This is a genomic window from Methylobacterium sp. J-078 (genome assembly GCF_022829285.1).
Taxonomy (GTDB): domain Bacteria; phylum Pseudomonadota; class Alphaproteobacteria; order Rhizobiales; family Beijerinckiaceae; genus Methylobacterium.
Map to the genome: position 1 here is coordinate 112,666 of NZ_JAKSYI010000069.1, position 55,389 is coordinate 168,054.

General features: G+C 69.9%; 54 protein-coding genes and 1 pseudogene (2 of these 55 cut by a window edge). 32 read left to right on the top strand and 23 right to left on the bottom strand.

The window, feature by feature from the left end:
* The 5 genes from MKK58_RS11305 to MKK58_RS11325 form a co-directional block, all read left to right on the top strand.
* Positions 1-170: the 3' end of a hybrid sensor histidine kinase/response regulator gene (locus MKK58_RS11305; RefSeq protein ID WP_243912168.1), read on the top strand. 2,518 nt of this gene lie to the left of the window's left edge; the window shows 170 of its 2,688 coding nt (coding positions 2,519-2,688); its start codon lies beyond the left edge, outside the window; its stop codon occupies positions 168-170.
* 34 nt (positions 171-204) lie between these two features.
* Positions 205-690, top strand: a complete 486-nt coding sequence (locus MKK58_RS11310; protein ID WP_243912301.1) for a chemotaxis protein CheW — start codon at positions 205-207, stop codon at positions 688-690.
* Between the two features lie 16 nt (positions 691-706).
* On the top strand, positions 707-1,090 hold the full coding sequence (locus MKK58_RS11315; protein ID WP_243912302.1) for a PleD family two-component system response regulator: 384 nt from the start codon (positions 707-709) through the stop codon (positions 1,088-1,090).
* 84 nt (positions 1,091-1,174) lie between these two features.
* Positions 1,175-2,350, top strand: coding sequence for a chemotaxis response regulator protein-glutamate methylesterase (locus tag MKK58_RS11320; protein WP_409565231.1), 1,176 nt, complete (start codon positions 1,175-1,177; stop codon positions 2,348-2,350).
* A complete protein-coding gene (locus MKK58_RS11325) occupies positions 2,347-3,240 on the top strand; it encodes a CheR family methyltransferase (RefSeq protein ID WP_243912169.1) in 894 nt (297 codons plus the stop codon). Before MKK58_RS11320 ends, MKK58_RS11325 begins: the two co-directional genes overlap by 4 nt.
* Positions 3,241-3,449: 209 nt before the next feature.
* On the opposite strand, the gene ctrA is transcribed toward MKK58_RS11325, so the two are convergent.
* Positions 3,450-4,151: a response regulator transcription factor CtrA gene (gene ctrA / locus MKK58_RS11330; RefSeq protein ID WP_019903129.1), complete on the bottom strand. Its 702-nt coding sequence runs from the start codon at positions 4,149-4,151 to the stop codon at positions 3,450-3,452.
* 422 nt (positions 4,152-4,573) lie between these two features.
* On the opposite strand from ctrA, the gene fliI reads away from it, so the two are divergent.
* From fliI to MKK58_RS11345, 3 genes are all read left to right on the top strand, one after another.
* The gene (gene fliI / locus MKK58_RS11335; protein WP_243912170.1) at positions 4,574-5,929 is read left to right on the top strand and encodes a flagellar protein export ATPase FliI; all 1,356 of its coding nucleotides are present in this window, start codon (positions 4,574-4,576) and stop codon (positions 5,927-5,929) included.
* Between the two features lie 91 nt (positions 5,930-6,020).
* Entirely contained in the window at positions 6,021-6,428 is a 408-nt protein-coding gene (gene fliJ / locus MKK58_RS11340) for a flagellar export protein FliJ (protein WP_056190161.1), read from the top strand.
* Between the two features lie 150 nt (positions 6,429-6,578).
* Positions 6,579-7,628, top strand: coding sequence for a lysylphosphatidylglycerol synthase domain-containing protein (locus tag MKK58_RS11345; protein WP_243912171.1), 1,050 nt, complete (start codon positions 6,579-6,581; stop codon positions 7,626-7,628).
* A gap of 147 nt (positions 7,629-7,775) precedes the next feature.
* Here the strand turns inward: MKK58_RS11345 and MKK58_RS11350 are convergent, their stop codons facing one another.
* Both MKK58_RS11350 and MKK58_RS26845 read right to left on the bottom strand, forming a co-directional pair.
* Positions 7,776-8,042, bottom strand: a complete 267-nt coding sequence (locus tag MKK58_RS11350; RefSeq protein ID WP_243912172.1) for a hypothetical protein — start codon at positions 8,040-8,042, stop codon at positions 7,776-7,778.
* A gap of 108 nt (positions 8,043-8,150) precedes the next feature.
* Complete coding sequence (locus MKK58_RS26845; protein ID WP_279578326.1) at positions 8,151-8,912, bottom strand: cold-shock protein; 762 nt, start codon at positions 8,910-8,912, stop codon at positions 8,151-8,153.
* Positions 8,913-9,316: 404 nt separating this feature from the next.
* On the opposite strand from MKK58_RS26845, the gene MKK58_RS11365 reads away from it, so the two are divergent.
* From MKK58_RS11365 to MKK58_RS11375, 3 genes are all read left to right on the top strand, one after another.
* Entirely contained in the window at positions 9,317-9,787 is a 471-nt protein-coding gene (locus MKK58_RS11365; RefSeq protein ID WP_238282925.1) for a response regulator, read from the top strand.
* Positions 9,788-9,945: 158 nt separating this feature from the next.
* Positions 9,946-11,043, top strand: coding sequence for a Ppx/GppA phosphatase family protein (locus MKK58_RS11370; RefSeq protein WP_243912173.1), 1,098 nt, complete (start codon positions 9,946-9,948; stop codon positions 11,041-11,043).
* Positions 11,040-11,756 (top strand): RlmE family RNA methyltransferase, encoded by a 717-nt coding sequence (locus tag MKK58_RS11375; protein WP_238282927.1) that lies wholly within the window; start codon positions 11,040-11,042, stop codon positions 11,754-11,756. The genes MKK58_RS11370 and MKK58_RS11375 overlap by 4 nt, the downstream gene beginning before the upstream one ends.
* A 14-nt stretch (positions 11,757-11,770) precedes the next feature.
* Here MKK58_RS11375 and MKK58_RS11380 read toward each other — a convergent pair whose 3' ends face one another.
* The 3 genes from MKK58_RS11380 to MKK58_RS11390 all read right to left on the bottom strand — a co-directional run bounded on the left by MKK58_RS11380 (position 11,771) and on the right by MKK58_RS11390 (position 15,476).
* Positions 11,771-12,196 carry a DUF779 domain-containing protein gene (locus MKK58_RS11380; RefSeq protein WP_243912174.1) on the bottom strand — a complete coding sequence of 142 codons (426 nt, stop codon included), beginning with the start codon at positions 12,194-12,196 and terminating at the stop codon, positions 11,771-11,773.
* A 125-nt stretch (positions 12,197-12,321) separates the two neighbouring features.
* Positions 12,322-13,842 carry an aldehyde dehydrogenase gene (gene adh, locus MKK58_RS11385; protein ID WP_243912175.1) on the bottom strand — a complete coding sequence of 507 codons (1,521 nt, stop codon included), beginning with the start codon at positions 13,840-13,842 and terminating at the stop codon, positions 12,322-12,324.
* Positions 13,843-14,075: 233 nt separating this feature from the next.
* A complete protein-coding gene (locus tag MKK58_RS11390) occupies positions 14,076-15,476 on the bottom strand; it encodes a serine hydrolase domain-containing protein (RefSeq protein WP_243912176.1) in 1,401 nt (466 codons plus the stop codon).
* A 380-nt stretch (positions 15,477-15,856) separates the two neighbouring features.
* On the opposite strand from MKK58_RS11390, the gene MKK58_RS11395 reads away from it, so the two are divergent.
* A complete protein-coding gene (locus tag MKK58_RS11395) occupies positions 15,857-17,026 on the top strand; it encodes a multidrug effflux MFS transporter (protein ID WP_243912304.1) in 1,170 nt (389 codons plus the stop codon).
* Positions 17,027-17,105: 79 nt separating this feature from the next.
* Positions 17,106-17,627: a DoxX family protein gene (locus MKK58_RS11400; protein ID WP_243912177.1), complete on the top strand. Its 522-nt coding sequence runs from the start codon at positions 17,106-17,108 to the stop codon at positions 17,625-17,627.
* A gap of 21 nt (positions 17,628-17,648) precedes the next feature.
* Here the strand turns inward: MKK58_RS11400 and MKK58_RS11405 are convergent, their stop codons facing one another.
* Positions 17,649-19,064, bottom strand: a complete 1,416-nt coding sequence (locus tag MKK58_RS11405) for an MFS transporter (protein WP_243912178.1) — start codon at positions 19,062-19,064, stop codon at positions 17,649-17,651.
* 305 nt (positions 19,065-19,369) lie between these two features.
* Between MKK58_RS11405 and MKK58_RS11410 the strand changes: the two genes are divergently transcribed.
* The 5 genes from MKK58_RS11410 to panE all read left to right on the top strand — a co-directional run bounded on the left by MKK58_RS11410 (position 19,370) and on the right by panE (position 23,845).
* A complete protein-coding gene (locus tag MKK58_RS11410) occupies positions 19,370-20,272 on the top strand; it encodes a DUF3313 domain-containing protein (RefSeq protein WP_409565232.1) in 903 nt (300 codons plus the stop codon).
* Between the two features lie 164 nt (positions 20,273-20,436).
* Entirely contained in the window at positions 20,437-21,930 is a 1,494-nt protein-coding gene (gene guaB / locus MKK58_RS11415; RefSeq protein WP_243912180.1) for an IMP dehydrogenase, read from the top strand.
* Between the two features lie 10 nt (positions 21,931-21,940).
* Positions 21,941-22,363: an MAPEG family protein gene (locus tag MKK58_RS11420; RefSeq protein WP_243912181.1), complete on the top strand. Its 423-nt coding sequence runs from the start codon at positions 21,941-21,943 to the stop codon at positions 22,361-22,363.
* Between the two features lie 19 nt (positions 22,364-22,382).
* Complete coding sequence (locus MKK58_RS11425; RefSeq protein WP_243912182.1) at positions 22,383-22,814, top strand: MAPEG family protein; 432 nt, start codon at positions 22,383-22,385, stop codon at positions 22,812-22,814.
* 77 nt (positions 22,815-22,891) lie between these two features.
* Positions 22,892-23,845 carry a 2-dehydropantoate 2-reductase gene (gene panE, locus MKK58_RS11430; RefSeq protein ID WP_243912183.1) on the top strand — a complete coding sequence of 318 codons (954 nt, stop codon included), beginning with the start codon at positions 22,892-22,894 and terminating at the stop codon, positions 23,843-23,845.
* On the opposite strand, the gene MKK58_RS11435 is transcribed toward panE, so the two are convergent.
* Complete coding sequence (locus tag MKK58_RS11435; protein WP_243912184.1) at positions 23,839-24,009, bottom strand: hypothetical protein; 171 nt, start codon at positions 24,007-24,009, stop codon at positions 23,839-23,841. The two genes, panE and MKK58_RS11435, sit on opposite strands and share 7 nt — an antisense overlap.
* Positions 24,010-24,173: 164 nt before the next feature.
* On the opposite strand from MKK58_RS11435, the gene MKK58_RS11440 reads away from it, so the two are divergent.
* Entirely contained in the window at positions 24,174-25,475 is a 1,302-nt protein-coding gene (locus MKK58_RS11440) for an RsmB/NOP family class I SAM-dependent RNA methyltransferase (RefSeq protein ID WP_243912305.1), read from the top strand.
* Positions 25,476-25,565: 90 nt separating this feature from the next.
* Here the strand turns inward: MKK58_RS11440 and MKK58_RS11445 are convergent, their stop codons facing one another.
* Complete coding sequence (locus tag MKK58_RS11445; RefSeq protein WP_243912185.1) at positions 25,566-25,793, bottom strand: hypothetical protein; 228 nt, start codon at positions 25,791-25,793, stop codon at positions 25,566-25,568.
* 164 nt (positions 25,794-25,957) lie between these two features.
* On the opposite strand from MKK58_RS11445, the gene guaA reads away from it, so the two are divergent.
* The 7 genes and pseudogenes from guaA to MKK58_RS11480 all read left to right on the top strand — a co-directional run.
* Entirely contained in the window at positions 25,958-27,514 is a 1,557-nt protein-coding gene (gene guaA / locus MKK58_RS11450) for a glutamine-hydrolyzing GMP synthase (RefSeq protein WP_243912186.1), read from the top strand.
* A gap of 761 nt (positions 27,515-28,275) precedes the next feature.
* The gene (locus MKK58_RS11455) at positions 28,276-29,742 is read left to right on the top strand and encodes a hypothetical protein (protein WP_243912187.1); all 1,467 of its coding nucleotides are present in this window, start codon (positions 28,276-28,278) and stop codon (positions 29,740-29,742) included.
* Positions 29,743-30,084: 342 nt separating this feature from the next.
* Positions 30,085-31,407 carry an MFS transporter gene (locus MKK58_RS11460; RefSeq protein WP_243912188.1) on the top strand — a complete coding sequence of 441 codons (1,323 nt, stop codon included), beginning with the start codon at positions 30,085-30,087 and terminating at the stop codon, positions 31,405-31,407.
* A gap of 75 nt (positions 31,408-31,482) precedes the next feature.
* Positions 31,483-32,367 (top strand): LysR substrate-binding domain-containing protein, encoded by an 885-nt coding sequence (locus MKK58_RS11465; protein WP_243912189.1) that lies wholly within the window; start codon positions 31,483-31,485, stop codon positions 32,365-32,367.
* A 131-nt stretch (positions 32,368-32,498) separates the two neighbouring features.
* Positions 32,499-33,860, top strand: a complete 1,362-nt coding sequence (gene gudD, locus MKK58_RS11470; RefSeq protein WP_243912190.1) for a glucarate dehydratase — start codon at positions 32,499-32,501, stop codon at positions 33,858-33,860.
* 58 nt (positions 33,861-33,918) lie between these two features.
* Entirely contained in the window at positions 33,919-34,683 is a 765-nt protein-coding gene (locus MKK58_RS11475) for an HpcH/HpaI aldolase family protein (RefSeq protein WP_243912191.1), read from the top strand.
* Positions 34,684-34,702: 19 nt separating this feature from the next.
* Positions 34,703-35,590: pseudogene (locus MKK58_RS11480) on the top strand (2-hydroxy-3-oxopropionate reductase); the annotation flags it as partial.
* Positions 35,591-35,737: 147 nt separating this feature from the next.
* On the opposite strand, the gene MKK58_RS11485 reads toward MKK58_RS11480, so the two are convergent.
* From MKK58_RS11485 to MKK58_RS11545, 13 genes are all read right to left on the bottom strand, one after another.
* Positions 35,738-36,592, bottom strand: coding sequence for a shikimate 5-dehydrogenase (locus MKK58_RS11485; RefSeq protein WP_409565233.1), 855 nt, complete (start codon positions 36,590-36,592; stop codon positions 35,738-35,740).
* A 4-nt stretch (positions 36,593-36,596) separates the two neighbouring features.
* Entirely contained in the window at positions 36,597-37,229 is a 633-nt protein-coding gene (locus MKK58_RS11490; protein ID WP_243912194.1) for a hypothetical protein, read from the bottom strand.
* 69 nt (positions 37,230-37,298) lie between these two features.
* Complete coding sequence (locus tag MKK58_RS11495; protein WP_243912195.1) at positions 37,299-37,538, bottom strand: hypothetical protein; 240 nt, start codon at positions 37,536-37,538, stop codon at positions 37,299-37,301.
* A 40-nt stretch (positions 37,539-37,578) separates the two neighbouring features.
* Positions 37,579-38,625 carry a formate dehydrogenase subunit gamma gene (locus MKK58_RS11500; RefSeq protein ID WP_243912196.1) on the bottom strand — a complete coding sequence of 349 codons (1,047 nt, stop codon included), beginning with the start codon at positions 38,623-38,625 and terminating at the stop codon, positions 37,579-37,581.
* Positions 38,626-38,699: 74 nt separating this feature from the next.
* Entirely contained in the window at positions 38,700-39,296 is a 597-nt protein-coding gene (gene fdh3B, locus MKK58_RS11505) for a formate dehydrogenase FDH3 subunit beta (protein WP_055955987.1), read from the bottom strand.
* Positions 39,297-39,312: 16 nt separating this feature from the next.
* Positions 39,313-42,255, bottom strand: a complete 2,943-nt coding sequence (locus MKK58_RS11510; protein WP_243912197.1) for a formate dehydrogenase subunit alpha — start codon at positions 42,253-42,255, stop codon at positions 39,313-39,315.
* A gap of 7 nt (positions 42,256-42,262) precedes the next feature.
* The gene (locus tag MKK58_RS11515; RefSeq protein WP_243912198.1) at positions 42,263-42,508 is read right to left on the bottom strand and encodes a formate dehydrogenase; all 246 of its coding nucleotides are present in this window, start codon (positions 42,506-42,508) and stop codon (positions 42,263-42,265) included.
* A gap of 70 nt (positions 42,509-42,578) precedes the next feature.
* Positions 42,579-43,193 (bottom strand): molecular chaperone, encoded by a 615-nt coding sequence (locus MKK58_RS11520; RefSeq protein ID WP_243912199.1) that lies wholly within the window; start codon positions 43,191-43,193, stop codon positions 42,579-42,581.
* Between the two features lie 157 nt (positions 43,194-43,350).
* Positions 43,351-44,049, bottom strand: a complete 699-nt coding sequence (locus tag MKK58_RS11525) for a DUF3306 domain-containing protein (RefSeq protein ID WP_243912200.1) — start codon at positions 44,047-44,049, stop codon at positions 43,351-43,353.
* A complete protein-coding gene (locus MKK58_RS11530) occupies positions 44,046-44,558 on the bottom strand; it encodes a DUF3305 domain-containing protein (protein ID WP_243912201.1) in 513 nt (170 codons plus the stop codon). The genes MKK58_RS11525 and MKK58_RS11530 overlap by 4 nt, the downstream gene beginning before the upstream one ends.
* A 50-nt stretch (positions 44,559-44,608) precedes the next feature.
* Positions 44,609-45,619, bottom strand: coding sequence for a DUF6352 family protein (locus MKK58_RS11535; protein WP_243912202.1), 1,011 nt, complete (start codon positions 45,617-45,619; stop codon positions 44,609-44,611).
* A 35-nt stretch (positions 45,620-45,654) separates the two neighbouring features.
* Positions 45,655-46,224: a DUF6505 family protein gene (locus MKK58_RS11540; protein WP_243912203.1), complete on the bottom strand. Its 570-nt coding sequence runs from the start codon at positions 46,222-46,224 to the stop codon at positions 45,655-45,657.
* Positions 46,221-46,964 (bottom strand): biotin/lipoate--protein ligase family protein, encoded by a 744-nt coding sequence (locus MKK58_RS11545; RefSeq protein ID WP_243912204.1) that lies wholly within the window; start codon positions 46,962-46,964, stop codon positions 46,221-46,223. The genes MKK58_RS11540 and MKK58_RS11545 overlap by 4 nt, the downstream gene beginning before the upstream one ends.
* Before the next feature lie 289 nt (positions 46,965-47,253).
* Between MKK58_RS11545 and MKK58_RS11550 the strand changes: the two genes are divergently transcribed.
* Both MKK58_RS11550 and MKK58_RS11555 read left to right on the top strand, forming a co-directional pair.
* The gene (locus MKK58_RS11550; protein ID WP_243912205.1) at positions 47,254-49,239 is read left to right on the top strand and encodes a 4Fe-4S binding protein; all 1,986 of its coding nucleotides are present in this window, start codon (positions 47,254-47,256) and stop codon (positions 49,237-49,239) included.
* Between the two features lie 43 nt (positions 49,240-49,282).
* Positions 49,283-49,762: a GNAT family N-acetyltransferase gene (locus MKK58_RS11555; RefSeq protein WP_243912206.1), complete on the top strand. Its 480-nt coding sequence runs from the start codon at positions 49,283-49,285 to the stop codon at positions 49,760-49,762.
* Positions 49,763-49,768: 6 nt separating this feature from the next.
* Here the strand turns inward: MKK58_RS11555 and MKK58_RS11560 are convergent, their stop codons facing one another.
* Complete coding sequence (locus tag MKK58_RS11560; RefSeq protein WP_243912207.1) at positions 49,769-51,067, bottom strand: c-type cytochrome; 1,299 nt, start codon at positions 51,065-51,067, stop codon at positions 49,769-49,771.
* A 161-nt stretch (positions 51,068-51,228) separates the two neighbouring features.
* On the opposite strand from MKK58_RS11560, the gene MKK58_RS11565 reads away from it, so the two are divergent.
* The 4 genes in view from MKK58_RS11565 to glp are tightly spaced (each overlapping or abutting the next) and all read left to right on the top strand, a layout consistent with a single transcriptional unit that may run on beyond the window.
* The gene (locus MKK58_RS11565; RefSeq protein WP_243912208.1) at positions 51,229-52,377 is read left to right on the top strand and encodes a molybdopterin-binding protein; all 1,149 of its coding nucleotides are present in this window, start codon (positions 51,229-51,231) and stop codon (positions 52,375-52,377) included.
* Positions 52,374-54,344, top strand: coding sequence for a molybdopterin biosynthesis protein (locus MKK58_RS11570; protein WP_243912209.1), 1,971 nt, complete (start codon positions 52,374-52,376; stop codon positions 54,342-54,344). The genes MKK58_RS11565 and MKK58_RS11570 overlap by 4 nt, the downstream gene beginning before the upstream one ends.
* Positions 54,341-54,904, top strand: a complete 564-nt coding sequence (gene mobB, locus MKK58_RS11575; RefSeq protein ID WP_243912210.1) for a molybdopterin-guanine dinucleotide biosynthesis protein B — start codon at positions 54,341-54,343, stop codon at positions 54,902-54,904. Before MKK58_RS11570 ends, mobB begins: the two co-directional genes overlap by 4 nt.
* Positions 54,892-55,389 carry the beginning of a gephyrin-like molybdotransferase Glp gene (gene glp / locus MKK58_RS11580; RefSeq protein WP_243912211.1) on the top strand. The gene runs 756 nt beyond the window's last position, so only the first 498 of its 1,254 coding nucleotides appear in the window; it begins with the start codon at positions 54,892-54,894; its stop codon lies off the right edge, out of view. The genes mobB and glp overlap by 13 nt, the downstream gene beginning before the upstream one ends.

Genomic DNA, 55,389 nt, shown 5'->3' on the forward strand with positions numbered 1-55,389 from the left:
GCCGCGTCGCCACCCTGCCTGTCATCGCCCTGACGGGCACGATCGGGCCCGACGCCATCGAGCGGGCGCGCACCCTCGGCATCGCCGACCTCGTGGCCAAGTTCGACCGCAGCGGCCTCGTCGCGGCCCTGTCCGAACTCGACACCACCCGCCTCGCCGCCGCCGCCTGATCGGCCCGTCCCCTTCCCGGAATCCCCGACCATGATGCAGGCCGCCAACAGCAACGCCACCGACACCCTCGCCACGCACGACTTTGTCACCGTCTTCGTCGGCGAGACCATGTTCGGGCTGGCCATCGACCGGGTGCACGACGTCTTCATCCCGGCCGGCGTCACGCCGGTGCCCCTGGCGCCGCCGGAGATCGTCGGCCTCCTGAACCTGCGCGGCCGCGTCGTCACCGCGCTCTGCCTGCGGCGCCGGCTCAGCATGGGCCCGCGCGTGGGGGAGGGCGCCCAGATGGCGATCGGATTGGAGCAGGGCGGCGAGACCTTCGCGCTCATCGTCGACGGCGTCGGCGAAGTGCTCAAGCTCGGCGCCGATACCCACGAGCCCGTGCCGATCAATCTCGATGCGCGCTGGCGCGACCTGACGCTCGGCGTCCACCGGCTGGACGGCCGCCTCCTCGTCATCCTCGACGTGGACGCCCTCCTGGCCTTCGGCACGAACACCCGCACCGTCGGCGCCGCCTGAAGAGGGAGTGGGAATGATGAAGACCTGTCTCATCGTCGATGATTCCGCCGTGATCCGGAAGGTGGCCCGCCGGATCTTCGAGACCATGAACTTCCAGGTCGGCGAAGCCGAGGACGGCGAGAAGGCGCTCACCGCCTGTGGTGAGTCCATGCCGGACGCCATCCTGCTCGACTGGAACATGCCGACCATGGACGGCTACGATTTCCTCCGGGCGCTTCGGAAAACGCCGGGCGGCGAGAAGCCGAAGGTGCTGTTCTGCACCACCGAGAACGATGTCGGCGCCATCGCGCGGGCGCTGCATGCCGGCGCCGACGAATACATCATGAAGCCCTTCGACCGTGACATCGTCACGGCGAAGCTCGCTCAGGTCGGCTTCCACGGCGAAGCCGACGCCGCCTGACGCGTAAGCGCGGGACCGCCACAGATCCGGTCCCGAACGCCCCGCTCCCCCATCCTCCGCGTCACCCGAAGCGTGAACCCCTCCATGATGGCTGCCCCAGTACCGAACTACGCGGCGGGTCACGCGGCGCCGTCTCCGGCGGGCCAACGCGTCCGCGTCCTCATCGCGGACGATTCCGCCGTCGTGCGCGGGCTCGTCGCCCGCTGGATCGCGGAGGCCGGCCATGAGGTCGTGGCCACCGCCTCCAACGGCCGGATCGCCCTGGAGTCGATGTCGCGGCACGATCCCGACGTGATCCTTCTCGACATCGACATGCCGGAACTCGACGGCACCCAGGCCCTGCCGTTGCTGCTCGCCAAGAGCCCCGGTGTCCAGGTCATCATGATGTCGACGCTGACAACGCGGAACGCCGACATCTCGCTGCGCTGCCTCGCCCTCGGGGCCGTCGACTACATCCCGAAACCCGAGAGCAACCGGGGCGTGACCACCTCGGACGCGTTCCGCACCGACCTGATCGAGCGCGTCCGCTTGTTCGGCTCCGCCCGCGCCCGCAAGCGCGGCCCCGCCCTCGCCGTCGCGCCGGTGAGCCATGGCACGGCCGCCCCGTCCCCCGTCTCGGCCCTGCGCCCGACCGCGCCACTGGTCCTTCGACCGAAGGCGCGCACGGGTATCGCGCCCCGCGTCCTGCTGGTCGGTGCCTCGACGGGTGGTCCCCGCGCGGTCGGCGAGGTGCTGGAGAAGATCGGCAGCGCCACCCTGCGACAGTTTCCCGTGCTCATCGTGCAGCACATGCCGCCCGTCTTCACCGCCGTGTTCGCGGAGCATCTCGGTGCCCGCACTGGCCTGCCGGCGGCCGAGGGCAAGGCCGACGAACGCCTCCAGCCCGGGCGCATCTACGTGGCGCCCGGCGGGCGACACATGGGCCTCGGCGGCTCGCGCCAGGACGTGACGATCCGGCTGCACGACGGCCCGGTGGTGAATTTCTGCCGGCCCGCCGTGGACGTGCTGTTCCAGGACGCGGCCGCGATCTTCGGGGCCTCCGCCCTCGCGGTGGTGCTGACCGGGATGGGGTCGGACGGCACCGGGGGTGCCCGGGCGCTCGTGGAGGCCGGGGCGGCCGTGCTCGCGCAGGACGAGGCCACCAGCACGGTCTGGGGCATGCCCGGCAGCATCGCCAAAGCGGGCCTCGCCCAGGCGATCCTGCCGCTGGCCGAGATCGGCCCCGCGTTACGCAATCTACTGATGGGACAGGGCGCATGACCGAACTCGAGTTCGACTTCCTGCGCAACTATCTCAAGACCCGCTCGGGCCTCGCGCTCAGCGCCGAGAAGCGCTACCTCATCGAGAGCCGGCTCGGTCCGGTCTGCCGACGCTTTAACCTCGCGGGCCTCGGCGCTCTGGTCAACGCCCTCAAGGGCAGCCGGGATCTCGCCCTGGAACGGGCCGTGGTCGAGGCGATGACCACCAACGAGACGTTCTTCTTCCGCGACCGCACGCCCTTCGACCTGTTCCGCGACGTGCTGCTGCCGGAGGCCATGGCCCGGCGCGTTGCGCAGCGCCGCCTGCGCATCTGGTGTGCGGCAGCCTCTACCGGCCAGGAGCCTTACTCCCTGGCGATGATGCTGCAGGATGCCGCTCCGCGGCTCGCCGGCTGGCATGTCGACCTCGTCGCCACGGACCTCTCGACCGAGGTCCTGGAAAAGGCCAAGGCTGGGCTCTACAGCCACTTCGAGGTGCAGCGCGGCCTGCCCGTGCAGTCGCTGATCAAGCATTTCGAGCAGATGGGCGAGCAGTGGCGCATCTCCGCCAGCCTGCGGCAGATGGTGGATTACCGCCCTCTGAATCTGCTGCATCCCTTCGATGCCCTGGGCACCTTCGACATCATCTACTGCCGTAACGTGTTGATCTATTTCGACGCGCCGACGAAGGGCGACGTCCTGGGGCGCCTCAGCGCCAGCCTCGCGCCGGACGGTGCGCTGCTGCTGGGTGCCGCCGAGACCGTGATCGGCCTGACCGAGAAGCTGGTCCCGAACGCCCAGCATCGGGGCCTCTACGTGCAGGCCAGCGCCGCCGCCCGTGCCCCGGCCGCCCGCGTGCTGCCCGGCCTACCCGCTTCCGACCCGGGTCTGCGCAGGGTGGTCGGTCTCTGAAGAGGTTACGAGCCGCGAAGGATCGCGGCCCCGGGACGCCGGCGCACAGGCCGGGCTTCCCGGGGCTGAGCATGTCGGCGGACACGCGCGTGGTTCGCGATCCGACTTCTCCGAGGTCCCGGGACCGATCGCTCCGCGGCGAAACAGGACGCCAAATGAAAAAAGGCCCCGCTCCCGCGGGGCCGTTTCGTCCGTCTCCTCCGAAGAATTCAGACGGCGATGCGTTCTTCGCCCTCGTTGGGTTCGCGCAGCACGTAGCCGCGGCCCCAGACGGTCTCGATGTAGTTCTTTCCGGAAGAGGCGTTGGCGAGCTTCTTGCGCAGCTTACAGATGAACACGTCGATGATCTTGAGCTCGGGCTCGTCCATGCCGCCGTAGAGGTGGTTGAGGAACATTTCCTTCGTGAGCGTCGTGCCCTTCCGCAGCGAGAGGAGTTCCAGCATCTGGTACTCCTTGCCGGTGAGGTGCACGCGGGAGCCGGAGACCTCCACGGTCTTCTGGTCGAGGTTCACGATGAGGTCGCCCGTGGTGATCACCGACTGGGCGTGGCCCTTCGAGCGACGCACGATGGCGTGGATGCGGGCGACGAGCTCGTCCTTGTGGAACGGCTTGGTGAGGTAGTCGTCGGCGCCGAAGCCGAGGCCCTTCACCTTGTCCTCGATGCCCGCCATGCCGGAGAGGATCAGGATGGGGGTCTTCACCTTGGCGACGCGGAGGTTCCGGAGCACCTCGTAGCCCGACATGTCGGGCAGGTTCAGGTCCAGCAGGATGATGTCGTAGTCGTAGAGCTTGCCGAGGTCGATCCCTTCCTCGCCCAGGTCGGTGGTGTAGGTGTTGAAGCTCTCGGACTTGAGCATCAGTTCGATGCTCTGCGCGGTTGCGCTGTCGTCCTCGATCAGAAGTACCCGCATCGTCGGTCCCCAGCCCAGCCGGCCGTGTGCAGCGTACGGGCAAGCCCCCGCCGTTCGTCCGCCACCGGCCCGTGGCGGACGCTCCCTCGTCATTGACGTGAAACGCTATTCGTTAATCGTTAACAAAACCTGATTCACGGATGCAAGCACGCAATTGGACCCGATTTCCGGCCACGCTTCTCGCCGTTGACGGTCTGTTCTCGTAAGACCGTTTGCCGGCTCGACGCGGACCGTCCGCGTGTCCCCTCAAGTCCCTCGCCCGTAAACGCTTCTCGCAGGATGTCTCCCCGGCGCCACGGCATCGGAATGTCGTGGCCCCGGGCAAAGATTTCTCGGATCCCGGCCGGAGCCGGCGGCCTGCTACAAGCCCGATGCACACAGTGTTAAGGAGGGAGGTAAACGAATGGTTGAGAGAGTCGCCGATGACGGAACGCGACCCTAGCGTCGCTCGCTTGCGCCTGGCTGGCGCGCGGGCTGCCCTGGCCGACGTGCAGGTGCTGGAGACCTTTGGGCGCGTCGTCGCCATCCGGGGGCTCCTCGTGGAGGTGGCCGGACCCGTGGCGGCCATGCGCCTCGGTGGCCGCCTCGACATCGCCGTGGAGAACGGCCTCGGCGCCGTGCCCTGCGAGATCATCGGCTTCCAGGGCGACCGGGCTCTGGCGATGCCCTTCGGCTCCCTGGAAGGGGTGCGCCGCGGCTGCCCGGCCATGGTCCGCGACGAGGCCGCCGGCGCCATCCGACCCTCATCGGGGTGGCTCGGACGCACCATCGATGCCCTAGGCCGCCCCATCGACGGGCTCGGGCCCCTGGCGCCGGGACCCGTCGTCTATCCCTTGCGCGCCGACCCGCCCCCGGCCCATGCACGGCGGCGCGTGGGCCCGCCCCTCGATCTCGGCATCCGCTGCATCAACACCTTCCTGACCATGTGCGCGGGGCAGCGCATGGGCATCTTCGCGGGCTCGGGCGTCGGCAAGTCCGTCCTGCTCTCGATGCTGGCGCGTTACACCGCCGCCGACGTGGCGGTGATCGGCCTCGTGGGGGAGCGCGGCCGCGAGGTGCAGGAATTCCTCCAGGACGACCTCGGCCCGGCGGGTCTCGCCCGTTCGGTCGTCGTCGTGGCCACCTCCGACGAGCCGGCCCTGATGCGCCGCAACGCCGCCTACGTCACCCTGGCGGTGGCGGAGTATTTTCGCGACCAGGGCGCGCAGGTGCTCTGCATGATCGACTCGATCACGCGCTTCGCGATGGCCCAGCGCGACATCGGCCTCGCCGCCGGGGAGCCGCCCACCGCCAAGGGCTACACGCCGACCGTGTTCAGCGAGTTGCCGCGCCTCCTAGAGCGGGCGGGCCCGGGCACGGGGCAGGGGGCGATCTCGGGCCTCTTCACCGTGCTGGTGGAGGGCGACGACCACAACGAGCCCGTGGCGGATGCCGTGCGCGGCATCCTCGACGGGCACATCGTGATGGAGCGCGGCATCGCCGAGCGCGGGCGCTACCCGGCCATCAACGTGCTGCGCTCCGTCTCGCGCACCATGCCCCGCGCCTGCGACCCGACCCATCTGCCGACCGTCAGACGGGCCCGGCGCCTGCTCTCCACCTATGCCGACATGGAGGAACTGATCCGACTCGGCGCTTATCGGGCCGGGGCTTCAGCGGAGGTCGACGAGGCGGTCGCCCTGATGCCCGAAATGGAGGCTTTTCTGGGTCAGGGTAAGGAAGAAGCAACTTCGATCGGCGAGGGTTACCGTCGCCTGGCAGAGATCGTCGGCGCGCCATAGGGGAGACGCCCCGGCGCGGCGCATCGAAGCCGGCCCGGCGCGCAAGCAAGGCGCCCCGGCAAGCCGTGCGTTGCGTGGAGTGAGACCGTCCATGAAATCCCGTGACACATTGATCCGGCTGCGACGCTTCCAGGTCGACGAGAAGCGTCGGCGCGTGACGCAGATCGAGATGATGAAGGCGGATTTCACCCGCATGGCGCTGGAGCTCGACCGCGAGGTCGCCCACGAGGAGAGCCGCGCCGGCATCTCCGACCCGGCGCATTTCGCCTACCCGACCTACGCCCGCGCCGCCGCCACGCGTCGGGACAACATGCGCCAGTCGGCCGCCGCCCTGGAGGGCCAGCTCGCCGAGGCCAAGGCCGAACTCGGCGAGGCCTTCGAGGATCTGAAGAAGATCGAGATCCTCGATGACCGCGAGCGGACCGCCGAGCGGGCTGCGGAAGCGGCCCGTGACCAGGCCGCCATGGACGGCATCGGTCTGTCCCGCATCCGCGCCTGACGCTCCCCGGACCGGCCTCGGTAAAGGCCGGCACGAAACCGTCATGATCCCGTGGGATGAGGCGGTCCGGCGGGTCCGGTCGCGCGCTTGCGGTGCAGGGCATCGTGGTGCAGGGAGGGCCCGAAGGGTAAGGGGCTCGTCGACACCACCATGAAGAAGATCAGCGATTTCATCTGGCCGATCATCGGCCTCGCCGCCGTGATCGGCTCGGGGTACCTCCTCTACAAGGAGCTCGCCGGCATCTCGATGGCGGAGATCAAGGGCAGCTTCGCGGCGATCCCGCCGCACCGCTTCCTGCTCGCTGCGCTCTCCACCCTCGTCGCCTACGCCGCGCTCGCCTGGTACGACCGGATTGCGCTCCTGCATCTCGGGGTGCGCCACATCGGGTGGTTCTTCGTCTCGGTCTGCTCCTTCACCACCTACGCCCTCTCGCACAACATCGGCGCCTCGGTGTTCTCGGGCGCCGTGGTGCGCTACCGGGCCTACACGGCCAAGGGCCTCTCGGCGGCCCAGGTCGCCGTCCTGGTGGCGCTCTGCTCCTTCACCTTCGGCCTCGGCACCATTCTGCTCGGCGGCTTCGTGCTGACCGTCCTGCCCGACACCCTGACCCGGCTGAACGGCTACCTGCCGGCGATCCTCACGGACCCCAAGACCGCCCGCATCCTCGGCGCCGGCCTCCTCGCCTTCGTGGCTCTCTACGTGGCCGGTTCGCTGCTGAAGCTGAAGCCGCTGACGATCCGCAAGTTCAAGCTCGAATATCCGCGCCCGCGCATCATGGGCCGCCAGCTCATCGCCGCCCCCCTGGAACTGCTGGGTGCGGCCGGCATCATCTACTTCGCCCTGCCGGAGGCCGGAAACCCGGGCTTCCTCGTCGTGCTGGCGGTCTTCCTCGCCTCGTTCTCGGCGGCCCTCGTCTCCAACGCTCCCGGCGGCCTTGGCGTGTTCGAGCTCGTCTTCGTCGTGGCGATGCCCGACATCGCCCGCCCCTCGGTCATCGCCGCGCTGCTGGTGTTCCGGCTGTTCTATTTCTGGCTGCCGTTCCTGATTTCCGTGGTGGTCGTGCTGCTCTACGAGCGCAATCGCCTGGCCTCCGCCCTCAAGAACAAGCCGCACGACCCCACGGCCCCCGAGGCGCCGCTCACCGTCCCCGGCCTCGACGCGCACGCCCTCGAGCGTCGCATGGAGAAGAAGCCGGTCTGATCAGACCTTCCTCGACCAAGGGCGAAGTACGAAACGGGCCTGCCACCGGTTCCCCGAGGGGGGCGGCGGCAGGCCCATCTCGTTTCCGGGGTGCGTCGGAAATGGCTCGGCGATCCGGCCGGCCCCGTGCGCGACGATCTCGCGGTATCAGCGAGTCAGGGCGGCGCCCGAGCCGGGCGCCTGCGAGCGCGACTGCAGGGCGCGCGAGGCTTCCTGGGCGCTCGGCGGCAGGCCGGTATCGTTCGGTGGGGCGCCGGTCTTCAGCGCATCCGTACCGATACCGTGCCTCTCCCGGTGGCCGGCCTGGAAAGCGTAGCCGGCATTCACGCCGGCATAAAACCCGCTGAAATCCTCGGCCGAGGCGGGACGCGCCAGCCAAACCAGGGCCGCACAGGCGATCAGGGCGATCGGCATCCATTCCTCCGGCGCTGCAACAGAGTCCACGAAAAGAAACGGCGGCCCAAGAGCCGCCGTCCTTTAAGAGCCATCGAAGGTGGCCGCAGCGCGGCCATCCGGGATCGATCAATCGTCGACGTTGATGCTCTGGGCCTCACGGCCCTTCTGGCCCTCGACGACGCCGAGCACGACCTGCTGGCCCTCGGCCAGGGAATCGAGGCCGGCGCGGGAGAGCGCGGAGCGGTGCACGAACACGTCCTTGCCGCCGTCGTTGACGGAGACGAAGCCGAAGCCCTTGGCCGGATCGTACCACTTCACGGTGCCGGTCATCTCGGTGGAGGGACCGCTGGCGAAGCGACCACCGCCACCGCCACGATCGCCGCCGCGGTCGCCGTAACCGCCGCCATATCCACCGCCGCCGCCGCCGCCGAAGCGGTCACCGCCGCCGAAGCCACCGCTGCGGGGAGGGCGCGCATCGCGCATGGGGGCGGCTTCGGCCGTCGAGGTGTCCACGCTGGTGACGTCGGTCACCTGCGGACCCTTCTGGCCCTGGGCCGTATGGACCGTCAGGCGCGTCCCGGGGAGGAGGTCGGCATGGCCGGCGGCTTCGACGGCGCGGATGTGGAGGAAGGCATCGCCCGAACCGTCAGCCAGCTCGACGAAACCGAAGCCCTTCTCCTTGTTGAACCACTTGACCGTCGCATCGCGCTCCGGTCCCGAAGGGGCCGCAGCGGCACGCGACGGGCCGCGGTCGAAACCACCGCCACCGCCGAAACCACCGCCGTAGCCACCGCCGCTCGGAGGAGCCTGATCCGGCCAACGCGGCTCGGCTCCACCCTCATCGAAGCCGCGCTTCTGCGGCCCCCGAAAATCACGACCACGTCCCATAGAAAGCTCGCAAAAACCGTCCGCCGACCATCAGTTTCGATAACCGCGTGCGCGCCGTCCCAGACAGCCCACGCTCCGCACTATCATTACTCCCAGCAGCGGTGACCAAGAATAACGCCTTAGTCCTGACTGAAACCCGCCTTCATCGCAAGAACCTTTCGCCGCGGTTCGCCAGAGTTCCGTAACTTTCCTGCGGCAAAGTGCGTAGCTTTTTATCGCACCCCCGCCTCCGCCATCCCGTTGCCCACGGCTTAGGCAAAGCGGTTCGGGTATTATGCGCAACGGGCTGGATCGCCATTCGAATCAGTCTCCGGCTTCGCATTAGGAAAGTGCAAAGGCTCGGTAGCCTAGAATATGGCCGGGGCAGGCCCGCCCCGGCGGCCGAACGGCCGGATGCTGACCGCATGATCGCCACACCGAGCTTTCCGGACCTTTCGGCCCTCGTCGTCGACGAGAGCCTGTACATCCGCCGCATCGTCCGCGACATGCTCATGCGCGTCGGCATCAAGCGCGTCCTCGAGGCCCCCGACGGTGCCGAGGCCCTCGGCGTGCTGGCCGAGAGCAAGCCCGACCTCACCATCATCGACTGGGACCTCGCCATCCTCTCGGGCGAGGAGTTCATCCGGCTGGCCCGCACGCCGACCACGTCGCCCTCGCCGACGGTGCCGATCATCCTCATGCTGGCGCAGCCGCGCCGGAACGTCGTGGACCGGGCGATCTCGCTGGGCGTCAACGAGATCATCGCCAAGCCCTTCTCGCCCAAGACCCTGTGGTCGCGCCTCGACGAGGTGATCAACCGGCCGCGTCCGTTCTCCCAGGTCAAGAGCCTGCTCCGGCCCGTGCCCCGCATGGCGGCATCGGGAAAACTCGGCTGAAGCGGTCGCTGCTCGGCTTATCCTCCCCAAACACGCATCGATCCACCCGCGGCACCCGATCGAGCCTTTGCAGTTTACGGGGGAGACCTGTAGCTTCGTTCAGGAATGATGTTCCGGCTATCCGCCTGGGGCCACGATCGGGGATTTCGGCTCGGCCGATGAGGGAAGAGAGCGCCGCGACGATGCCGGCCCGCCTCAGCGGCGGTCACACGCCTTCGGCCCCGGCCACGCGCGCCGACGCGCGCGGGTCGACCGGGCGTCCCTACCGGCGCAACGCCTACGCCGCCCTCGACCTCGGCACGAACAATTGTCGGCTCCTCGTGGCGGAGCCCGCCGCGAACGGCTTCCGCGTCATCGATGCGTTCTCCCGAATCGTCCGCCTGGGCGAGGGGCTCGGCACCTCCGACCGCCTGAGCGAGGCGGCCATCGAGCGGACCGTGGAGGCCCTGCGCGTCTGCCGCGCCAAGATGCAGGCACGCGGCGTCGTGCGGGCCAAGATCATCGCCACCGAGGCCTGCCGGCTCGCCGTCAACGGGGCCGAGTTCGTGGAGCAGGTGCGTCGGGACGTCGGCCTCGACCTCGAGATCGTCGACCGGCAGACCGAGGCCTACCTCGCCGTCACCGGCTGCGCGGCCCTGGCCGATCCCTATTCCGAATCCGTCGTGATCTTCGATATCGGCGGCGGCTCCACCGAGATCGCCTGGCTCGACGGGGCGGCCACCAACCCCTCCGCCGATCCGACCCTGCGCATCCGGGCCTGGGATTCGCTGCCCGTGGGCGTCGTCACCCTGGCCGAACGCCACGGCGGCAGCGACGTCACGCGCCTGACCTTCGAGGGCATGGTGGAGGAGGTGGCCGACCTGCTGGCGCGCTTCGCGATCCGGGCGGCGCCGGCGGCCAATGCCCGGCACTTCCACCTGCTCGGCACCTCCGGTACGGTGACGACGCTCGCGGCGATGCACCTGCGGCTCGCCCGCTACGAGCGCCGCCGGGTCGACGGCCTGTGGATGAGCGACGCCGAGGTGGGCGACGCCATCGACGACCTCCTCGACACCCGATTCGAGCAGCGGGCGGACAACCCGTGCATCGGCCGCGACCGGGCCGACCTCGTACTGGCGGGCTGCGCCATCTTGGAGGCGATCCGGCGGGCCTTCCCGTCGGACCGCCTGCGCATCGCCGATCGCGGCCTGCGCGAGGGCCTCTTGATGAACATGATGCGTGAGGACGGCGTCTGGCGCCGCGGGGGATACCGGTGAGTGACAGGCGTGGTGCCGGCGCGGGTTTGCGCGGCGAACTCAAGCAGCGGGTCAAGACGGGGCGCGGCCGAACCGCGTCCCAGAAGCGCTGGCTTGAGCGTCAGCTGAACGACCCCTATGTGGCCCGGGCCAAGCGCGAGGGCTACCGCTCCCGCGCGGCCTTCAAGCTCATCGAGATCGACGAGCGCTTCAAGCTCCTCAAGCCCGGCCAGCGCATCGTCGACCTCGGCGCGGCGCCGGGGGGCTGGTCGCAGGTGGCCGCCAAGATCGTGGGCGATTCGGGACGCATCGTCGGCATCGATCTTCTCGAGATCGAGCCGATGACCGGCGTCGAGTTCATCACCCTGGACTTCCTCGCCCCCGAAGCGCCGAAGCTGCTCACGGATCTCCTCGGCGGCCCGGCCGACCTCGTTCTCTCCGACATGGCCGCCAACACCACCGGCCACAAGCAGACCGACCACCTGCGCATCATCGGGCTGGCTGAGACGGCGGCGGAATTCGCCCGCGAGATCCTCGCACCCGGGGGCTCCTACCTCGCCAAGGTGTTCCAGGGCGGCACGGAGGGCACGCTGCTCGCCGACCTCAAGCGGGACTTCGCCAGCGTTCGCCACGTCAAGCCGAATGCCAGCCGGGCCGATTCGAGCGAGCTCTACGTATTGGCTTCCGGCTATCGCGGCCCGGCCGGCGCCGCCCTCGGCCCGCAGGCCGAGTAGCACGCCGGAACACGTCAGAGCTTGCAGGCGCCTGCGAGAGCCGTGTTCTCGGCCTCGGTGAAGAGCCGCGAACGGATCAGGAAGCGCTTGTCGCGCCCGTTCTCGAGCGAGAACATGCCGCCGCGCCCCGGCACCACGTCGAGGATGAGGTGCGTGTGCTTCCAGACCTCGAACTGGGGCCGGCTGATCCAAAAATCGGCGCCGTCCACGGTCCCGAGATGCACGTCGCTGTCGCCGGTGAGAAATTCGCCGACCGGGTAGCACATCGGCGACGAGCCGTCGCAGCAGCCTCCCGACTGATGGAACATCACCGGCCCATGGTCGGCGCGCAGCTCGGCGATGAGGGCGAGGGCGGCCGGCGTGGCGGTGACGCGCAGTGGCGTGCCGTCGACGCCGGCCTGATCGGCGGTGGTGGGATCGAGGGCGGCGGTCTCGCTCATGGCGTTCTCCTTGGACGGGTCTGCCCCGACAGATAGGGCGCAAGAGGAAAAAGTGCGGACGACGAAAAAGCCCCGGCCTTGGGGGCCGGGGCGAGTGACACTCGGGTTTCAGGCTTTCAAAACGCTCAGAAGAAGCCGAGCTTCTTGGCCGAGTAGCTCACCAGCATGTTCTTCGTCTGCTGGTAGTGGTCGAGCATCATCTTGTGGTTCTCGCGGCCGATGCCGGACTGCTTGTAGCCGCCGAAGGCCGCGTGGGCCGGATAGGCGTGGTAGCAGTTCGTCCAGACGCGGCCGGCCTGGATGGCGCGGCCGAACCGGTAGGCGCGGTTTCCGTCGCGGGTCCAGACCCCGGCCCCGAGGCCGTAGAGAGTGTCGTTGGCGATGCTGAGGGCATCGGCATCGTCCTTGAAGGTCGTCACCGAGAGAACGGGGCCGAAGATCTCCTCCTGGAAGATGCGCATCTTGTTGTGACCCTTGAACACCGTGGGCTTCATGTAGAAGCCCTCGGCGAACTCGCCGTCCTTCACGTTGCGCTCGCCGCCGGTGAGGCACTCGGCGCCTTCCTGGCGGCCGATGTCGACGTAGCTGAGGATCTTCTCCAGCTGCTCCGAGGAGGCCTGGGCGCCGATCATGGTGGCGGGATCGAGGGGGGACCCTTGCGTGATCGCCTCGACGCGCTTGATGGCGCGCTCCATGAAGCGGTCGTAGATCGACTCGTGCACGAGCGCGCGGCTCGGGCAGGTGCAGACCTCGCCCTGGTTCAGGGCGAACATCGTGAAGCCCTCGAGCGCCTTGTCGAAGAAGTCGTCATCCTCGTTGGCGACATCCGCGAAGAAGATGTTCGGGGACTTGCCGCCGAGCTCGAGCGTCACCGGAATCAGGTTCTGCGAGGCGTACTGCATGATCAGCCGGCCCGTCGTCGTCTCGCCCGTGAAGGCGATCTTGGCGATGCGGGGCGAGGACGCCAGCGGCTTACCGCATTCGAGGCCGAAGCCGTTGACGATGTTCAGCACGCCCGGGGGCAGCAGATCGGCAATGAGTTCGACCACGACGAGGATCGACGCCGGGGTCTGCTCGGCGGGCTTGAGCACGATGCAGTTGCCGGCGGCCAGCGCCGGGGCGAGCTTCCACACCGCCATCAGGATGGGGAAGTTCCACGGAATGATCTGGCCGACGACGCCGAGGGGCTCGTGGAAGTGGTAGGCGACGGTGTCGTGGTCGATCTCGGAGATTGAGCCTTCCTGCGCGCGGACGCAGCCGGCGAAGTAGCGGAAATGGTCGATGGCGAGCGGAATGTCGGCATGGGTCGTCTCGCGGATCGGCTTGCCGTTGTCCCAGGTCTCGGCGAGCGCGATCAGGTCGAGGTTCTCCTCCATCCGGTCGGCTATTCTGTTCAGGATGCGGGCGCGCTCGCCCGGCGCGGTGCGGCCCCAGGCCTCCTTCGCGGCGTGGGCGGCGTCGAGGGCCTTGTCGACGTCGGCGGCATCCGAGCGGGCGACCTCGCAGATGACACGGCCGGTGATCGGCGAGGTGTTCTCGAAGTAGCGGCCGGCGCTCGGCGCGACCCACTGCCCGCCGATGAAGTTCTCGTAGCGGGCCGAGAACGGGGACTTCGTGCCCTGGTTGAGAAATTCCGGCTTGTTCATCGCGTATCCTCCTGGTTGTTCTTATGCGTCGCAGCCAAGGCCAGACGCGGGTTCGAATCAAGGTGGACTTTTGGCCAACGAACGCGGCCGTCGAACCGGGGCGGCGTCGCGGCAGATGCGCGGCCCGGCGGCATTCGGTCCCGTCAGGGCGGCGCGTGTCATGCGCACCGGAATGGCGTTCCGGCGCGGGTGGGAGCGTAGACCCGTTTGCGGCGAATGGCGACCCGGCACCCTCAGCGCGGAACCTGCCAGGCGAAGCGCCGGGCGGTGAGGCGACGGGCCGTGCGGGCATCGATGCGCGGTCCCGCGCGCCCGCCGCCCGGCGCGTCGACGAGGAGACCGGTGGAGCGGCCGTCGGGCTCGATGTCGAGGGCGATGCGGGTGCCGTCCCCGGCGACGAAGACCCGGTCGCTCTCCGGCGCCAGTTCCAGACGGGCGAGGCCGGTGCCCTGGGCCACCAGCCGGTCGCCAGACCGGCTCAACGCCACCACCGCGCGCGGCCCGACCCGGTAGAATCCGGCGTAGCGGTCGATGACGTGGGCGGGAACCACGATTCCAGTCTCCTCGGGCGCGGCGAGGGCGAGGGCACCGAGCCGGCGCGCAAGGGTCTGGGCGGGCGTGGTCTCGGTGTTGCCGAGGACCACGATGGTGAGCCCGAGATCCGGATAGGTGTCCTTGATCGCTGAGAACCCGTTCAGGAAGCCGCCATGCGACCACAGTCGCTGGCCGTAGGCCCGGCCGAGATACCAGCCGAGACCGTAGCCGTGGCCGCGATCCCGAAACATCGCGGCCAGGGACTCCGGCGCGAGGACGCGACCGGACAGAAGGGCTCGATCCCAGGCCGCGAGGTCGTCGACGGTCGAGACCAGGCCCCCCGCGCCCAGCGCCGCCGCGGCGACGACCGGAACCGCGTTGCGCCACGTACCGGCGCAGCGCTGATACCCGGAAGCCCGGCGCGGGACGATCGCGTCGGGGTCGGCGTCGACGGTCGCGGTCAGTCCGGCCGGCGCCAGCACGAGGCTGCGTAGGGCCTCGGCGAACGGTTCGCCGGTGATCCGCTCGATGATGGCCGCGAGGAGAAGGTAGCCGGTGTTGCTGTATTCCTGCGCCGAGCCGGCCGGAAACAGCAGATCCTCTCGATAGAGCCGCGCGACGACCTCCATGGCACTGCGGGCGGTTCGGGCGATCACCGTCGGGTAATCGGGAAGCGCCGTCACGTTGGGCAGGCCGGCGGTGTGATCGAGGAGCATGCGCAGGGTGATGGGCGCCCAGGCTCCCGGCAGGCCCGCGATATGGCGGGCGGCCGGATCGTCGAGATCGAGCCGTCCCGCCTCTCCGAGCTTGAGGATCGCGGCGGCGGTGAACTGCTTCGTCAGCGATGCGATCCGGAAGCGGGTCTCCGGCGTGTTGGGGAGTGACCATTCGCGGTCCGCGAGCCCGTAGGCTTGCCGGAACAGTACCCTCCCGTCCCGGACGACCGCGATCGCCCCTGAGAAGATGCCCGCGCGGGCATAGGGCTGGACCAGGGCATCCGCCCGGGCGGCGAAGTCGTCGTCCGCCTCCGCCGCAGCGGTCCCGGGTCGCACCAGGGCCAGCGCCAGGGTTCCGAGGAGGAGGCCGCGCCGTGTCTGCATCGTCCCCGTCACCTCGCGAAGGCCCCGGCGGCCCCATGCTTCGTATCGCAGGACCGGGGCTTCCCGATCCTGCGGACATTCGCTTGTCCGAAAATGTGGCGGCAGCGGGCCGGCAGGCCCGCGCGGCAGCCATGCGGCCGGGCGGATTGCTCACTCCCCACTCGGGCACCAAGTCCGGCCCGAGAACGTTCTCCCCAAGGGCGCCGACCAAGGGCGCCGAACCAAGGGCGCCGAACGCCCCAACGCTTCCTCGAGGACAGGTCTTGGTGAGCAGTACCCCGGTGACGACCTTGCGCCCCGCGGCGCCGCCGGCGCAGGCTGCCGCCGTTCCGGCCTGGAAGGGTCCCGGCTTCGGTGAGTTCGTCGGCATCGTCGCCCTGATGATGGCGGTGACCGCCATCTCCATCGACAACCTGCTGCCGGCGTTTCCCGCCATCCAGGCGCGGTTCGGGGTCGCCGACCCGAACAGCCTGCAACTTCTCATCTACGTCTACATGATCGGCTTCGGCGCGGCGCAGATCGTCTACGGCCCGCTCTCGGATACCTATGGGCGGCGCTCCGTGCTCCTCGCCGGCCTGGCGATCTACGTCGTCGGCACCGGCCTCGCGATGGTGGCGCCGTCCTTCGGCTGGCTGCTGGCGGCGCGGGTCATCCAGGGGATCGGCGCGGCGAGCGGGCGCGTCCTGTCGACGGCGATCGTGCGCGACCGCTTCGCCGGACGCGAAATGGCGAGCGTGATGTCCCTCATCATGATGGTTTTCCTCATCGTGCCGATGATCGCCCCGGCCATCGGCGGCGCGATGCTGCTGTTCGGCTCGTGGGTATACGTCTTCGTCTCGATGCTGGCGCTCGCCGGCATCCTGGTGCTCTGGTTTGCCTGGCGGATGCCCGAGACCCTGCATCCCGCGTACCGGCGCCCCTTCTCGCTCGGCGCCGTGGCCCAGGCGGTGGGGATCACCTTCCGCAACCGGGTCGCGGTGGGCTACGCCACCGCACTCGGCCTGCTCACCGGTTGCATCATGGGCTATGTCGGCTCGGCCCAGCAGGTCTTCGACACCGGGCTCTACCACCTCGGCGCCCTGTTCCCACTGGCCTTCGGCCTCGTCGCCGGCGCCATGGGGGCCGCCACATTGGTGAATGCCCGCCTCGTGCGGCGCCTCGGCATGCGGCCCCTCTCCCATGCCGGCCTGAGCCTGTTCGTGATGGTCGCGGTGGGGCAGGTGGTGGTCGGGCTCGCCTATCACGGCCACCCGCCGCTGGCGCTGTTCCTGTCGATCCTGGCCGCCAACCAGTTCCTGATCAGCTTCGCGATGCCGAACTTCAACGCGATGGCCCTTCAGCCGCTCGGCGAGATCGCCGGCACCGCCTCGTCCTTCCTGGGCTTCTACACCACCATGCTCGGTGCGTTCTGTGGCTTCCTGATCGGGCATGCCTTCGACGGCTCGGTACTGCCGATTGGCATCGGCTACGCGCTCCTCGGCGGCCTAGCCCTCGCGGTGGTGGCGTGGACCGAGCGTGGCCGCCTGTTCCGGGGTGGCGTCTCCGGTTGAGGGCGCGGCGGCCTTAACGCCGTCTTCAGGCGGTCCCGACAAAGCTCGGCATTCCAAGATGCCAGACGGAGCCTGAGACGTGACCGGCCGTGCCCAAGACGGATTGCTCTTCCTCGCCCGGCTGCTGCTCGCCGCCGCGCTGCTGCCCACCGGCATCGCCCGGGCCCTCAACGTCTCCGGCTTCGCCGTCACCCTCGCGGCCACCGGCCTGCCGTCGCCGAACGCCGTCGCCACCGCGGCGGTGATCGTCCAGGTCTTCGGCCCGATCGCCCTCATCCTCGGCGTGCTGCCGCGCATCAGCGGCCTGGCGCTCGCCGCCTTCGCGGGCGCGATGGCGGTGCTGCTGCACCCGTTCTGGCAGTTCGCCGGCCCGAGCGCGGTGGCCGAGCGCACCCTGCTTCTGGCCGATTTCGGCCTCGCGGGCGGCTTCCTCATGTACGCGATGACGGGCCCGGGCCGCTGGAGTTGGCAGGGCTGGCGCCAGGGCGCCCGCGCAGCAGGGAGCCCCGCCAAGGCTCCAGCCAAGTCGAACGCCGCCGCGCGGGGCGGGCAAAAGCCCAAGCGCGCCGCCGGACGGGCCCCGGCCCGGGCCGCCGCCTGACGTCCAGGACGTCGCCGCGTCCTACGGAATCGCGTTGCGCGGGGCGGCGGCGACGAGCCTGTGACCCGAGACTTCGGCGCCGGCTTCCGGGCTGAGCCGCCTGAACGGAAAGAACGACATCACCGAGATCAGCGCCACCGCCAGGAAGGCGGGGGCGAAATCCTGCGCCGCGATCTCTGTGCGGCCGTGCAGGGCGGCGGCCCCCTCCAGGGCCAGCGCCCCGAGGGAGACCCCGAGGCTGAGCGAGAGCTGCTGCGCGACGCTGGCGAGGCTCGTCGCCGCGCTCATCTCGCGGCTATGCAACTCGGCATACGCGATGGCGTTGACGCAGGTGAATTGCAGCGAGCGCACGCAGCCGCCGATCAGCAGCACGCAGATGATCACCGCGTGCGGAGTCTCGGCGGTGAACAGGCCGTTCACCGCCAGGAAGGCCGAGGCGACGAGCGCGTTGACCAGCATCACCCGCCGGAAGCCGTAGGCGCGCAGGATGCGCGGGCCGATGATCTTGATGAGCAGGGCTCCGGCGGCGGCCGCGAAGGTGATCAGGCCCGACCGGAGGGGATCGAGGCCGAAGCCGATCTGCAGCATCAGCGGCAGCAGGAACGGGATCGCCCCGGTGCCGATCCGGAACAGGCTGCCGCCCGTCACCGCCGCCCGGAAGGTCGGATACCGCAGCAGATCGAGGCGGATCACCGGATTTGCGATGCCGCGGGAGTGCCGGAAATACAGCACCAGGAGGATGCCGCCGGCCACGAGGCAGCCCCAGGACACGCCGTCCGGCAGGAGGTGGCGCCCGGTGGAGGCGAGGCCGAGCATCAGCGTGGCGAGGCCCAGCCCTGAGAGGAGAAAGCCGAGGATGTCGAGGGGCGGGCGCTCGGCTTCGCGGACGTTCTCGAAATAGAGCGTCGACAACACGATGCCGGCGATCCCGATCGGAATGTTAATGAAGAAGATCCAGCGCCAATCGAAGTAGGTGGTGATGAAGCCGCCCAGCGGCGGCCCGCAGATCGGGCCGATCAGGGCGGGGATCGTGAGGTAGGCCAGCGCGCTGACGAGCTCGCTCTTGGGCACGCTGCGCAGGATCACGAGGCGCCCCACCGGCACCATCATGGCGCCGCCGAGCCCCTGAAAGAATCGCGCGGCGACGAAGCCTGTCAGCGAGTTCGATGCGGCGCAGGCGAGCGACCCGGCCATGAACACCCCGAGGGCGACCCGGAACACCGTGCGCGCGCCGAATCGGTCGGCCATCCAGCCGCTGATCGGGATGAAGATCGCGAGGCTGACGAGATACGCGGTCAGCGCGAGCTTCAGGGCGATCGGATCTTCGTTGAGGGTCCGGGCGATGGCCGGAAGCGCCGTGGCGATCACGGTGGAGTCGGTGTTCTCCATGAACAGCGCGGTGGCGACGACGAGGGGGACGATCTGGGACGTGCGCATGGGCCAGACATAGGTCCGAACGGACGGTTCGGGTGCTCCAAGCCGTCGAAAAGCGACAGGGCGGCAGCGAATCCCCGCGTGACGTAGACGATGGGATGAAAGTGCCATGCCGCTCGTGCAGGGCCCGCGGTTCGGAGGGGCGTGGCCCTGCGGCCACATCGGTCCGGCATCGACCCCGAGCGCCCTCGCTCGCCTTTCCAGAATGTTGCTGGAGCCGCTAAGCTCGACGGCATGATCCGGGGTGCCGCTGGCCTCCTCCGGGAGGGCGTGCCGAGCGCTCGCTCGCGCTTCCAAGAAAGTCAACGATGCTTCCGAGGTTCGAACAACGACGCCGGTTGGTAGGCTTCGTCTCCTGCCTGGCGCTGGCGGCCGCCGTCGCCGGCTGCGGCACCGTGGTCCTCACCGAATCGGGTGCTTTGACCCGGTACGACCGCCTCGCCGCCAGCGACGAGACGGCCAGCTCCTCGCGGATCTTCGTCGATCCGGCGGCCTTGGCGGCGACCCGCACGGTGCGGATCGTGCCCACCACCTTCTCCGAGGTGGTGGCCCCCGGCCTCACGCCGGCCGAGCGCAAGCTCGTCGCCAACGCGGCCGATCGCGCTCTCTGCTACGAGCTGTCCCTCCGCTACGACGTCGTCACCGGCCGGAAGGCCGACCTCACCGTGCGCTCGGCGGTGACCCGGATCGACCTCACCAACGTACCGGCGGCCGGCGCCACCGTGGCGACCTCGGCGGGCATCACCATCGCGTCCCAGCTCGGCGCCGGCTTCGCGACGGCGGTGGGCCGGGTGCCGATCCCCCGCATCCCGATCGGGCTCGGCAGCCTCACGGTCGAGGCCGAGGCCCTGGACGGGCGCAACGTGCAGCGGGCCGCCATGGTCTGGGGCGGGGCCAGCAATGCCTTCACCAACCAGGCCCGGTTCTCCCCGGCCAGCGACGCCTACGACCTCGCCGGCGAGTTCGGGCAGGATTTCGGCTACTACCTCGCCACCGGCGAGGACCCGTTCAAGGCGCCGATCACGCTGCCGACCTACGACCGCGTCCGCATCACGACGCTGGGTGAAGCGCCACTCGACCCAGATTGCGAGGCCTTCGGCCGTGCCCCCGGCCTCGACGGTATTTTGGGCGACTACGTCGGTGCACCGCCGGAATGGACCGACAAGGGACCGGCCGAGGGTCTGCCCGGCGCCCCCCGGGGTCTGCGCTAGGCGCAACCCCCACCGGACGAGGGCTCATCCGGCGCATTTTCCTGTGTCGGCGGGCCCGTCCCGGCTTTGCGTGGCGTCCCGGCGCATGATACTGGCCCGTGCCAACCCGATGACGCCGGACAGCCCGAAAGGGCCCGGCGCAGTACCCGTTCCGGAGTTGGTTCATGGCCCGCATCACCGCTGATTCGATCATCGAGGGCCTGACCTTCGACGATGTCCTGCTGCGTCCCGCCGCCTCCTCGGTGATGCCCGGCGACGTGAAGATCGCGAGCCGGCTTACCCGCTCGATCCACCTCAACCTGCCGATCCTGGCTTCCGCCATGGACACCGTCACCGAGGCGCCGATGGCCATCGCCATGGCGCAGAACGGCGGCATGGGCGTCATCCACCGCAACCTCGAGCCGGCCGAGCAGGCTGAGCAGGTCCGCCTCGTCAAGAAGTACGAGTCGGGCATGGTGCTGAACCCCATCACCATCCACCCGGACGAGACCCTGGCGGACGCGTTCTCGCTGATGAAGCTGAACCGCATCTCGGGCATCCCGGTGGTGGAGCGCGGTCCCAATGGCTCCCGCGGCAAGCTCGTCGGCATCCTCACCAACCGCGACGTGCGCTTCGCCACCAACGCCTCCGAGACCGTCGCCGACCTGATGACCCGCGACCGGCTCATCACCGTGCGCGAGGGCGTGAGCCAGGACGAGGCCAAGCGCCTGCTGCACCAGTTCCGCATCGAGAAGCTGCTCGTCGTCGACGACCATTACCGCTGCATCGGCCTGATCACGGTCAAGGACATCGAGAAGCAGGTCGCGTATCCGGGCGCGGTCAAGGACGAGCAGGGCCGCCTGCGGGTGGCCGCCGCCACCACCACCGGCGACGGCGGCTTCGAGCGGGCCGAGCGCCTCATCGATGCCGGCTGCGACGTCATCGTGGTCGACACCGCCCACGGCCACTCGATCAAGGTGCTCGACGCGGTGCGCCGGGTGAAGCAGCTCTCCAACGCCGTGCAGGTCGTGGCCGGCAACGTCGCCACCCGCGACGGCGCCCAGGCCCTGATCGATGCCGGCGCCGACGCGATCAAGGTCGGCATCGGCCCGGGCTCGATCTGCACCACCCGCATCGTGGCCGGCGTCGGCGTGCCGCAGCTCACCGCGCTGATGGAGGCCGTCGAGGCGGCGCAGAGCGCCGACGTGCCGGTCATCGCCGACGGCGGCATCAAGTATTCCGGCGACCTCGCCAAGGCGATCGCGGCCGGCGCCTCCGTCGCCATGCTGGGCTCGCTGCTCGCGGGCACCGACGAGGCCCCCGGCGAGGTGTTCCTGCACCAGGGCCGCTCCTACAAGAGCTACCGGGGCATGGGCTCGGTGGGCGCCATGGCACGCGGCTCCGCCGACCGCTACTTCCAGGCCGAGGTCAGCGACACCCACAAGCTCGTGCCCGAGGGCATCGAGGGACAGGTGCCCTACAAGGGTCCGGTGGCAGCGGTACTGCACCAGCTCGCCGGCGGCCTGCGCGCCGCCATGGGCTATGTCGGCGCCCCGACGATTCCCGACTTCCAGGAGAAGGCGCAGTTCATCCGCATCACAAATGCGGGCCTGCGCGAGAGCCACGTCCACGACGTGACCATCACCCGCGAGAGCCCGAACTACCCCGGCCGCGCCTGAGCCGGACGCGATGTCCGACCCGCGCCACCTCCTGCTCTGGCCGGTGCTGGGGCAGATCGGACTGACCTTCGGCCTCTATGCCTGGCTCTCGGTGGTGCGCCTCCTCGCGGTGCGTTCCGGCGAGGTGACCTACGGCTGCTTCGAGCTCGGCCGCGAGGAACCGCTGCGGATCGCCCGCATCACCCGCAATCTCGCCAACCAGTTCGAACTGCCGGTGATCGTGTTCGCTTGCGTCGCCCTGCTGGTCGCCTTCGATGCGGTCACGCCCCTCGACGTCTGCGCCGCCTGGATCTTCGTTCTCGGACGGGTGATCCACACCGGCGTGCAGACGCTCACCGACAACGTGCCCCTGCGCGGCCGGGTCTTCCTCATCAACGCCGCCGGCTGCGCGGTGCTCGTCGCACATCTCGGCCTCGTCGCCCTCCGGGCCTGAGGCGCGCGAAGGAACCGCCGTGACCGTCCAAGCCATCCTGGCGCCCGTCTTCGCGCAGGTGCTCCTCACCTTCGCGCTGCTGTTCTGGACCGGGCGCACGCGCCTGGCCGCCGTGCGCGGCGGGGCCGTGAAGGGCCGCGAACTCGCGCTGGGCCAGCGCGACTGGCCGGCCCCGGCCCAGCAGGCGGCCAACACCTTCGCGAACCAGTTCGAGATCCCGGTGCTGTTCTACGTCCTCGTCGGCTTCGCCATGGCGACGCGCAAGGCCGACCTGTTGTTCGTGATCCTGGCCCGGGTCTTCGTCGCCACGCGCTTCGTCCACGCCGGCATCTACCTGACCTCGAACCACATCCCGTACCGGTTCCGGGCCTATGCAGCCGGCACGCTGGTGCTGCTGGCGATGTGGATCGTCTTCGCGGTCCAGATTTTCCTGGCGCCGACGGGCGTCTGAACCGCTACGAAGGCGCAGGATCGGTGGAAGCGGCCCGGATCGGGCGGTGATCCGCGAAGAACGAAGTGGAGGACATCATGCGCGTGCTCGTTGTCGGCGCCGGAGCCACCGGCGGATACTTTGGGGCGCGCCTCGCCGAGGCCGGCCGCGACGTGACCTTCCTCGTCCGTCCGGCCCGCGCCGAGACGCTCGCGCATGCCGGCCTCAAGGTCGAGGGCCCGGCCGGCAACCTGCACATTTCGGAGCCCCAGACCGTCACGGCCGCCGATCTCGCGGCCGGAAAGGCCGGTCCCTTCGACCTCGTGCTGTTCTCCTGCAAGGCCTACGACCTCGATGGCGCCATCGCGGACGTCGCGCCGGCGATCGGGCCCGAGACCGCGATCCTGCCCCTGCTCAACGGCATGCGCCACCTCGACGCCCTCGATGCGCGCTTCGGGGCGGAGCGCGTGCTCGGCGGCTCCTGCGCCATCGCGGCGACCCTGGGGCCGGCGGGCGAGATCCGCCAGATGAACCAGCTCCATACCTTGACCTACGGCGAGCGGGCCGGTGGCCGCTCCGCGCGGGTCGAGGCCATCGAGGCGCTGATGCGGGGCGTGAATTTCCAGCCGCGCCTCAGCGAGAGCATGGTCCTGGAGATGTGGGAGAAGTGGAGCTTCCTCGCGACGCTGGCCGGATCGACCTGCCTCATGCGCGCCACCATCGGCGACATCGTCGCCGCCCCGGGCGGGCTCGGCTTCATCGAGGCGCTGATGGAGGAGTGCCGCGCCATCGCCGAGGCCGCCGGCTACGCGCCGCGCCCGAACGTGGCGGACAACACGCGCAAGACCCTGACCGCCGAGGGCTCCGTCTTCACCGCCTCGATGCTGCGCGACATCGAGGGCGGCGCCCGAATCGAGGCCGACCACATCATCGGCGACCTGATCGCCCGGGCGCCCGACGCGGCCGGGCATCCGATGCTCGACCGCGTCTACACCCATCTCAAGGCCTACGAGAACCGCCGCGCCCGCGAGGCGGCGGCCAAGACTCAGTAACGCGGCCCGGGGGGCGGCGGCGGTGCGCCGTACTCGAGCTGGGTCTTGGCATCGAGGCGGCGCGGGGGCGGGGCCGACAGGTCCGGGGCGGCCGGGGCCGTGGAGCAGGCCGCGACCGCCAGCATGAGGAGGCCGGCGAGGCTGAGATGGATGACGGGAGACATGGGGTTCTCTAAAGCTCCGTGGGTCCGCTCCGCGCGGCACCCTGGCTCAAGCTGAGCCGTGAAGGCGCCGGAAGCTCGACCGTATTGTGACGGGCGACCGCCCGAAGCGTGGCCGTATCGCGGCATCTGCCGAGAACGGCGCCGAGAACTCCGAGGACCTTGCCCTGACGCCCCCCGCCCGCCTGTCCGCCGCCATCGAGGTCCTCGCCGATATCGCGGCGCGCCGCCGCCCCGCCGCCGATGCCCTCAAGGATTGGGGCCTCGCCCACCGCTTCGCCGGATCGGGCGACCGCGCCGCCATCGCCAGCCTCGTCTACGACACCTTGCGCCGCCGCGCCTCCGCCGCCTGGATAATCGGCGACGAGAGCCCGCGCGGTCTCGTCATCGGCATGCTGCGTCTCCAGTACGGCCTCGCCGCCTCGACCATCGCGGAGATGTTCAGCGGCGAGCGCTTCGCCCCGGCGCCCTTGACCACCGACGAGCGGGCGCGCCTGACCGAGGGGACACTGGCGGACGCGCCGGTGCACGTCGCCGGGGACGTGCCCGAATGGGTGCTGCCCTCCCTGGAGGCGATCCTGGGGCCCGAGACCCGCGACGAGCTGCGCGCCCTGAGCCGGCGCGCGCCCCTCGATATCCGCGTCAACACCCTGAAGCGCAGCCGCGCCGACGCCTTGGCGGGCCTCGCGCATCTCGCCCCGGAACCGACCCCGCATGCGCCCAACGGCCTGCGCATCCCCATCGGCGAGGACGGGCGCGGACCGGCGCTTCATGTCGAGCCGGAATTCATCGACGGCTGGTACGAGATCCAGGACGAGGGTTCGCAGCTCGCGAGCGTGCTCAGCGGCGCGCGACCCGGCGAGACCGTCATCGATCTGTGCGCCGGCGGCGGCGGCAAGACCCTGAGTCTGGCCGCGATGATGGAGAATACAGGCCGGCTGGTGGCCAGCGACGACGACCCGCGCCGGCTCGCCCCGATCCACGAGCGCCTGCGCCGCGCGGGCGCCGTCGCGGAGATCCGCACGCCCCGCGCCGGCCGAGCCCGCGCCGACGTCCTTGGCGACCTCGACGGCAGTGCCGACCGCGTCCTCGTCGACGCCCCCTGCACCGGCTCCGGGACCTGGCGGCGCAATCCCGACGCGAAGTGGCGATTGCGCCCGAACGCCCTGAACCTCCGCGTCGCCGATCAGGCCGCAGTGCTCGACCGGGCGGCGCAGCTGGTACGGCCCGGCGGGCGCATCACCTACATCACCTGCTCGCTTCTGCCCGAGGAGAATGACGCGGCCGTCGCCGGCCTACTGGCGCGACGCGCGGACGACTTCGCGGTCATCGCCGCTGCCGACATCGTAGCGGCGTACGCCCCCGGACTCGCGCCGTCCGTTCGTTTCACCCGGCATGGCCTCCAGATGAGCCCCGCCCTGACCGGAACGGACGGCTTCTACGTCGCCACCTTGCAGCGACGGGGCTGAGACGAGAAATGGCCCCCGGCGGGGGCCATTCCGTATCCGTGAGCGGGGACGTCCGAGCGGTGCCCGATCGGACGTCGCACTGCTCGAATCTCAGAAGCAGCGGCGCTTGCGCACCACGACGACCCGGCCCAGCGGCCCCCGGCGCTTGGTGACGACCGTCTTGCAACGGGGCCCGCGGATCACCGTCCGCTCGACGACGCGCACCTGCTCGATGCCGCTGGCCGGGGCGACGCGCGCCGGGACGGGCAGGGCGGAGGCAGCGGTGGTACCGAGGCCGGTGAGGGCGAGGGCGGCGATCCCGAAGATGGTGGCTCTCATGGCTGAGGCTCCTGTTCGTTGCTGGGGACGACGGTTTCGGCGGCGCGCGGTGAACGTTCGGTTAACGCGTCGGGCTCGCCCATCCCCAGCCCGGTGCCGATCGCGTGACCGCTCTGCAAGCCGATCCGTTGCACCGGATCGAGGCCTCGTCTAACTCCGGTTCCATGACGACAGAACACGACAAGATCCTCATCGTGGATTTCGGCAGCCAGGTGACGCAGCTCATCGCGCGCCGTGTGCGCGAGGAGGGGGTCTATTGCGAGATCGTCCCCTTCACCAAGGCGGCCGAGGCCTTCGCCGAGACGAAACCCAAGGGCGTGATCCTCTCGGGCGGCCCCGAATCGGTGACCACCGAGGCCTCGCCCCGGACGCCGCAGATCGTGTTCGATTCGGGCGTGCCGGTCTTCGGCATCTGTTACGGACAGCAGACCATGGCGGCCCAGCTCGGTGGCGAGGTCGAGGGCGGTCACCACGCCGAGTTCGGCCGGGCCGAGATCGAAATCCTGTCGGACTGCCCGCTCTTCAAGGGCGTGTGGCACGTCGGGGAGCACTACTCGGTCTGGATGAGCCACGGCGACCGCGTCACCAAGCTGCCCGACGGCTTCACCACCGTCGCCATGTCGAAGAATGCCCCCTTCGCGGCTGTGGCCGACGAGGCGCGCGGCTACTACGCAGTGCAGTTCCATCCTGAAGTGGCGCACACGCCGCACGGTGCCCTGCTGATCCGCAACTTCGTGCGCGACATCGCCGGCTGCTCCGGCGATTGGACCATGGGCGCCTACCGAGAGGAGGCGATCGAGAAGATCCGCGCGCAGGTAGGCCGGGAGCGGGTGATCTGCGGCCTGTCCGGCGGCGTCGATTCGGCGGTGGCGGCGGTGCTGATCCACGAGGCGATCGGTGAGCAGCTCACCTGCGTCTTCGTCGATCACGGCCTGCTGCGCATGGGCGAGGCCGAGGAGGTCGTGCGCCTGTTCCGCGACCACTACAACATCCCCCTCGTCCACGTTGAGGCGCAGGACCTGTTCCTCGGCGAGCTGACCGGCGTCAGCGACCCGGAGCAGAAGCGCAAGACCATCGGGCGCCTGTTCATCGACGTGTTCGAGGCCGAATCGAAGAAGATCGGCGGCGCCGCCTTCCTGGCCCAGGGCACCCTCTACCCCGACGTGATCGAGAGCGTGTCGTTCACCGGCGGCCCCTCGGTCACCATCAAGTCGCACCACAATGTCGGCGGCCTGCCCGAGCGCATGAACATGCAGCTCGTCGAGCCCCTGCGGGAGCTGTTCAAGGACGAGGTGCGGGTGCTCGGCAAGGAACTCGGTCTGCCCGAGGCCTTCGTCGGGCGCCACCCCTTCCCGGGCCCGGGGCTGGCCATCCGCTGCCCCGGCACGATCACGCCGGAGAAGCTGGAGGCCCTGCGCAAGGCCGACGCGATCTACCTCGACGAGATCCGCAAGGCCGGGCTCTACGACACGATCTGGCAGGCCTTCGCGGTGATCCTGCCCGTGAAGACGGTCGGCGTGATGGGCGACGGCCGCACCTACGACCACGTCTGCGCGCTGCGCGCGGTCACTTCGGTCGACGGCATGACGGCAGATTTCTACCCCTTCGAGATGACCTTCCTGGGCCGCGTGGCGACGCGGATCATCAACGAGGTCAAGGGAATCAATCGAGTGACCTACGACATCACCTCGAAGCCCCCCGGCACCATCGAGTGGGAATGATCCGCTCGGGTCCGAGGCCGATCGGAAAACCTCAGGGAATGCGCTGAGTTCGATGGCAACCGGTTTCGGACCGCAGGCCATCTGTATCTTGGGCAGGTGAGGCGGATACCTGGGAGTCCGCTTCCGGGGCGCATCCGATACCCCGAGACTGATCGTCCGCGTCGCCCGTCGGTTCGTGTCCTTCGGCGTGCTGAAGCGCGCTGGCGTCGTCGTCTCGCCAAAGGTTGTCCCAAAACGGGGGTGGATCGGCTTCGTTTCGAAACACCTTCGAGGCGGGCTTGTCCGCGGTTGAGGCGAGCTCCGCGTGCCAGCGGCTCATCCGCGGGCTTCCGCAGAGCATCCAGAACCCGATCCTCTCTGGGTCAAACAGCGCCGCACAAACCCTCGCTGAACTGCCGTGCCCGAAGGCAGAACGCCCGGTGATCAGGAGTTTCGTGAGAGGCTCAAAGTCGTCCTCGAACGCGGAAGGCAACTCTGGACCGGAAGCGTCAAAGCGCATGGCAGTCGATCCACAGCGACGTCTGCTCACGTCTCCAAAATCTGACTTTCCAGGCACAAGACCGTCTTGCAAAGTCTCGAACGCGCTGCCTTGACGTTTGTATCGACGACACATCGTGCCGAACGAGACTGAGTTCCTCAATGAGCCCGAAGCTCATACCGGTAAACCTGCCGGTAAGGATTCGTTTACGATTTCCGCTAATAATTCCTTAACCCTCTTCGATCGAGCGATTGAAGTCGTCCCCCGCTCGCTTGGCAGGCCTATGCATCACGGACTGTTCTCCTCGATCCGCAGCCTGCTGGCCTTTCTGCTCATTCTGGCCACGGGCTTCGGCGGCCTCGCCGTTCTGAGCACGAGCGACCGTGGGACCGGCGACCTGCGACGCGGCGACGCCGAGTGGCGCGGTCACGCGGAGATCGTCGCCGAACGGCTGGAGCAGGCCCTTCTGTCGGTCGAACGGGAGTTGCTGTTCGCCGCAGAGAGCCTGGCGATCCACGCCCCGGCCGGGGATCCGGACGGGCCGGCGCGCCTGCTCGCGGCCTGGCGCCGACTTCATCCCGAACTCGCCGATGCGCTTTTCGCCGACCGGACAGGCCAGGTCCTGGCGGCTTCCCGCCGAGGCATCCTCAGCGCGGATGTCTCAGGCAGCGCCTGGTTCGCCAGGGCCGTTTCAGGTTTGGTTGTCGGGGAGACCACGGAGGGAAGTCGGGCCGGAACCGGGGTGGCCCGCAACCTCATCGTGGCGGCTCCGGTGGGCGATGCGAGCGCGCCCCTCGGTGTCGTCGCCGTCCAGCTTCCGCCCGAATGGACCGATCGAATCGTCGCCGCTGCCCGGCGCATGCTCCCGAACGGTGGGCGGGGCCTGTCGATCCGCGTCATGAATGGATCGGGGCGCAGCCTGCACCGGTCCGGTCCGGACGCACAGGGTCCGGAGGTCCAGGCGACCGTGGGCGACGTCGAGCGGGGCGGGGTGGGGTGGCTCGTGACCCTGCGAAGCGGCGAGACCGCGGCCCCGGCGCTTCCGCTCCTGGTCCTGCTCGGCGCCGGCCTGTGCGCGGCCGCGATCGGCTGGCTCATCGGCGGATGGGCGAAGTGCAGCCTCGACCTCGCCGAAGCGTTCTGCCGACAGGACGGCGCGAGCCGGACGGTTCCATTCCCCCTGACCCGCGATCTGGGACGCGTCACCGCGGCGATCCGAATCGCCATCGAAAGAAGTACGGTTCGCGAGCGCCTGCTCCAGGAGAAGCGAGCGGCCCTCGCTCGCAGCCTCGACCGGATCCGGGCCATCCGGTCCCTTTCAGGCTCGACCTGCTGGGAGATCGACCTGACGACCGGGAAGGTCGTCTGGACCGATCGCGACGACGCGGCGAGCGGGACCGCGCCGGAGCGGGTCTGCGATCTCGAAGAGGTGCTCGCGCACGTCGAACCCGCGGACCGCGCGATCATGAGCGATGCCCTCGGCGCGGTTCAGGCCCAGCACGGGACCGTCCGCGAGGTGGTCGTGCGGACCCGGTCGAGCGCGGAGCGGATCTCTGGCCGCCGGCTCGCATTCCGCATCTCGGCCATGGGCGGCGCCGGATCGGGCCGCATCTACGCCCTGAGCCGGGAATATTTCGAACCCGTCCTGATCGCCCAGGGCACTGAGTACGGGGTGTTGGGGACCGAGCGCCGCGGCGCCGGCCTCGCGCCCCGGCCGCACTACGAAGCCGCCTTGCGTCGGCTGGGTTGACCGCGCGATCTGCGGCCTCGAAGCGGCCTTCCACGGCGTTCTGGTTGCGCGGAGCGCAAGATCGGTCACCACACCATCGCGTCACTCGTCACGCACCGCGACCATCCGGTTCTGCCGTCGCATTCGAGCGAATAAGAATGGACGTGACGTAGGACCGGCCAGCCTTCCAAGGCGCATCGATGCCGTTCCGGCATCGATCCATCCAGCCTTTGAGTTGGACGCTGCATCGCGGCGGGCCCTAGGCTCGATCCTGCAAATGGCCGCCGTGTCCGCGAGGATCTGAGAACGGCCGATGTCCGCCACGGCAATAGCCGGGCGGGTCCGCTTTCAGGGAGAGACGCCATGGGCGCCGGTCTGGTCATGACCGCGGCGAAGCGGAGCCGTGTACGGCTCCTCATCGTCACGATGCTGTTCTTCGCCACCACCATCAATTACGCCGACCGCGCGACGCTCTCGATCGCCGGCCCGTCGCTGGCCAAGGACCTCGGCCTCGATGCCGTCTCCATGGGCTACGTCTTCTCCGCCTTCGCCTGGTCCTACGTGCTGGCGCAGCTTCCGGGCGGTTGGCTGCTGGACCGCTATGGCGCGAAGTGGGTCTACGCCGGCGCGATCTTCCTGTGGTCGGCCTTCACACTGATGCAGGGGGCCGTCGGTTTCTTCACCGGCTTCACGGCGGTCGCGGTGCTCTTCAGCCTGCGCCTCCTGGTCGGGCTCGCCGAGGCGCCGGTCTTCCCCGCCAACGCCCGCATCACCGCCGCGTGGTTCCCGACCTCCGAGCGCGGCACCGCCTCGGCCTTCTTCAACTCCTCGCAGTATTTCGCCACCGTGCTGTTCACCCCGCTCATGGGCTGGGTGGTGCACCATTACGGCTGGCATCACGTCTTCACGCTGATGGGCGCGCTCGGCATCGCCTTCGCGCTGCTCTGGACGCAGGTCATGTACGGGCCGAAGGAGCACCCGTCGATCAACCAGGCCGAGCGCGACTACATCGAGGCGGGCGGCGCGCTGCTGGACATGGACGGACGCGGCGCCGCGGCCCCGGTCAATGCCGGGCGCACCATAAAGCAGCTCCTGTCGAATCGCATGCTGCTCGGCATCTATATCGGCCAGTACTGTATCACGACGCTGACTTACTTCTTCCTGACCTGGTTCCCGGTCTACCTCGTGAAGGAGCGTGGGCTCTCCATCCTACAGGCGGGCTTCGCTGCCGTGCTCCCGGCGCTCTGCGGCTTCATCGGCGGCATCCTGGGTGGCTGGATCTCCGACATGCTGCTCAAGCGCGGCTACTCCCTCACCGCATCCCGAAAAATCCCGATCGTGGGCGGCATGCTCCTCTCCATGTGCATCATCGGCTGCAACTACGTTCAGGCCGACGCCCTCGTGGTGGGGCTGATGGCGCTCGCCTTCTTCGGCAAGGGTATCGGGGCGCTCGGCTGGGCCGTGGTCTCCGACACCTCGCCGCGCGCCACCGGCGGCCTGAACGGCGGCCTGTTCAACACCTTCGGCAACACCGCCGGCATCACGACCCCGATCGTGATCGGCTACATCGTCCAGACGACCGGCTCGTTCAATGGCGCCCTCGTCTTCGTGGGACTGAACGCGCTCGTGGCGGTGTTCTGCTATCTCGTCATCGTCGGCGAGATCCGCCGGGTGGAGTTGCACTGATCCCATCCCCGTCTCGACCGTGAAAAGATCCGTGGTCGTGGGCATCCGCCCGCGGCCATTCCCGTGGGAGGCCAGATGCTCGATTTCGGCCAACTCCGCTGCTTTGCCGCCGTCGCCGAAGAACTGCATTTCGGCCGCGCCGCTGCCCGGCTGAACATGACCCAGCCGCCGCTTTCGCGGCAGATCCAGGTGCTGGAGCGCGTCCTCGACGTTCAACTCCTCGACCGGACCAGCCGCTCCGTCCGGCTCACCGCCGCCGGGCGCAGCTTCCTGCCCGAGGCCCTGCGCATCCTGCGCCTCGCCGAGACCGCCACTCACATCACCCGGCAGGTGGCGGCGGGCCGGGCCGGCGTTCTCAAGCTCGGCTTCACCGCCGCCTCCGCCTACGATTTTCTGCCCCGCCTGGTCATGGCCTGCCGCAGCGCGATGCCCGACGTCACGCTCTCGCTCCGCGAGATGGTGACCAAGGATCAGGTCGAGGCGATCCTGTCCGGCCAGATCGATGCGGGCCTCATCCGGCCGCCCGTGAACCATCCCGAACTCGAATCGGAGCAGGCCCTGGCCGAACCTCTGATCGTCGCGCTTCCCGACGGGCATGCCCTCGTCGGCCGCGACGCCCTGACCCTGGACGACCTCAAGGGGGAGGAACTCGTCGGCTATGCGCCGCACGAGGCGAGCTACTTCCACGATCTCCTGATCGGCCTCTTCGCCGGCACGGACCTGCAGCCCCGCATCGTCCAACGGCTGACCCAGATCCACTCGATCCTGGCGCTGGTCCGCGCGCGCCTCGGCATCGCCATCGTGCCGGCGGCGGCCGAGCGCCTTCGCTTCGAGGGCGTCGCCTTCCGACCCCTGGAGCTCGCCCAACCGCGCCCGGCGGAACTGCACCTCGCCTGGCGCCGCGGCAGCGACGACCCGCTCCTCGCGCATCTGCGCAAGCTCGCACCGGACCTCCTCTGAGCCGCGGATCGATACGCTTCCGGCATCGATCGATCCAGCCTTTGGTTTGGACCGGCATCGCCGGTCTGCCCTAGAACGGGAACCGCCAGACGATGCGCAGACATCGCTGCGACCGGTTCGGGAGAACGCTCATGCCTCAGGATTCCAGCACGTCGACCGCGCGCGGCTTTTCGCGCACCCCCACCGTCACCGCCATCAAGGTCGTACCCGTGGCCGGCCGCGACAGCATGCTGCTCAATCTCAGCGGCGCGCACGGCCCCTTCTTCACCCGCAATCTCGTGATCCTGACCGACTCGACCGGCGCCACGGGTCTTGGCGAGGTGCCGGGCGGCGAGCGCATCCGGGCCACCCTGGAGGAGGCCGGCGACCTCATCGTCGGCCGTCCCATCGGCGACTGGCAGGCGGTGCTCAACGCCATGCGCACCCGCTTCGCCGACCGGGATGCGGGCGGACGCGGCCTCCAGACCTTCGACCTGCGCGTCACCATCCACGCCGTCACGGCGATCGAATCGGCGTTCCTCGATCTCCTCGGCCAGTTCCTCGAAGTGCCGGTGGCCGCCCTCCTGGGGGAGGGCCAGCAGCGGGACGCCGTGGAGATGCTGGGCTACCTGTTCTACGTCGGCGACCGCCGCCGCACCGATCTGCCCTACCGCGAGCCGGAAGCCCGCGACGGCTGGTTCCGCCTGCGCGACGAGGAGGCCCTGACCCCCGACGCGGTCGCCCGTCTGGCGGAGGCCGCCTACGAGACCTACGGCTTCAACGACTTCAAGCTGAAGGGCGGCGTCCTCGCCGGCGAGGATGAGATCGCGGCGGTGACGGCGATCCACGCGCGCTTCCCGAAGGCCCGCGTCACGCTCGATCCGAACGGCGCCTGGTCGCTGAAGGAAGCCATTCGCCTCTGCAAGGGACGCGGCGACGTGCTCGCCTACGCCGAGGACCCCTGCGGCGCCGAGGAGGGCTTCTCCGGCCGCGAGATCATGGCCGAGTTCCGGCGCGCCACGGGCCTGCCCACCGCCACCAACATGATCGCCACCGATTGGCGCCAGATGAACCACGCGATTCAACTCGGCTCGGTCGACATCCCCCTCGCCGACCCGCATTTCTGGACGCTGGCCGGCTCGGTGCGCGTCGCGCAGCTCTGCCGCGATCACGGCCTGACCTGGGGTTCGCACTCGAACAACCATTTCGACGTGTCGCTGGCGATGTTCACCCACGTGGCCGCCGCCGCCCCAGGCCGGGTCACCGCGATCGACACCCACTGGATCTGGCAGGACGGACAGCGCCTCACCAAGGAGCCGCTCCGGATCGAGGGAGGGCTCGTGCGCGTGCCCGAGCGGCCCGGCCTCGGCATCGAGCTCGACTGGTCGGAAGTCGAGGCGGCGCATGCCCTCTACCGGAGCCACGGCCTCGGCGCCCGTGACGATGCCTCCGCTATGCAGTTCCTCATCCCGAACTGGACCTTCGACAACAAGCGCCCCTGCCTCGTCCGGTGATTTGCCTCGTCCGATGATTTCCCCTGGTGCGCCGACCCCCAACTCCGGAGACGCGACGATGACCGATATCCTCACCAACCGCTTCAAGGCGGCGCTCAATGGCGGCCAGCAGCAGATCGGCCTCTGGTGCAGCCTCGCCAGCCCGATCTCCACCGAGGTCGTGGCCGGCTCCGGCTTCGACTGGCTGCTCCTCGACATGGAGCACTCCGCCAACGACCTGCGCGACGTCTATGCGCAGGTTCAATCCATGATGGAGGGCTCGGCCAACGCCATGGTGCGGATGCCGAGCGACGAGCCCATCGCGATCAAGCGCATCCTCGACACCGGCGTCCAATCGCTGATGATCCCCAACATCGACGATGCCGACCAGGCCGCCCGCGCCGTCGCGGCCACCCGTTACGCCCCGCGCGGGGTGCGTGGCTTCTCGCAGGCTCCGCGCGCCGCCCGCTTCGGCCGCATCCCGAACTATCACGCCCGCTGCGAGGCCGAGATCTTCGTGGCGGTCCAGATCGAGTCGCGCCGCGCCCTCGACAACCTCGAGGAGATCGCGGGCGTCGAGGGTGTCGACGGCGTCTTCATCGGGCCCGGCGACCTCTCCACCAGCCTCGGCTACATCGGCCAGCAGAACCACCCCGACGTGGTCGCGGTCGTGGAAGAGACGATCGCCCGCATCCGCCGCACCGGCAAACATGCCGGCATCCTCACCGCCAACGAGGAACTGGCGCACCGCTACATCGCGGCTGGCACCCGTTTCACCGCGGTCGGCTCGGACATGGGCCTGCTGGCCCGGACCTCCGAGGCGCTGGCCGCGCGCTTCCGCTGACGCCTTCACCCCGGAGACAGATATGAACGTCGGATTCATCGGCCTCGGCATCATGGGCGCGCCCATGGCCGGCCATCTCATCGCGGGCGGTCACAGCCTCGCCCTGAAGACCCGCCGGCAGGTGCCGGAAGCCCTGGTCTCGGCCGGCGGCCATTCCTGCGCTACCGCCGCCGAAGTGGCCGAACGCTCGGACGTGATCATCCTGATGCTGCCCGACACCCCCGACGTGGAGGCCGTGCTGTTCGGCGCCGACGGCGTCGCCGAGGGCGTGAAGCGCGGTGCGGTGGTGGTCGACATGAGCTCGATCTCGCCGATCGCCACCCGCGATTTCGCCGCGCGCCTCGCCGAGCGGGGCGCAGAGTACCTCGACGCGCCGGTCTCCGGCGGCGAGGTCGGTGCCAAGAACGCCGCGCTCTCCATCATGGTCGGCGGCAACGAGGAGACCTTCGCCCGCGTGAAACCGCTCTTCGACCTGATGGGCAAGACCGTGACGCATGTGGGCGAAGTGGGTGCCGGTCAGGTCGCCAAGGTCGCCAACCAGATCATCGTGGCGTTGACCATCGAGGCGGTGGCCGAGGGTCTGCTCTTCGCCTCGAAGGCCGGTGCCGATCCGGCCAAGGTCCGTCAGGCCATCACCGGCGGCCTCGCCACGTCGCGCATCCTCGAACTGCACGGCGAGCGCATGATCAAGCGCACCTTCGATCCGGGGTTCCGCATCGCCCTGCACCAGAAGGACCTGAACCTCGCGCTCGAAGGCGCCAAGTTCCTCGGCCTCGCCCTGCCGGGCACGGCCCTGGCCCAGCAGCTCTTCTCGGCCTGCGTCGCCAACGGGGCCGGCGACCGGGATCACTCGGCCCTGGTGCGCGCCCTCGAGATCATGGGCAACCACGCGGTCGCGGAGGGCTGAGACCGCTGCCGGATGATCGCTTCGGTCGGGCTGGTCGGAACGGGCCCCCTCTCCCGTCTGGGAGAGGGTTGGGGAGCGCGCAGGCAGACCGACGCCTTCATTCGGAAATCCTATGAGACTAGGCGTCGGCCGCCTTCGCTCGGGTCGTCAGGTCCGGGCGTAGGCGGCCGCGTCCGCCACCTGCTCCGGGGTCGGTGTCACGCCGGTGTAGCGGATGAACTGCTCGAGGCCCTGGAGCACGAGCACCGCGTGTCCGGTGATGCAGGATCTGCCCGCACGCTCGGCCGCTGCCAGAAAGGGTGTGCGCGCCGGCAACGCGACCACGTCGAAGGCGATCGCGCAGGCCGCGATCGCGTCGAGCGGGAACGCCAGCGCGTCCGCGTCCGGCCCCTCCATGCCAATCGGGGTGACGTTGACGAGGAGCGGCGCCGTGCGGCCCTCGAGATCGGTCGCGAACGCGAACCCGTAGCGTTCCGCCAGGGCAGCGCCGGCCCGCGCGTTGCGCGCGAGGACCGTCCCGTTGCGAAAGCCGCTATCCCGCAAGGCCGCGACCACCGCCTTGGCCATGCCGCCCGAGCCGCGTAGCAGGAACGGTGTCGCGGGATCGACTGCGTGCTCAGCCAGGAGACGCCGGACCGCGACGTAGTCGGTGTTGAAGCCCGTCAGGCGACCATCGTCGTTGACGATGGTGTTCACGCTGTCGATCGCCTGAGCGGAGGGATCGAGGGCATCGAGGAGCGGGATCACCGCCTCCTTGAACGGCATCGAGACCGCGCATCCGCGAATCCCGAGGGCGCGGATGCCGCCGACGGCGCCTGCCAGATCGATGGTGGTGAAGGCCTTATAGACGTAGTCGAGCCCGAGCAGGGCGTAGAGCCGGTTGTGGAAGCGCGAGCCGAAATGTCCCGGCCGGCCGGACAGCGACATGCAAAGTCGCGTGTCCCGCCCGATCGGCGGGCGCGGGGGCAGATGTTCGAACGGGCGATCCGGGAGGCCGGTCACGCGCTCAGGGCTGCGAGCCGGCGAAGAATTCTGGGTTCAGGGCGGACAGCGCCAGCAGGGGTGGCGGCATGATCACGCCGGCGACCCGCATGGTCCGGGCGGCGGCACGGCAGGTCGCCTGGTCGTTGGCTGCGGCCGCCGCGTCGATCTTGGCGATCAGCGCCTCGTCGGGCTTCGGGCTCGGGGCCGACGGGGCGGGCGGCGGCGGCACCTTCGCGGCGGCATTGGCTCGCGCAAGCGCCGGCATGCCATCCTTGATGGTGTTGTCGCCGCTTGCCGACTTGCCGTCCGTCGCCGGGCTGGCAGGGGCAGGAGCGGGGGCCTCGCTGCCCGGCGCTTTCGCCGGCGCCGTGGTGGTGCCGCTCAAACCTGAATTCTGCTGCGGCTGGCCGCCCGAGGCGGAGGGCTGACCCTCGCTCTTGCCCGAGGGGTTGGACACCGCCGTCGACTGCGCCGCCGGGGTCGCCGCCTCCTGCTTCTTCTCCTCAGGCTTCTTCACGAAGGCCACGAGTTCCTGGCACAGGTTCGCAGGGCCGGCGGCCGGTGCCGCAGCGGGCACCGCTTCCTGCGCGAAGGCGCTCGGCGCGATCAGCGCGCTCGTGAGGAGGAGCGCGGCGAAGGGCAGACGGTGGATCATGCTCGGTCCCCTGGAATCCAGGCGCATCGGAAAGGCCGCCGGCCCGGATCGTGGGCCGGGGCGCGGGTGTCATGAGCGCTTCGGGTGCGACGGCTCGCCGGTGGCCTTGCCGTGGGCCGACTCGCTCGTGTCGTTGGTGCTCGGATTGCCGGTCCACTTCTCGCCCACGAGGTTGGCGCCCGGCTCCGAGACGCGCGCGCCCGTCGTGGCGAACGCCTGATAGGCGAATTTCTGGTTCGCGGTCAGCGCGTACATGGCGGCGACGCCGAGCCCGATGGCGGCGATCACGGCGACGATGAAGGCTCTCATGGATCGTGGTCCTTGCCGCCGCCGGTGCGGCCTGATTGCGTTATTCGGCCGGGGCCGGGTGACGACGGCCGCCGCCGATTTGCGGCCCACTCAAGGTCTTGGCCTGCTCCTGCTCGACCCAGAGGTCGTGGTGCGCGCGCGCCCAGGCGAGATCGACCTTGCCGCTGCCCATGGCATCGTAGGCGCCCTTCATGCCGAGCGTGCCGATGTAGATATGCGCCAGGATGCCGGCGATGAAGACGATGCCGATCAGCGAGTGGATCACCTGCATGACCTGCATGCCGTTGATGTCCAGGAGCGCGAAGGGGAACAGCATCATCACGCCGGTGACGCCCATGGCGGCGCCGAAGCCGGCGACCATCCAGAACACGCCCTTCTGGCCGGCGTTGAAGCGGGCTGCGTGGGGGTGCTTCTTGCCGATGAAGCCGCCGCCGGCCTTGATCCACGCCCAGTCGATCCGGTTCGGGATGTTGTCCTTGATCCAGACCACGAACATCATCGTGACGCCGAACATGAACGGCCAGGCGAGATAGACGTGGGCATACTTCGCCCACTGGGCCAGGGCACCGAAGGCCTCGGGGCCGATCAGCGGCATCAGCAGGCGCTTACCGAAGATGTAGTTCAGGCCCGACAGCGACAGGATGATGAAGCACACCGCCGTCATCCAGTGCGTGAAGCGTTCGAAAGCGTTGAAGCGCAGGATCTTGCGCCCCGATTCCTGGGTGTCGTCGGTGAGGATGCGGCCGCGCCAGAGGAAGAATGCGCCCAGTGCCCCGATCATCCCGAGGATGAAGGCCGCGCCGATCCAGGGCAGGTAGCCCTCCCGGAAGGACTGGTACTCGCGGCCCTGCGGCTGGATCAGGTTCTGGGACTTCTTGTCGGGAATGCTGACGCGACCGGTGATCTTGTCCGCGTTCTTGAACAAGAATTCCTCGTTGACGGAATCGGCCGTGGGTTTGGCGCCCATCGGGTTCTGGCCGTCCTTGGTGATCGGGTTCTGCGCCTGGACGGGCGCGAACGCCCCCGGCGCGACGAGGAGCGTCGTGGCGAGGACGAGGGTGCTGAGAAGCGTGACTGCCCGCCGCATCGGCGTTCCTTTCGCGTGTCGTGTCGTCCGGGAAAGCCACGTGGGCGGCGATCCCTCGTGCATGTCCGTGGCGATCAGATCGCGACGGTCTCGCGGTAGGCCGTCTTCCAGCCCCAGGCGCCGGAGCCGTAGCCGCGCTTGATCACGCGCTGCTTGTAGATCTCGGCGATCATCTCACCGTCGCCGGCGAGCAGGGCCTTGGTCGAACACATCTCGGCACAGAGTGGGAGCTTGCCCTCGGCAAGGCGATTCGAACCGTACTTCTCGTACTCCGCTACCGACAGGTCCGGCTCCGGACCACCCGAGCAGTAGGTGCACTTGTCCATCTTGCCGCGCGAGCCGAAATTGCCGACGCGCGGATACTGGGGCGCGCCGAACGGGCAGGCGTAGAAGCAGTAGCCGCAGCCGATGCAGATGTCCTTGGAGTGCAGCACCACGGCATCCGCCGTGGTGTAGAAGCAGTTCACCGGGCACACGGCGGCGCAGGGCGCGTCGGTGCAGTGCATGCACGCCATGGAGACCGAGCGCTCGCCCGGCTTGCCGTCGTTCAGCGTCACGACGCGACGGCGGTTGATGCCCCAGGGCACCTCGTGCTCGTTCTTGCACGCGGTGACGCAGGCGTTGCACTCGATGCAACGGTCGGCGTCACAGAGGAACTTCATACGGGCCATAATGGATGCGCTCCTCTCACGCGGCCTTGATCTGGCACAGGGTACACTTCGTTTCCTGCATGCCCGTCACAGGATCGAAGCCGTAGGTGGTCACCGAGTTCACGCTCTCGCCGAGCACCACCGGGTCGGTGCCCTTCGGGTAGTAGTCGCGCATGTCCTTGCCCTCGTACCAACCCGAGAAGTGGAAGGGCATGAAGGCGACGCCCTTGCCGACGCGGTCGGTGACCAGCGCCTTCATCTTGGCCTTGGAGCTGTTCTCGGCGCCCGTGACCCAGACCCAGGCGCCGTCCTTGATGCCGCGCTCGGCGGCGTCCCCGGTGTTGATCTCGACGAACATGTCCTGCTGCAATTCGGCGAGCCACGGGTTCGAGCGGGTCTCCTCGCCGCCGCCCTCGTATTCGACGAGGCGGCCGGAGGTGAGGATGATGGGGAAGTCGCGCGCCACGTTGCGCTCGACCGCCGCCTTCTGCACCGAGAAGCCGATATTGGGCATGCGCAGCTGCCGTTCGTCGGGGCGGGTCGGGTACTTCGCCACGAGGTCGGGGCGCGGCGTGTAGACCGGCTCACGGTGCACCGGAACCGGGTCGGGCAGGTTCCAGGCATTCGCGCGGGCCTTGCCGTTGCCGAACGGGATCACGCCGTGGTCGAGGCAGACCCGCTGGATGCCGCCCGACAGGTCGGTGGCCCAGCTGACGGTGTCGGGCTTGTCGCCACCGATCTTGAGGATTGTGGCGAGTTCGTCCGGCCGCAGGTCCTTGTCCCAGCCGAGCTTCTTGAACACGCCGAAGGTGAATTCGGGATAGCCGTCCGTGAGGTCGGACCCCTTGGTGAAGCTGTCCTCGGCCAGGAGCGTCTGCCCGTTGCGCTCGGTCCCGAAGCGGGCGCGGAAGGTGCTGCCACCCTCCTTCACGTGCAGGCTCGTGTTGTAGAGGATCGGTGAGCCGGGATGCTTGAGCTCGGGCTTGCCCCAGCACGGCCAGGGAAGGCCGTAATACTCGCCGCCCACCTCCGGGTCGTCCTTCGGTGCGCGTAAGGTGATGAGATCGAACTTGGCCTGGTTGCGCATGTGCGCCTTCAGGCGCTCCGGGCTCTGCCCGGAATAGCCCGTCGACCAGCCGCCGCGGTTGATCTCACGCAGGAGATCCTCGGCGTCGGGGACGTTGTTGTTGACCTTGATGCCCTTGAACAGGGTGTCGGCGAAACCGAGTTTCTTGGCCAGGAGATACAGGACCTCGTAGTCGTTCTTCGACTCGAAGGCCGGCTTCACGATCTGCTCGCCCCACTGGATCGTGCGGTTCGAGGCGGTGCGCGAGCCCTCCATCTCGAGCGAGGTGCAGATCGGCAGAAGGTAGGTGTTGTCCTGACGGGCGTCCAAGGCCGCGAACGTGGTCGGATGGGGATCGGCCACGACCAGCAGCTCGAGCTTGTTCATGCCCTCGATCGCCTCGGGCAGACGGGTGACCGTGTTGCCGCCATGGCCGAAGACCATGAAGGCCTTGACTGGGCTGCGCTGGTCGATCTGCTCGGGCGGAAGGTTCACGGCATCGAACCACCGGGTGGAGGTGATGCCGGGCGCCTCCATGTTTTCCTTGCGGGTGCGCGCCTTGCGACCGGCCTGGGCGGGCACTTCGTCGAAGCGGGATTGCAGCCACTCGTAGGGCACATCCCAGACCCGGGCCCAGTGCCGCCAGCCGCCTTCGACGAGGCCGTAGTAGAGCGGCAGCGACGTGACATCGAGGCCCATATCGGTGGCCCCCTGCACGTTGGTGTGGCCGCGGAAGATGTTGGCGCCCGTGCCCGGCTTGCCGACGTTGCCGGTGGCCAGGCACAGGATGCAGAGCGCGCGCACGTTGGCGGTGCCGACCGTGTGCTGGGTCGCGCCCATGCACCAGATCAGGGTGGCGGGCTTCTCCTTGGCGAACATCTCCGCCACGCGGCGAAGCTGCTCGCCCGGCACGCCGGAGACGCGCTCGACCTCTTCCGGATTCCACTTGGCGACTTCCTTGCGGACGTCGTCCATGGCGTACACGCGCTGGGCGATGAACTCCTTGTCCTCCCAGCCGTTCTGGAAGACGTGCCAGAGGATGCCCCAGACCACCGGGATGTCGGTGCCCGAGCGGATGCGCACGTACTCGGTGGCGTGGGCGGCCGTGCGGGTGAAGCGCGGATCGATGACGATCATGTTCGCACGGTTGATCTCCTTGCCCGACAGCACGTGCTGCATGGAGACCGGGTGTGCCTCGGCGGGGTTGCCGCCCAGGATGATCATCGTCTTGGCGTTGCGGATGTCGTTGTAGGAATTCGTCTGGGCGCCGTAGCCCCAGGTGTTGGCGACACCCGCCACCGTGGTCGAGTGGCAGATGCGGGCCTGATGGTCGACGGAGTTCGTGCCCCAGAACGCGCCGAACTTGCGCATCAGGTAGGCGGCCTCGTTGGTGAACTTGGCCGAGCCGAGCCAGTAGACGGAATCGGCGCCGTTCTTCTCGCGGATAGCGCCGAGCTTGTCGCCGATCTCCTCGATCGCCTGCTCCCAGGACACCCGCTGCCACTGCCCGCCGACGAGCTTCATCGGGTACTTCAAGCGACGGTCCGAGGAGACGAGCTCACGGATCGCCGCGCCCTTGGCGCAGTGCGTGCCGCGATTGATCGGGCTGGCATAGGACGGCTCCTGGCCGACCCAGACGCCGTTGACGACTTCGGCCGTCACGGTGCAGCCGACCGAGCAGTGGGTGCAGATGTTCTTCTTCACCTGAACGTCCGGCCCCGTCGCCGACGAGCCGGCCGCACGCGCCTGCCGCACGGCGCCGAGCTGGATCGTGCCGGCGGCGGCCAGGGCGCCGGCGGTGAGGCCGGACTTCTTCAGGAAACCGCGCCGGTCGAGGACCCCGGCCGCGAGGCCGGCCGCGACGGCCTGATGCTTGGTGCGGCTCGCCTCGCCGCTCTTGCGCTTGGTCAGCATCGCAGACTCACTTCTTTCCGGCGGCGTTGGTGCTGTTCTGGATCGTTTCGTAGCCGTTGGTCCGGTAGAACGCCTTCACCTCGTCGCTGAGGCGATAGCGCGACCGGGTCTCGTCCGTGCCCGGATCGTAGGCCTGGGCCTCGGTGGCGGTCATCGGCGCGGTCGAGATGCCGACCGCCGCCGCCACCGTTCCGCCGCCGAGCGCCCGGAAGAACTGGCGACGACCGAGCTGGTCCTTCTGTTCCTGTCCCATCGTCGACACTCCTCAGGAAGCGGCAGCCGCGAAGGCGCGCGCCTCGATCAATCGGTCTACGGATGCCGCCTCAGGCATCCATGGCGAAGGCCGCAGCCTCGATCTCCACGAAGGCGCGCCCGAGGGCGCCCACCGCACGATAGACATGCGCCGCGCGGGCGCGTTCCAGATCCGCGAAGAAGCGCCCCGCCCAGGGGGCGAGGTGCCGTTGGAAGAACGCCCGCTCGGCTCCGGCTTCGGCCGGGAAACGCCCGGCCGCGAGGCCGGCCATCACGTCGAGGAGAACCGCGAGGTGATCCTCCGGTTCGGTCATCGCCTCGTCGCGCTCGATCCCGAGGGACGCGAGGTCGTCCCGGACCCGGGCGAGGGGACGCTCGTTGAGGAAACCGGTGAGGTAGTAGGAGGCGTAGGGAAGGAGCTCGCCGCGCCCGACACCGATGAACAGGTCGAAGTACTCCCGCTCGACTGCCTTCACAGTCGCGGACTCCGCCAGCGCACCGAGCGCGGCGACTTCGCGCCCGAGCACGCTGTCGCCGCCCTTCAGGCCCGCGAGCGCCCCGAGCAACCGCGCGTCCGGCGCCCGACCGAGCAGGACGGCGAGGAGATCATATTGCTGCGCACGCAGCAGATCGACGTCGTCCACGATCAAGCTCGCGTGACCGTCAGAGTGGATCGGCGCAGACATACCGGGACCGCTATCTGCCGATGCCTCTGAAAGCGGCGCAACGGAACGCATTCCACTCCTCGATCCCATCCGTCCCGGGCCGGCCCTCTCGAGGGACCTGCTACTTTGTATCTATGATAAAAAGCGTTTGCATCGGCTGCAATCGCGAATCTATCGTTCAGACCGGCATTGCCCCGCCATGGCGTCGCAGCCGCGATACAATTGCGGGCGATTGAAATGCCTCGACCTGATCCGAGGACGGATTAGGCGCCGCCTGCGCCATGGCCTCATCCGGATCGGGCGGAAATGCCGCCGGCAGTTCGGCCGGGAGTTCGGCCTCGGCCGCGACGCCGGTTTCATCGGCCGGTTCGGTCTGGCTCGGATCGGTCGCAACCGGCGCCAAGGGCGGAGGACCGGTCATCACGCGCTCGACCATCGCCTTGATGTCGTCGGTGGGCAGCATCGGACCGAGTCCCGGTACGCCGCCCGGCGTGTTCCAGTCGTAGGCGTAGTCCCGCGCCTCGCTGACGAAGTCGCGGATGCCAGGGTCGACGGACCACATCTTGCGCAGCGCGGCATTCCGCAGGGCGGAGGGAATGCCGGTGCGCAGAAAGGGGGCGAGGTCGGTCTGGGCCGTCAGGTCCTCGAGCTTCGGCAGACGGGCGATCGCCTCGGCCAAGGCGTCGGCCTCGTCAGCGGCACCCGGCAGCATTGCGGGATTACCCTGCGCGGAGACGGCGGGGAGGGACGTTTCCACCTCGGGCGGGGGTAAAGCCGCCGCGCGGGCGGCCTGCTCGGCCTCCCGCTGCGCGGCCTCTTCGGCGGCTTGCACCGCCCGCTTACGCCGGGACCAGCGCGAGAGGATGCCGTCGCTCATTCCCCGCGCCCCTCGCCACGGCCCTTGCCCTGTCCACCGCGCGCCAGGGCTTCCGGATCGGCCCGGTCGCGCTTGCGCTTCTCGAACTTGCGCTCGATGTGGAAGGCTTCGAAGAACGCCTGCAGCACGCCCTGCGACTCAGCCGGCATCGGAACCGCCTCGACGATCTCGCCGATGCCCTCCGCCATCGATTCTCCCTCGTAGGGGTCTGCGGTCACGGCCGCGACCTCGTAGCGATCCTCGTCGAGCTTGCGCAGCGCGACCCAGAGGGCAGGGCGGCCGGAGACGAGGTTGTCGCGGTAATGCGAGGTCTCGGCCGGATGGAGCAGGACGTCGAAGGCGCCAGCATAGAACACCACCTCCTCCTCGGTCTCGGAGAGTTTGGTCCAGGCCGCCACGGGTGGTGCTGCCGGCAGGACCGCGACGGGCATCCAGGCATGACTCGCCCAGGGGCCGCGCAGGCGCCGGCGAGCCACCAGCACGCCGACCTCGAAGTGGTTCTCGGGCATCGCCTCTTCCTTCACGCGTCGGGACAATGCGCCGGGGCGCCGTTCGGGCCTCAGGAGCCGGACGGGAGACCCGCGAGGGGCAGCCCGACGATCAGGTTCTGCGGTTTCAGGGTGACGAGATTGGCCGGGCTGGCGGCAAGCAGCAGGTAGACCGGCCGGTCGCCGACCGCCGGGTCCACGCGCTGCGGGTCCGCGAAGGTCAGCCGAAAGATCGCGATGACCCGTGCCCGATCGGCCTCGTCCACCGCTTCCCCGCGCCAGAGCGCGTTGCCGATCCGCGTCGCCTCGGCGTCGAGGCCGACGAACCAGCGCCAGTCGGAATCCTCCAGCGCCTCCAGGGGTTCGACCCGGACCTCCAGGTTCAACAGGTGGCCGATGAAGGCCTCGATCACGCGGGCGAGCCCCGCACGGCTCGGGGAACTGGAGCCGAGGTTCAGCGCCATCGAGAAGGCGTCCGAGCGGCTCCAGTAGCTCCAAGCATTCTCGACGTTGAGGATGTCGAGTTCGTTGGCCGCCTCCTTGCCGAGCATCGTGACCAGGGGCGAGAGCGGCGCCGAGCCTTCCCGCGCCTCGATCACCTCGGAATCGGCGAGGAGGACCGCCCCGTCGAGGCGGCTTACGCGCTGGGCCCGGAAGAACAGCTCGGCGGCGCGCAGGACGAAGGGGTCGTCGCATCCGTCGAGGGCGTTGCGCAGGATGAGGTGGACGAGCTGATTCAGGAACAGCGACGGCGTGCCCTGCAGGCCGCCGCGCACGAGGTCGAGATAGGCCGCCTCGATGGAGCGCGCGGCGAGCAGGCGATCGCGGAAGGCGAGCAGCACCGCCCAGTTCTCGCGCGCGTCCGCATCGGCGATGGCCAACACCGCCTCCGGCGGGACGGCCCGGCGCGGTTCCGCGCGCAGGTCCGCGTACAGCCGGCGCTCTGCGTCGCAGGCGTCCTCCGGTGGAACGAGTTCGGGCCGCGCGAGATAGGCGAGGATGAGTTCGTCCGTCACGCCGAGGCCGCCCCCCTCCGTGCGCCGGGTGAGGTGATGGCCGCTGGAGACCCAGAACTCGGTCATCGCACTGTCCTCGGTTGTCTGGTCGTGCGCATGGCTCAGGTTTCCGGTCGGGTGCGCGCGAGGCCGATCAGGTCCGCCCGTTCCTCGGGCTCCTCCTCGTCGGTCTCGATGAAATGGAAGGCGCGCGCATGGGCGTGCAGACGGTCGGCCCCCGGCAGGGCGGGATCGCGCTGATGCAGGGTGCGGAAGGCTTCCGCGATCTCGCCGTCCTGCACGGTGCGGTGCATCGCCACGACGCTGCCGACGGGCAGGTTGCAGAGCGAGGCGGCGAAGGCGATTTCCTCGCGGGCCGCAGCCCGCGCGGCTTCGCGGTCCGGGGCGCCGAGGCGCTCGTGGATGTGCCGGGCGAGATCCTCCACGGCCGCGTCCCGCTCCGCCTCGCTGGCCTCGCTCACCACCACCAGCGTCGAGAACCCGAGGGAGGCGACCCCGACGAAGCCAGAGCGGAACGCCGCCCGGGCCTTGCCCTCCAGCGCCGCGAGGTCCGCGTCCCAGAACAGGAACGAGCCCGTCACCGCCCATTCTCCGGGTTCCGCCGGATGCGTGAACACGAAGGTGTCGGAGGGATCGAGGCGCAAGGTACGCGGCAGCCTGAGAGCGCTCACAGCCGCACCGTCCCGGTCTCGGGGTCGCGCCAGGCCGGCTCGGCCAGGAGCGGCGCCAGCGGCCAACGCTCCACGTCGTTCAGGATCACGTCGCCGCCCGCGTCGATCCGCGCGGCCACGCCCTGCGGCACCGGCAAGTGGGCGAGGTAGCGCCCGGCCAGATCACCGAAGCCGGCCTCAGCCCAGCCGTCGAAGGCCCGGATGAGGTTGCGGGCGAAGCTCTCGACGAGCGGCACCGCGATGCCGGCGGGAAAGCCCTCCTCGTCGAGGGCGGTCGAGTCCGGCGTCAGGCCGGGATCGCCCGCCGCCGCTTTCGACAGGATCAGCATGCCGGAAAAGACCAGCCATTCGGGCACCGCGTCCTCGGCGCAGGCGTCCGGCGCGGCGAACCGGCCACCGCCGAGGCGGGCCCCGTCGAACACCAGGGTATCGGGCCAGCGGAAGGTGAGGGGCATCTCGGGCGGGCCATGCGCCCCGACCGCGTCGGCGAGCGCCACCATTCCGGCGAGGAACGCGCGCCGCGCCGAGACCAGGGGCTCCTCGGGCGCCAACACCACCGCGAAGTCGAGCACGTCGGCGCGCGCGACGACGATCAGCGTGCCGGCGGCCTCCGATCCGTCGCACCGCGCGAGGCGCACGGCCTCCGTGAAGGCATCGGCCGGCGGTGGCAGCACACGGGCGCAGAAGGCGGGCGGCAGCACGGGTGCGAAGGTGGTGTCCTCGATCGAGGGAGCGGGCATGGGGCGCAGATCAGGGCTCGAAGGGGTCACGGGTCCGTCGCACGCACATGTTCCGGGAAACCATGCGCCGCAAGGGAAAGGCGGCGCGGCTAGATGGGCGTCATCGGAGCCCTGCGATTCGCACGCGGGCTGCGCCGGTGTGTCGGATCGTCGTTTTGAACGTTTCGAGTCTATATAAGAGGCCGACGATCCTGCGAAGGGCCCTCCGCCCGCGCCGCATGCTTCCCCCGAACGCAAGGTTTCCCGCGTGTCCGACCGTATCGTGTTCGCCTGTTCCTGCGAGAGGACGATGCCGCTCGATGCCGAAATCATCGGGCGCGGCTGCGGGGGCCGGCTGAAGACCGCCGACCAGCTCTGCGGGCGAGAACTGGACCGGGTCCGCGAAGCCCTCGGCACCGGCGCGTCGGTCACGATCTCCTGCACCTTGCAGGCCCCGCTCTTCGACGAGGTCGCCGCCGAACTCGGGGCCGAGGACCGGGTCAGCTACGCCAAGATCCGCGAGACCGCCGGCTGGTCGAGCCAAGCCAAGGCCGCCGGCCCGAAGATGGCGGCCCTCCTCGCCGCCTGCGCGGAACCGCTGCCGGATGCCGCCACGGTGGCGATCGAGAGCCGGGGCGTGGCGCTAATCTACGGCCGCGACGCCGCAGCCATCGAGGCCGGGCGGCGCCTCGCCGAGCACCTCGACGTGACCGTGCTGCTCACCCGGCCCGAGGCGGTGGAGCCGCCCCAGCGCAATGACTTCCCCGTGGTGCGAGGCACCATCGCGGGCGCGAAGGGCCGCCTCGGGGCCTTCGACCTGCGCATCGACGATTACGCGCTGCCCGCGCCGTCCTCGCGCACCCACCTGGAATTCGGCCCCGGCCGCAGCGGCGCCACCTCCACCTGCGACATCCTCATCGATCTGACCGGCGGCACGGCCCTGTTCCCGGCGCACGAGGTCCGGCTCGGCTACCTGCGCGCCGATCCGCGCGACCCGGCCGCCGTCGAGCGGGTGATCGGCCGGGCCTCCCACCTCGTCGGCACCTTCGACAAGACGCGCTTCGTCGACTTCCACGCCGACCTCTGCGCCCATTCCCGCTCGCGGATCACCGGCTGTACCCGCTGCCTCGAGGTCTGCCCCACCGGCGCCATCGCGCCGGCCGGCGACACTGTGGCGATCGATCCCTACATCTGCGCCGGCTGCGGCAACTGTGCCTCCGTCTGTCCGACCGGAGCGGCGGCCTACGCGCTGCCCCCGGCCGACGCCCTGATGCGGCGCCTGCGCACCCTGATGCTCGCCTACGGCGCGGCCGGGGGCCGCGCGCCCACGGTGCTGTTCCACGACGGCGAGCACGGTGAACCGCTGATCGACGCGCTGGCCCGCCACGGCGACGGCCTGCCCGCCGACGTGCTGCCGGTGCGCGTCAACGAGATCACCCAACTCGGGCCCGAGACCTTCGCGGCGCTCCTCGCCTACGGGGCGACCGGCGTCCGCATCCTGGCGCGCGCCCGGCCGAAGCACGACCTCGTGAGCCTGCACCGGGTCGTGGCCTTGGGCGACGTCCTGGCCCAGGGTCTCGGCTATGGCGGCCCGGCCGGCGCCCCGGTGGTGTCGATCATCGAGACCGACGACCCGGACGCCCTGGCGGCAGCCCTGTCCGAGGCCGCGCCCGGAACACCCGCCCGGGCGCCCGCCCGGTTCATGCCGGTGGGGCCTAAGCGCGAGGTGCTGCGCTTCGCCTTCAACGAGATGCACGCGGCGGCCCCCGTACCTGTGCCCCGGATCGCCCTGGCTGCCGGCGCGCCGTTCGGCGGACTGAACTTCCGCACCGAGGATTGCACGCTCTGCCTCGCCTGCGTCGGCGCCTGCCCGACCCATGCGCTCTCGGACAGCGCGGAGCGGCCCTTCCTCGGCTTCGAGGAGAGCCTCTGCGTCCAGTGCGGCCTCTGTGCCAACACCTGTCCGGAGAACGTCATCGACCTGATGCCCGGCGTCGACTTCGAGGCCTGGAAGGCGCCGCGCCGGGTGGTGAAGGAGGAAGAGCCCTTCGCCTGCATCACCTGCGCGAAGCCCTTCGGCACCCGCAGCACCATCGAGCGCGTGGTCGAGAAGCTGCGTGACCGGCACTGGATGTTCACGGGTCCGGCCGGCGAGGCTCGCGTCCGCGCCCTGATGATGTGCGAGGATTGCCGCGTCGAGGTCGCGGTGAACCAGGGCTTCGATCCGCACGCCGGCCCCGCCCGCGACAAGCCCCGCACGACGGAGGATTACCTGCGCGAGCGCGGTCCGCAGTGAGGCGACCGCACCGCGCATGATCGGTGTCCCGCACTGGCGGAGCATGCGGTCGGAGGACCTGCCCGCCATTCACCACCTCGCCAGGGCGCTGTTCCCCGACCATCCGGAAGACGTCGCGCGCTTCGCCGAGCGGCTGGCGCTCGGGGGCGACCTCTGCCTGACCCTGGCGGGCGCGGAGGGTGACATCTCCGGCTACGCGATCGCCTATCCGTGGCCCCTCGGCCGAATTCCTTCCCTGAACCGGCCCCTCGATGGGCTGCGGGGGGCGGGAGATGCGATCTACCTGCACGATCTCGGGGTTCATCCCGACCGGTCCGGCGCCGGGCACGCGCGCGCCGGCCTCGCACTGCTTGTCGGGCGGTCGCGCATGATGGGCATGGGCGCCATCGCCCTCGTGGCGGTGAACGCGTCGGCGGATTTCTGGCGGGCGCGGGGTTTCACGAACGCCGATGTCGACCCGGCCCTGGCGGAAAAGCTCGCGAGCTACGGGGCCGACGCCCGCTACATGGTGATGCCGGTCTGACGCGCCTCAGGGTGTCGCCGTCGCCCGCTCCAGGAACCGGACCAGGGCCTCGCGGTCCTCGGCGCTGGTAATGGTTTGCTCCGGCATCCGGGTGCCGGGCGTGTACCGCGCGGGGCCGACCTCGAACAGCTGCGCGATGGTGCGCGCGTCCCAGATGATGTCCATGCCCTTGAGGGCGTCCGAGTAGCGGTAGTCCGGCGCCGTGGCGATGCGTCGGCCGATGATGCCTGCGAGCGACGGGCCGGCGCGAGGGCCATCCTCTGGGCGCAGGGCGTGGCAGGCGACGCAGGCGCGGAAGACCTCCGCACCCCGGTCGCCGTGATAGGCCGCCAGGGCATCGGCGGGACGCGGCATCGCCAGGGGGCCGATCGGCGCGCCGGTTCGTGCGTCCCAGCGCCGGATCAGGCGATCGCCGCCGCCGGTCAGGAGTTCGCCTCCGTCCGGACGCCACGCGACGGACCAGACCGGCAGGCCGGGCCCGACGAGGCGGCTCAGGATCGTGCGCGCCGCGCGGTCGATCACCGCCACGGCGCCTCCGGCCGTGGCGGCCGCGATGCGGGTACCGTCGGGAGAGGGCGCGAGCGCGATGACTGGGTTCGGGCCGACATCGATCTCCGCCCGCACGCGGCCATCGGGCCGCAGCAGCCGGACGACGGCATCGCCCCCCGCCGCCGCGATCTCGCCGTCCTGCATCACCGCCAGGGCGTTCAGGATTGTGGGCAGGGTGAACACGACGGGGACGGCTCCGGCATCATCCGCTAACGGCCAGATTCGCACGGTGGCGTCGTAGCCTGCCGAGACCGGGCGCCCGTCTGGCAGGAAAGCCACGGCGTTGACGTTGCCGTGGTGCCCCGCGAGGACCCGCGCAGGACCGCCCGACAGGGCGCGGATGCGGACCGTGCCGTCCCACGAGGACGAGGCGAGGGCGAGGCCGTCCGGTGCCAGCGCCAGGGCCGAGACCGGACCGGCATGCTCGGAAAAGACCCGCTCCGGCTCCGCCTGGCCGGCGCGCCAGAGGGCGATGCGGCCATCCTCCGAAGCGGTGGCGAAGCGGCCATCGGGGAGGGCGGCCACCGCGTTCACCGCTCCGTCGTGGAAGCGCAGCACCGTCAGGGCCGTGCCGGTCTCGATGCCCCACAGGATCGCGGCCTGATCGAAGCCACCGGAGATCGCGAGCGTACCGCCCGGCGCCACGGCGAGCGCGCGCACGGGGCCGCCATGCCCTCGCATCTGCGCGTCGGCGGAGGCGCCGAGGCCGAGCAGGATCGCGATGCCGACGATCGGCAGCCACTGTCTCGCGGACATCGAATCTCCCCGGCAGAACGCGTCCCACGCGGATCGTCCCGCGCGGGCGGACCCTAATCGATCCCCGGCGCGGGTGTCGCCCGGCCTCCGGCGAGACCCGGTGACGCGGCCGGCGGCGGAGGTGCTTGATCCCGGACCGGCGATGGCGCATCGCTCAGCGCATGATCGTTCCTGCCCGCATCGCGGCCGAGAAACACGTTCCCGAGACCGGCCAGCGGCGCACGGCATCGGCGGCCCTGATCCCGCTCGCCGACGCAGTGGCCCTGCTGGTCGCTCCTCTCGCGCCCCTGGCGATCCGTACGGTCTCGCTTGGAGAAGCGGTCGGCCGGATCGCCGGGCGCGATATCCGCGCCGCGCGGGACGAGCCGCAGCACGCCATCGCGCTACGCGACGGCTGGGCGGTGCGGGCTGACGACGTTCTCGGGGCATCGCCCTACGCACCCGTGCTGCCGCCGCGCGCGCCCGCCTGGGTCGATGCCGGCTCGGCGATGCCAGGGGACATCGACGCGGTGCTGGCGTTCGAGGCGGTCGCGGGACGCGACGTCATCGACGATGCGGCGGCGGGCACGGGCCTGCGAGCCGTTGGCGACGAGATCGGCACTGGCGACTGCCTGATCGCGGCGGGCACGCGGATCACGCCGCTCCATCGCCTCGCCCTCGAGGCGGCCGGCATCCCGGCGGTCCCGGTCCGCGTGCCCAACCTTCGGCTGGTCCTCGCCGCCGCGGTGGAGCGGGACACGCTGTCGCCGTTCATCGCCGCTTTGATCGAGGCGGAAGGCGCCATCGTGGCGGAGGTGGTGCGCGCCGTCGCCGACCCGGAGGCAATCGCGGACGCGCTCACGGCAGGCGCAGCCGACGCGACCTTGGTTCTCGGCGGCACCGGCTTCGGGCGAAACGATCACGGCGCGGCGGGCCTGGCCCGTGCGGGCAGCGTCGAGGCCCACGGCATCGCCCTGCGGCCCGGCGAGACGGCGGGGTTCGGGCGCGTCGGCGAACGTCCGGTCCTGCTCCTCCCCGGCCGGCCGGACGCGGCCCTCGCGGCGTTCCTCGCCCTCGGGCGTCCGCTGATCCGGGCTCTGACCGGCGCGAGCCCCCCGGTTTTCGCGCATGCGCCACTCCTGCGGAAGGTCAGCTCGACGATCGGTCTCAGCGAAATCGTCTTCGCGCGCCGCGAGGCCGACGGAGTGATGCCCCTCGGCGGGGCGGAGCTGCCCTTGGGCCGCCTCATCGCGGCCGATGCCGCGCTCCTCGTGGCACCGGACTCCGAGGGTCATCCCGCCGGGACCACGGTGGCGGTGCTGCCCCTATGAGCATCGCCGGGGACGATTTCGCCACGCGCCTCGCCCAGGCGGCGCGACAGGAGCAATTCCTCAACGTGGTCAGCCGCGAGGAGGCGCATGCCCGCTTCCGCGCGGCAGTACCGCACGTCGCCCTCGGTGACGAAACGATTCCGCTCGCCGAGGCCCTCGGCCGGGTGCTCGCCCACGACGTCGCCTCGCCCATCGACGTGCCGCCCTTCGACCGTGCCTTGGTCGACGGCTTCGCCCTGCGGGCCGCCGACACGGAAGGCGCCCGCGACGGCCAGCCCCGCGCGCTCACGCTGAACGCCGAGATCCTGGCCTGCGGCGTTGCCCCGGCGCTCACCGTGGCCGCCGGGACCGCAACGCCGATCGCCACCGGGGGCATGATCCCGCGCGGGGCCGATGCGGTCGTCATGGTGGAGCGCACCGAGTTCGACGCGCCGACCCGATCGGTCGAAATCGTCCAGGCAGCGCGGCCGGGACAGTTCATCGGCTATGCCGGGGCCGACATGGCGGCCGGCGAGACGGTGCTGCGCCGGGGCGTCCCCATCACGGCCCGCGAGATCGGTATGCTGGCCGCCTGCGGCCTCGACACGGTCGCGGTCGTGCGCCGCCCGCGCGTGGCTGTGCTCTCCACCGGCGACGAGCTCGCGCCCCCCGGCGCGGCCCTGCCTCCGGGTGCGATCTACGATTCCAATGGCCCGATCGTGTGCGCCTCGGTCACCGAGAATGGCGGCACTGCCATTCCCCTCGGCATCGTCCGCGACGAGGAGGCCGCCCTCGAAACCGCTTTGCGCGCCGCGATCGCCGCGAGCGACCTCGTGGTGCTCTCCGGGGGCACCTCGAAGGGGGCGGGCGACGTCTCGCACCGCATCCTCCAGCGCCTCGGCCAGCCTGGCATCCTCGTGCACGGCGTCGCCCTGAAGCCCGGCAAGCCCCTTTGCCTCGCGGTGGCGGACGGCACCCCGATCGTAGTGCTGCCAGGCTTTCCGACTTCGGCGATGTTCACCTTCCACGACGTGGTGGTGCCGCTGATCCGCGCCCTGGCGGGCCTGCCGCCGCGCGAGGAGACCCATGTGGCGGCGACACTGCCCCAGCGCGTCGCCTCCGAGCAGGGCCGCACCGAATTCGTGATGGCTTCCTTGGGAGAGACCGAGGCCGGCCTCGTCGCACTCCCGCTGCCCAAGGGCTCCGGCTCGGTCACCGCCTTCTCGCAGGCCGACGGCTTCTTTACGGTGCCGGCGGCACGCCCCGGCTTGGAGGCGGGCGAGACGGTCGCGGTGACGCGCCTCGGGGCAGGGGTGCGCCCGCCCGATCTCACCATCATCGGCAGCCACTGCGTCGGCCTCGACCGTGTCGTGGGGCGCCTGGCCGAGCGCGGCTACCGGGCCCGGACCCTCTGGGTCGGCTCCGCCGGAGGTCTCGCCGCCCTGGCACGGGGCGAATGCGACCTCGCCGCCATGCACCTCCTCGATCCCGAGACCGGCCGCTACAACGAGCCTTTCCTGAGGGAGGGCATGGCGCTGGCACCCGGCTGGGGCCGCCTCCAGGGCATCGTCCACCGCGCGGGCGATGCGCGCTTCGAGTGCCTGGACGTCGCCAAGGCGGTGGCCGCGGTCCTCGCCGATCCGGAGGCCGTGATGGTGAACCGCAACGCGGGCTCGGGAACCCGGGCCCTGGTCGACGGTCTCCTCGCGGGGGCGCGGCCTCCGGGTTTCTTCAACCAGCCGCGCTCGCACAACGCCGTGGCGGCCGCGGTTGCCCAGGGCCGAGCGGATTGGGGTGTCGCCATCGCCACGGTGGCACGGGCCTACGGCCTCGGCTTCCTGCCACTCACCGACGAGCGCTACGATTTCGCGTACCGGACCGCGGACCGGGAGCGCCCGGCCCTGGCCGCTTTCCTCGACCTCCTGGACGAGCCCGAGACCCGCCGGCTGCTCGCGGAGGCCGGCTTCGCGCCGGCGGGCAGCGCATGAATCCAGCGCATCTCGACAATCCTGCCCGTGTCATCGGGCTCGCGGGCTGGAGCGGGGCGGGCAAGACGACCCTGCTGGCCCGGCTGATTCCGGCCCTGACCGCGCGCGGCCTGCGGGTCGCCACGGTCAAGCACGCGCACCACGCCTTCGACGTCGACCAGCCGGGCAAGGATTCCTACGTTCACCGGGCGGCGGGGGCGTGCGAAGTCATCGTCTCCTCGTCCCGACGCTGGGTCCAGATCCACGAGGTCGGTGACGAGGCGGAGGCGCGCCTGCCCGATCTCCTGCGTCGCCTCGCGCCGTGCGACCTCGTCGTTGTCGAGGGCTTCAAGCGCGAGGCGCATGCCAAGCTCGAGGTTCATCGCGTCGCCAACGGCAAGCCCCCGATGCATCCGGACGATCCCCGCATCGTCGCGGTTGCGAGCGACCGGCCGCATCCGGATGCACGCGTCCCGGTGGTCGATCTCGACGCCGTCGATGTGATCGCCGACCTCGTGCTGTCCCTGGCGGAGCCATTGGAGACGGCGCTGGCGCGCCTGGAGGGACGATGGCCCAGCTGACCGACGATTGCTTCGCCTTCGGCGGTGCGCTCATGCGCATCGAGGAGGCCGTGGCGCTGATCGGCGAACGCCTTCCCGTCCTGGCAGGCACCGAGTGGGTGTCCCTCGGGGACGCCGATGGACGCATCGCGGCCGAGGACGTGCCGGCGCTGCACGACGTGCCGCCCTTCGCCAATTCGGCGGTCGACGGCTACGCCGTGCGCCACGCCGCGCTGGTGGTGCAGGGCGAGACGGCGCTGCCCGTGGTTGGACGGCTCGCAGCCGGGGCTTCCCCCGAAGGCCGTGAGGCACATGCGGGGGCGATCCGCATCTTCACGGGCGCGCCGATGCCGGCGGGGGCCGACACCGTCTTTATGCAGGAGGACGTCCGGCGCGAGGGCGCGATGGTCGTGCTGCCGGCCGGGCTGAAGCGCGGCGCGAATGCCCGCGCGGCCGGCGAGGACATCGCCGCGGGTGCGATGGCGATCCCCGCCGGGCGCCGCCTG

Excerpts from the sequence above, each read along its gene's own strand:
- fliI (WP_243912170.1), top strand. The coding sequence starts at position 4,574 with ATGACGGAACGCGACCCTAGCGTCGCTCGCTTGCGCCTGGCTGGCGCG.
- MKK58_RS11320 (WP_409565231.1), top strand. The coding sequence starts at position 1,175 with ATGATGGCTGCCCCAGTACCGAACTACGCGGCGGGTCACGCGGCGCCG.
- MKK58_RS11535 (WP_243912202.1), bottom strand. The coding sequence starts at position 45,619 with ATGACCGAGTTCTGGGTCTCCAGCGGCCATCACCTCACCCGGCGCACG.
- MKK58_RS11570 (WP_243912209.1), top strand. The coding sequence starts at position 52,374 with ATGAGCATCGCCGGGGACGATTTCGCCACGCGCCTCGCCCAGGCGGCG.
- MKK58_RS11325 (WP_243912169.1), top strand. The coding sequence starts at position 2,347 with ATGACCGAACTCGAGTTCGACTTCCTGCGCAACTATCTCAAGACCCGC.
- adh (WP_243912175.1), bottom strand. The coding sequence starts at position 13,842 with ATGAACAAGCCGGAATTTCTCAACCAGGGCACGAAGTCCCCGTTCTCG.
- MKK58_RS11395 (WP_243912304.1), top strand. The coding sequence starts at position 15,857 with ATGATGGCGGTGACCGCCATCTCCATCGACAACCTGCTGCCGGCGTTT.
- MKK58_RS11370 (WP_243912173.1), top strand. The coding sequence starts at position 9,946 with ATGAGGGAAGAGAGCGCCGCGACGATGCCGGCCCGCCTCAGCGGCGGT.
- MKK58_RS11420 (WP_243912181.1), top strand. The coding sequence starts at position 21,941 with ATGTCCGACCCGCGCCACCTCCTGCTCTGGCCGGTGCTGGGGCAGATC.
- gudD (WP_243912190.1), top strand. The coding sequence starts at position 32,499 with ATGCCTCAGGATTCCAGCACGTCGACCGCGCGCGGCTTTTCGCGCACC.
- MKK58_RS11510 (WP_243912197.1), bottom strand. The coding sequence starts at position 42,255 with ATGCTGACCAAGCGCAAGAGCGGCGAGGCGAGCCGCACCAAGCATCAG.
- MKK58_RS11345 (WP_243912171.1), top strand. The coding sequence starts at position 6,579 with ATGAAGAAGATCAGCGATTTCATCTGGCCGATCATCGGCCTCGCCGCC.
- MKK58_RS11500 (WP_243912196.1), bottom strand. The coding sequence starts at position 38,625 with ATGCGGCGGGCAGTCACGCTTCTCAGCACCCTCGTCCTCGCCACGACG.
- MKK58_RS11380 (WP_243912174.1), bottom strand. The coding sequence starts at position 12,196 with ATGAGCGAGACCGCCGCCCTCGATCCCACCACCGCCGATCAGGCCGGC.
- MKK58_RS11520 (WP_243912199.1), bottom strand. The coding sequence starts at position 43,193 with ATGTCTGCGCCGATCCACTCTGACGGTCACGCGAGCTTGATCGTGGAC.
- MKK58_RS11315 (WP_243912302.1), top strand. The coding sequence starts at position 707 with ATGAAGACCTGTCTCATCGTCGATGATTCCGCCGTGATCCGGAAGGTG.
- MKK58_RS11405 (WP_243912178.1), bottom strand. The coding sequence starts at position 19,064 with ATGCGCACGTCCCAGATCGTCCCCCTCGTCGTCGCCACCGCGCTGTTC.
- MKK58_RS11550 (WP_243912205.1), top strand. The coding sequence starts at position 47,254 with ATGCCGCTCGATGCCGAAATCATCGGGCGCGGCTGCGGGGGCCGGCTG.
- MKK58_RS11435 (WP_243912184.1), bottom strand. The coding sequence starts at position 24,009 with ATGTCTCCCGTCATCCATCTCAGCCTCGCCGGCCTCCTCATGCTGGCG.
- MKK58_RS11475 (WP_243912191.1), top strand. The coding sequence starts at position 33,919 with ATGACCGATATCCTCACCAACCGCTTCAAGGCGGCGCTCAATGGCGGC.
- MKK58_RS26845 (WP_279578326.1), bottom strand. The coding sequence starts at position 8,912 with ATGGGACGTGGTCGTGATTTTCGGGGGCCGCAGAAGCGCGGCTTCGAT.
- MKK58_RS11530 (WP_243912201.1), bottom strand. The coding sequence starts at position 44,558 with ATGCCCGAGAACCACTTCGAGGTCGGCGTGCTGGTGGCTCGCCGGCGC.
- guaB (WP_243912180.1), top strand. The coding sequence starts at position 20,437 with ATGGCCCGCATCACCGCTGATTCGATCATCGAGGGCCTGACCTTCGAC.
- MKK58_RS11545 (WP_243912204.1), bottom strand. The coding sequence starts at position 46,964 with ATGCCCGCTCCCTCGATCGAGGACACCACCTTCGCACCCGTGCTGCCG.
- MKK58_RS11310 (WP_243912301.1), top strand. The coding sequence starts at position 205 with ATGCAGGCCGCCAACAGCAACGCCACCGACACCCTCGCCACGCACGAC.
- MKK58_RS11460 (WP_243912188.1), top strand. The coding sequence starts at position 30,085 with ATGGGCGCCGGTCTGGTCATGACCGCGGCGAAGCGGAGCCGTGTACGG.
- MKK58_RS11365 (WP_238282925.1), top strand. The coding sequence starts at position 9,317 with ATGATCGCCACACCGAGCTTTCCGGACCTTTCGGCCCTCGTCGTCGAC.
- MKK58_RS11525 (WP_243912200.1), bottom strand. The coding sequence starts at position 44,049 with ATGAGCGACGGCATCCTCTCGCGCTGGTCCCGGCGTAAGCGGGCGGTG.
- MKK58_RS11445 (WP_243912185.1), bottom strand. The coding sequence starts at position 25,793 with ATGAGAGCCACCATCTTCGGGATCGCCGCCCTCGCCCTCACCGGCCTC.
- MKK58_RS11560 (WP_243912207.1), bottom strand. The coding sequence starts at position 51,067 with ATGTCCGCGAGACAGTGGCTGCCGATCGTCGGCATCGCGATCCTGCTC.
- MKK58_RS11495 (WP_243912195.1), bottom strand. The coding sequence starts at position 37,538 with ATGAGAGCCTTCATCGTCGCCGTGATCGCCGCCATCGGGCTCGGCGTC.
- fliJ (WP_056190161.1), top strand. The coding sequence starts at position 6,021 with ATGAAATCCCGTGACACATTGATCCGGCTGCGACGCTTCCAGGTCGAC.
- MKK58_RS11465 (WP_243912189.1), top strand. The coding sequence starts at position 31,483 with ATGCTCGATTTCGGCCAACTCCGCTGCTTTGCCGCCGTCGCCGAAGAA.
- panE (WP_243912183.1), top strand. The coding sequence starts at position 22,892 with ATGCGCGTGCTCGTTGTCGGCGCCGGAGCCACCGGCGGATACTTTGGG.
- MKK58_RS11455 (WP_243912187.1), top strand. The coding sequence starts at position 28,276 with ATGCATCACGGACTGTTCTCCTCGATCCGCAGCCTGCTGGCCTTTCTG.
- ctrA (WP_019903129.1), bottom strand. The coding sequence starts at position 4,151 with ATGCGGGTACTTCTGATCGAGGACGACAGCGCAACCGCGCAGAGCATC.
- MKK58_RS11515 (WP_243912198.1), bottom strand. The coding sequence starts at position 42,508 with ATGGGACAGGAACAGAAGGACCAGCTCGGTCGTCGCCAGTTCTTCCGG.
- MKK58_RS11490 (WP_243912194.1), bottom strand. The coding sequence starts at position 37,229 with ATGATCCACCGTCTGCCCTTCGCCGCGCTCCTCCTCACGAGCGCGCTG.
- fdh3B (WP_055955987.1), bottom strand. The coding sequence starts at position 39,296 with ATGGCCCGTATGAAGTTCCTCTGTGACGCCGACCGTTGCATCGAGTGC.
- MKK58_RS11390 (WP_243912176.1), bottom strand. The coding sequence starts at position 15,476 with ATGCAGACACGGCGCGGCCTCCTCCTCGGAACCCTGGCGCTGGCCCTG.
- MKK58_RS11410 (WP_409565232.1), top strand. The coding sequence starts at position 19,370 with ATGCTTCCGAGGTTCGAACAACGACGCCGGTTGGTAGGCTTCGTCTCC.
- guaA (WP_243912186.1), top strand. The coding sequence starts at position 25,958 with ATGACGACAGAACACGACAAGATCCTCATCGTGGATTTCGGCAGCCAG.
- MKK58_RS11350 (WP_243912172.1), bottom strand. The coding sequence starts at position 8,042 with ATGCCGATCGCCCTGATCGCCTGTGCGGCCCTGGTTTGGCTGGCGCGT.
- mobB (WP_243912210.1), top strand. The coding sequence starts at position 54,341 with ATGAATCCAGCGCATCTCGACAATCCTGCCCGTGTCATCGGGCTCGCG.
- MKK58_RS11565 (WP_243912208.1), top strand. The coding sequence starts at position 51,229 with ATGATCGTTCCTGCCCGCATCGCGGCCGAGAAACACGTTCCCGAGACC.
- MKK58_RS11555 (WP_243912206.1), top strand. The coding sequence starts at position 49,283 with ATGCGGTCGGAGGACCTGCCCGCCATTCACCACCTCGCCAGGGCGCTG.